46 protein-coding genes (2 of these 46 cut by a window edge) are annotated in these 57,671 nt (G+C 46.4%); 7 read left to right on the forward strand and 39 right to left on the reverse strand.

Going from position 1 to position 57,671, the window contains the following annotated elements; genetic code table 11:
• Together GQF01_RS33540 and kdgD are read right to left on the reverse strand one after the other, a co-directional pair.
• Positions 1-5, reverse strand: partial view of a mannonate dehydratase gene (locus tag GQF01_RS33540; RefSeq protein ID WP_161411594.1) — the 5' end (the start) only. The gene continues 997 nt to the left of window position 1, outside the view; the window shows 5 of its 1,002 coding nt (coding positions 1-5); it begins with the start codon at positions 3-5; its stop codon lies off the left edge, out of view.
• A 13-nt stretch (positions 6-18) separates the two neighbouring features.
• Positions 19-945, reverse strand: a complete 927-nt coding sequence (gene kdgD, locus GQF01_RS33545; RefSeq protein ID WP_161412103.1) for a 5-dehydro-4-deoxyglucarate dehydratase — start codon at positions 943-945, stop codon at positions 19-21.
• Between the two features lie 139 nt (positions 946-1,084).
• On the opposite strand from kdgD, the gene GQF01_RS33550 reads away from it, so the two are divergent.
• Together GQF01_RS33550 and GQF01_RS33555 are read left to right on the forward strand one after the other, a co-directional pair.
• Positions 1,085-2,038 (forward strand): AraC family transcriptional regulator, encoded by a 954-nt coding sequence (locus GQF01_RS33550; RefSeq protein WP_161411596.1) that lies wholly within the window; start codon positions 1,085-1,087, stop codon positions 2,036-2,038.
• A gap of 55 nt (positions 2,039-2,093) precedes the next feature.
• Entirely contained in the window at positions 2,094-2,939 is an 846-nt protein-coding gene (locus GQF01_RS33555; protein ID WP_161411597.1) for an EcsC family protein, read from the forward strand.
• Positions 2,940-3,236: 297 nt separating this feature from the next.
• Here GQF01_RS33555 and GQF01_RS33560 read toward each other — a convergent pair whose 3' ends face one another.
• From GQF01_RS33560 to GQF01_RS33605, 10 genes are all read right to left on the reverse strand, one after another.
• Positions 3,237-4,067, reverse strand: coding sequence for a serine/threonine protein kinase (locus tag GQF01_RS33560; RefSeq protein WP_161411599.1), 831 nt, complete (start codon positions 4,065-4,067; stop codon positions 3,237-3,239).
• Positions 4,064-4,630: a DUF2812 domain-containing protein gene (locus GQF01_RS33565; protein WP_161411601.1), complete on the reverse strand. Its 567-nt coding sequence runs from the start codon at positions 4,628-4,630 to the stop codon at positions 4,064-4,066. The genes GQF01_RS33560 and GQF01_RS33565 overlap by 4 nt, the downstream gene beginning before the upstream one ends.
• A 14-nt stretch (positions 4,631-4,644) precedes the next feature.
• Complete coding sequence (locus tag GQF01_RS33570) at positions 4,645-4,983, reverse strand: PadR family transcriptional regulator (protein ID WP_235960790.1); 339 nt, start codon at positions 4,981-4,983, stop codon at positions 4,645-4,647.
• A gap of 174 nt (positions 4,984-5,157) precedes the next feature.
• Complete coding sequence (locus GQF01_RS33575; protein WP_161411605.1) at positions 5,158-6,267, reverse strand: GerAB/ArcD/ProY family transporter; 1,110 nt, start codon at positions 6,265-6,267, stop codon at positions 5,158-5,160.
• A complete protein-coding gene (locus tag GQF01_RS33580) occupies positions 6,260-7,432 on the reverse strand; it encodes a Ger(x)C family spore germination protein (RefSeq protein WP_161411607.1) in 1,173 nt (390 codons plus the stop codon). The genes GQF01_RS33575 and GQF01_RS33580 overlap by 8 nt, the downstream gene beginning before the upstream one ends.
• 29 nt (positions 7,433-7,461) lie before the next feature.
• On the reverse strand, positions 7,462-8,976 hold the full coding sequence (locus GQF01_RS33585; protein WP_161411609.1) for a spore germination protein: 1,515 nt from the start codon (positions 8,974-8,976) through the stop codon (positions 7,462-7,464).
• Positions 8,977-9,053: 77 nt separating this feature from the next.
• The gene (locus GQF01_RS33590; protein ID WP_161411611.1) at positions 9,054-9,860 is read right to left on the reverse strand and encodes a class I SAM-dependent methyltransferase; all 807 of its coding nucleotides are present in this window, start codon (positions 9,858-9,860) and stop codon (positions 9,054-9,056) included.
• A gap of 173 nt (positions 9,861-10,033) precedes the next feature.
• The gene (locus GQF01_RS33595) at positions 10,034-10,480 is read right to left on the reverse strand and encodes a dihydrofolate reductase family protein (RefSeq protein ID WP_161411613.1); all 447 of its coding nucleotides are present in this window, start codon (positions 10,478-10,480) and stop codon (positions 10,034-10,036) included.
• A gap of 52 nt (positions 10,481-10,532) precedes the next feature.
• Positions 10,533-11,138, reverse strand: coding sequence for a hypothetical protein (locus GQF01_RS33600; RefSeq protein WP_161411615.1), 606 nt, complete (start codon positions 11,136-11,138; stop codon positions 10,533-10,535).
• Positions 11,139-11,333: 195 nt separating this feature from the next.
• A complete protein-coding gene (locus GQF01_RS33605) occupies positions 11,334-16,952 on the reverse strand; it encodes a CBM96 family carbohydrate-binding protein (RefSeq protein WP_161411617.1) in 5,619 nt (1,872 codons plus the stop codon).
• Between the two features lie 337 nt (positions 16,953-17,289).
• Here GQF01_RS33605 and GQF01_RS33610 point away from each other — a divergent pair, with 337 nt between their 5' ends.
• Positions 17,290-18,156, forward strand: a complete 867-nt coding sequence (locus tag GQF01_RS33610) for a pentapeptide repeat-containing protein (RefSeq protein WP_161411619.1) — start codon at positions 17,290-17,292, stop codon at positions 18,154-18,156.
• Between the two features lie 67 nt (positions 18,157-18,223).
• Here GQF01_RS33610 and GQF01_RS33615 read toward each other — a convergent pair whose 3' ends face one another.
• The 3 genes from GQF01_RS33615 to GQF01_RS33625 all read right to left on the reverse strand — a co-directional run bounded on the left by GQF01_RS33615 (position 18,224) and on the right by GQF01_RS33625 (position 22,173).
• Positions 18,224-19,804, reverse strand: coding sequence for an extracellular solute-binding protein (locus GQF01_RS33615; protein WP_161411621.1), 1,581 nt, complete (start codon positions 19,802-19,804; stop codon positions 18,224-18,226).
• Positions 19,805-20,084: 280 nt separating this feature from the next.
• Positions 20,085-21,701, reverse strand: coding sequence for a glycosyl hydrolase family 18 protein (locus GQF01_RS33620; protein WP_161411623.1), 1,617 nt, complete (start codon positions 21,699-21,701; stop codon positions 20,085-20,087).
• Positions 21,702-21,771: 70 nt separating this feature from the next.
• Entirely contained in the window at positions 21,772-22,173 is a 402-nt protein-coding gene (locus GQF01_RS33625; protein WP_161411625.1) for an NUDIX hydrolase, read from the reverse strand.
• A 106-nt stretch (positions 22,174-22,279) separates the two neighbouring features.
• Here GQF01_RS33625 and GQF01_RS33630 point away from each other — a divergent pair, with 106 nt between their 5' ends.
• Positions 22,280-22,717, forward strand: a complete 438-nt coding sequence (locus GQF01_RS33630) for a DUF6376 family protein (protein ID WP_161411627.1) — start codon at positions 22,280-22,282, stop codon at positions 22,715-22,717.
• A gap of 65 nt (positions 22,718-22,782) precedes the next feature.
• On the opposite strand, the gene GQF01_RS33635 is transcribed toward GQF01_RS33630, so the two are convergent.
• From GQF01_RS33635 to GQF01_RS33685, 11 genes are all read right to left on the reverse strand, one after another.
• Positions 22,783-23,358, reverse strand: coding sequence for a dihydrofolate reductase family protein (locus GQF01_RS33635; protein ID WP_161411629.1), 576 nt, complete (start codon positions 23,356-23,358; stop codon positions 22,783-22,785).
• A 112-nt stretch (positions 23,359-23,470) separates the two neighbouring features.
• Positions 23,471-24,661, reverse strand: a complete 1,191-nt coding sequence (locus tag GQF01_RS33640; protein WP_161411631.1) for an oxalate decarboxylase family bicupin — start codon at positions 24,659-24,661, stop codon at positions 23,471-23,473.
• Between the two features lie 539 nt (positions 24,662-25,200).
• Positions 25,201-26,019, reverse strand: coding sequence for a class I SAM-dependent methyltransferase (locus GQF01_RS33645; RefSeq protein ID WP_161411633.1), 819 nt, complete (start codon positions 26,017-26,019; stop codon positions 25,201-25,203).
• Between the two features lie 162 nt (positions 26,020-26,181).
• Positions 26,182-26,685 carry a hypothetical protein gene (locus tag GQF01_RS33650; protein WP_161411635.1) on the reverse strand — a complete coding sequence of 168 codons (504 nt, stop codon included), beginning with the start codon at positions 26,683-26,685 and terminating at the stop codon, positions 26,182-26,184.
• A gap of 97 nt (positions 26,686-26,782) precedes the next feature.
• A complete protein-coding gene (locus GQF01_RS33655) occupies positions 26,783-27,466 on the reverse strand; it encodes a DUF7002 family protein (protein ID WP_161411637.1) in 684 nt (227 codons plus the stop codon).
• A 123-nt stretch (positions 27,467-27,589) separates the two neighbouring features.
• A complete protein-coding gene (cysI, locus tag GQF01_RS33660) occupies positions 27,590-29,308 on the reverse strand; it encodes an assimilatory sulfite reductase (NADPH) hemoprotein subunit (protein WP_161411644.1) in 1,719 nt (572 codons plus the stop codon).
• Between the two features lie 35 nt (positions 29,309-29,343).
• Positions 29,344-31,179, reverse strand: coding sequence for an assimilatory sulfite reductase (NADPH) flavoprotein subunit (locus GQF01_RS33665; protein ID WP_161411646.1), 1,836 nt, complete (start codon positions 31,177-31,179; stop codon positions 29,344-29,346).
• Between the two features lie 496 nt (positions 31,180-31,675).
• A complete protein-coding gene (locus GQF01_RS33670) occupies positions 31,676-31,954 on the reverse strand; it encodes a hypothetical protein (RefSeq protein ID WP_161411650.1) in 279 nt (92 codons plus the stop codon).
• Positions 31,955-31,988: 34 nt separating this feature from the next.
• Positions 31,989-33,818, reverse strand: a complete 1,830-nt coding sequence (locus GQF01_RS33675; RefSeq protein WP_161411652.1) for a cache domain-containing sensor histidine kinase — start codon at positions 33,816-33,818, stop codon at positions 31,989-31,991.
• Positions 33,819-33,845: 27 nt separating this feature from the next.
• Complete coding sequence (locus GQF01_RS33680) at positions 33,846-35,384, reverse strand: extracellular solute-binding protein (RefSeq protein WP_235960792.1); 1,539 nt, start codon at positions 35,382-35,384, stop codon at positions 33,846-33,848.
• 23 nt (positions 35,385-35,407) lie between these two features.
• Complete coding sequence (locus tag GQF01_RS33685; RefSeq protein ID WP_161411654.1) at positions 35,408-36,502, reverse strand: SGNH/GDSL hydrolase family protein; 1,095 nt, start codon at positions 36,500-36,502, stop codon at positions 35,408-35,410.
• Between the two features lie 219 nt (positions 36,503-36,721).
• Here GQF01_RS33685 and GQF01_RS33690 point away from each other — a divergent pair, with 219 nt between their 5' ends.
• From GQF01_RS33690 to GQF01_RS33700, 3 genes are read left to right on the forward strand one after another with little or no spacing between them, the layout of a single operon-like run.
• Positions 36,722-38,296: an FAD-dependent oxidoreductase gene (locus GQF01_RS33690; protein ID WP_328803603.1), complete on the forward strand. Its 1,575-nt coding sequence runs from the start codon at positions 36,722-36,724 to the stop codon at positions 38,294-38,296.
• A gap of 49 nt (positions 38,297-38,345) precedes the next feature.
• Positions 38,346-39,404, forward strand: coding sequence for a Gfo/Idh/MocA family protein (locus tag GQF01_RS33695; RefSeq protein WP_161411658.1), 1,059 nt, complete (start codon positions 38,346-38,348; stop codon positions 39,402-39,404).
• A gap of 22 nt (positions 39,405-39,426) precedes the next feature.
• On the forward strand, positions 39,427-42,645 hold the full coding sequence (locus GQF01_RS33700) for a family 10 glycosylhydrolase (RefSeq protein ID WP_161411660.1): 3,219 nt from the start codon (positions 39,427-39,429) through the stop codon (positions 42,643-42,645).
• A 582-nt stretch (positions 42,646-43,227) separates the two neighbouring features.
• Here the strand turns inward: GQF01_RS33700 and GQF01_RS33705 are convergent.
• The 13 genes from GQF01_RS33705 to GQF01_RS33765 form a co-directional block, all read right to left on the reverse strand.
• Positions 43,228-43,437 (reverse strand): hypothetical protein, encoded by a 210-nt coding sequence (locus tag GQF01_RS33705; RefSeq protein ID WP_161411662.1) that lies wholly within the window; start codon positions 43,435-43,437, stop codon positions 43,228-43,230.
• On the reverse strand, positions 43,434-44,273 hold the full coding sequence (locus GQF01_RS33710; protein WP_161411663.1) for a Gfo/Idh/MocA family oxidoreductase: 840 nt from the start codon (positions 44,271-44,273) through the stop codon (positions 43,434-43,436). Before GQF01_RS33710 ends, GQF01_RS33705 begins: the two co-directional genes overlap by 4 nt.
• 61 nt (positions 44,274-44,334) lie before the next feature.
• Positions 44,335-45,864 carry an extracellular solute-binding protein gene (locus tag GQF01_RS33715; RefSeq protein ID WP_161411665.1) on the reverse strand — a complete coding sequence of 510 codons (1,530 nt, stop codon included), beginning with the start codon at positions 45,862-45,864 and terminating at the stop codon, positions 44,335-44,337.
• A 116-nt stretch (positions 45,865-45,980) separates the two neighbouring features.
• The gene (locus tag GQF01_RS33720) at positions 45,981-46,901 is read right to left on the reverse strand and encodes a carbohydrate ABC transporter permease (protein ID WP_161411667.1); all 921 of its coding nucleotides are present in this window, start codon (positions 46,899-46,901) and stop codon (positions 45,981-45,983) included.
• A gap of 21 nt (positions 46,902-46,922) precedes the next feature.
• A complete protein-coding gene (locus GQF01_RS33725; protein ID WP_161411669.1) occupies positions 46,923-47,861 on the reverse strand; it encodes an ABC transporter permease in 939 nt (312 codons plus the stop codon).
• A gap of 190 nt (positions 47,862-48,051) precedes the next feature.
• Entirely contained in the window at positions 48,052-49,650 is a 1,599-nt protein-coding gene (locus GQF01_RS33730; RefSeq protein WP_161411671.1) for a response regulator, read from the reverse strand.
• Between the two features lie 13 nt (positions 49,651-49,663).
• On the reverse strand, positions 49,664-51,322 hold the full coding sequence (locus tag GQF01_RS33735; protein WP_161411673.1) for a glycoside hydrolase family 10 protein: 1,659 nt from the start codon (positions 51,320-51,322) through the stop codon (positions 49,664-49,666).
• A gap of 383 nt (positions 51,323-51,705) precedes the next feature.
• Positions 51,706-52,065: a Rieske (2Fe-2S) protein gene (locus tag GQF01_RS33740; RefSeq protein ID WP_161411675.1), complete on the reverse strand. Its 360-nt coding sequence runs from the start codon at positions 52,063-52,065 to the stop codon at positions 51,706-51,708.
• A gap of 15 nt (positions 52,066-52,080) precedes the next feature.
• Positions 52,081-53,142, reverse strand: coding sequence for an amidohydrolase family protein (locus tag GQF01_RS33745; RefSeq protein WP_161411677.1), 1,062 nt, complete (start codon positions 53,140-53,142; stop codon positions 52,081-52,083).
• 57 nt (positions 53,143-53,199) lie between these two features.
• Positions 53,200-54,765: an extracellular solute-binding protein gene (locus tag GQF01_RS33750; protein ID WP_161411679.1), complete on the reverse strand. Its 1,566-nt coding sequence runs from the start codon at positions 54,763-54,765 to the stop codon at positions 53,200-53,202.
• Between the two features lie 72 nt (positions 54,766-54,837).
• Positions 54,838-55,698 carry a carbohydrate ABC transporter permease gene (locus GQF01_RS33755; protein WP_161411681.1) on the reverse strand — a complete coding sequence of 287 codons (861 nt, stop codon included), beginning with the start codon at positions 55,696-55,698 and terminating at the stop codon, positions 54,838-54,840.
• A gap of 14 nt (positions 55,699-55,712) precedes the next feature.
• Positions 55,713-56,633: an ABC transporter permease gene (locus tag GQF01_RS33760; protein ID WP_161411683.1), complete on the reverse strand. Its 921-nt coding sequence runs from the start codon at positions 56,631-56,633 to the stop codon at positions 55,713-55,715.
• Positions 56,634-56,820: 187 nt separating this feature from the next.
• A protein-coding gene (locus GQF01_RS33765) for a helix-turn-helix domain-containing protein (protein ID WP_161411685.1) crosses the window boundary here: on the reverse strand, positions 56,821-57,671 show its 3' end. Its footprint extends 1,327 nt past the window's final position; only the last 851 of its 2,178 coding nucleotides appear in the window; its start codon lies beyond the right edge, outside the window; it ends in the stop codon at positions 56,821-56,823.

The raw sequence follows: 57,671 nt of genomic DNA on the forward strand, positions 1-57,671 counted from the left end.
ATCATTGTTCATTACCTCCTATATGTTATGGGTAGATGCGATCAAGTCCATGCTTTTCTGGATAATCACTTCCAACTGCACATAATGCTCACGCTCAACTTGCACTAGCGGTGCACGAACTTGTAAGCCAACCGGCAAACCAACGATTTCCATCCCTGCCTTAATCAGTGAAACCGCATAGCCTTTGCGCTGTTGACGGATACGATGAATCGGTAAGATCACTTCGCGATAAATCGCTTGCAGCAGTTCCTGGTTGCCACCAATGAGACTCTCATGATATTTTCTCGAAACCTGCGGGATATAATTGGAAATTGCTGATGAATAGGAATGGAAGCCAAGCGCATGATAGGCAGGCATAGTGAGCTCCGCAAGCGGCATCCCGTTCATCCATTGCAGCTTGTTTCCAAGCGATTGCACGAATTCGATATTAAGTTCGAAGTTACCTAAACCATCCTTGAACCCGATGACGTTCGGCAGATTCGCCAATTTTTCAAGTGTAGTTAACGTAAATACCGAATTATCGCGTTGATAAATGATGACGGGCAATGCCGTGCTCTGAGCGAGAGTTCGATAGTAGTGATACAATCCTTCCTGTTCAGGAATAATGAGGTAAGGCGGCAGCAGCAGCAACCCGTCTGCGCCAAGTTTTTCCGCCAGTTGGACGCGTTCAATCGCTTCCTTCAAATTGCCCCCTGCTCCTGCAAATACGGGCACTTTTCCCGCAGAAACAGAGACTCCGATCCCAACTAGCTGCTCATATTCTTTGATATCCAGAGATTGAAATTCGCCAGAACCCGCACAAACAAATACAGAATCTAAGCCACCTGCCAATAAAAATTGTACATTTGTTTCGAACGCTTTTTCATTCACATTCTCGTTATGATCAAACGGTGTTACCGGAAATCCCATAATTCCTGACAGCGATACCTGATTCTCGCTTCCCATATCGAACAGCCCCTTTGCGTTATCGTCCACCTCATTATAGAAAAGGAACATGGCGTCAGTCTTTGTAAAAACACGCCGCTTTTTTTCAAAAATTACATGATATAATAGATGTCAGCTTACCAGAGGGGTGATCACTTTCGTGCTGAGCCATACCGTTTATTCTCGAAGCAATTTATACCTCAACCAACATCTGGATCAGCTGCAAGGGGCGTCCGCATCCATCTTTGTTCATTATTGGGGTGCGAAACCGCAGCATAAAGGGAATATCCCCCATGCGCATTCCTTTTTTGAGATTTGTTATGTTGTCCAAGGTGAAGGCGTTTACTTCTCAGATGGAGTAACCTATCCGCTGCGTGCTGGAACGCTGTATTGTTCCAAACCCGAGAGCAGACACTATATACAAAGCGATGAGGGCATGCTGCTGCTATTTTTTGCCATTGAGCCTGTAGCGTCCGAATCCAGCGAAGCTTTTATTCGCGATTTTCATCAATTGAGTGCTTATCCGCACTTATTCATCCCGAATGCCGAGCAGACTACGCCTGCGCTCATTTGGCAAGCACTGCTTATCCAGGCGGCCGAGTCTGAAATTCGCTACAAAGAATCCATTGAACATCTAGCCTATACACTTGTTATAAGTTGTATCAGCTTATTTCTGCATCACTGCGTCTCTGGCGATACGGCTTCATCTACGGCGATCTCAGAGCTGCAAGGCACTCTCAAACGGGCAAAAGAATATATACAGACACATCTTACTAAGAAAATAGCACTTTCAGATGTAGCCCATAACCTGCATGTATCCGAGCGGCAGCTTTCCCGCCTAATGGCGGAAGAATTAGGTCAATCCTTTCCTTCGGTCGTCAAAACAGAAAGAGTCAAAAGGGCCGCCTATTTGCTCGGTTACACGGACATTCCACTGAAACAAATTGCAGAAGATACTGGCTTTGAAAGCATCCACTATTTTACTCAAGTCTTCACGAAAGAAATGGGCACTCCGCCAAGCAACTTTCGCAAAAATTGTCTCAACTCCGAATCTGTCGATGACTGGATTCACAAATATTTAGAACAAGTGGCAACGCGGTATCAAAAAAATTGACTTTGCATCCAAATCCCGCATTGAACGTATACAAGATGCAAAGGAGTTGTAAATCATGTTGGAATCTAGAGAGCAATTGCTGCAAGAGCTGAACGTTATACAAACTTGGGAGTCGGAGCAGAAGGATTTGTGGTTTTGGGAGAAAATTGGGCGTCTGCCTTTTCAATTGTTAGATCGATTGACACCTAAATTTTTGAACAAGAAGATTAGCGAGGCTTTGAATGAACTAGGAAATTATTTGCAGGCAGGTGGCCGCTATCTCATTTCTGAAGGGGGAACATTGCGCCATATCGCTGAAGTTCGTCAGCGTGTTGAGGGAAATCAACCGGCGCATACCGAGATTGTTGCAATTGAAGATGTGGGGACCCTGCCACTTCGCATCCTTGATCAAGCCGCAGATGAGATTATTCACAATCGGACGAAATTAGCTACGCTCCAAGGAGCAACGACGGGAATTGGCGGTATTTTGACCTTAGCCATCGACATTCCAGCTGTTCTCGGCCTGTCTTTGAAAACGATTCAAGAGCTGGCCATCTGTTATGGTTATGATCCCAAAATCAAGCAGGAACGGATATTTACGATTAAATGCATGCAATTCTCTTCGGCAGATATCGTCGGCAAGAAAGCGATCCTTGATGAGCTTAGCGACTATGCGGCCAATGATCAAGCAGATGCGCAGATGATTTCACAGCTGCAGGGCTGGCGGGAAGTATTTGCTACCTACCGCGACAATTGGGGTTGGAAGAAACTGTTTCAGATGATTCCTATTGCCGGCATCCTCTTCGGGGCATGGATTAATCGCGGTACGCTGAAGGATGTAGGTGAATCCGCAAAAATGCTGTACAGAAAGCGGAGAATTCTCGAACGCCTTAACGAATTAGAACGGGAAAACATGGAATAATCCCCTGCTGGCTTGAAACTAAACAGGTCTCCATTCGTATTAAAAATTAAAACGATTGGAGGCTTGCTGATACATGATAAAACATTTACTTAAGAAACTATTAGGCTCCTTTTTCCATTCCAAACACCGAGGTTATCGTCATAATAGCTCTCATAGGGTTCAATATGGTCGTCGTCACTCTTCATCCGATCGGCATTACGGTAATGGTCACAGCCAGCAAGGTCATGGTTATTACCGTAATAGACAACATAGTTCAAGTTAAGCCAAAGCCGCGAAAGTGGCTTTTTTTGTTTGCCATTATGCAAGAATCGCTTCTAGCTCATCAATGAATGCTTGCGTACTCGTGTAGGAGGCATCTACCTGGAGCAGCTTGCGAAGCATTCGTTTCGTAGCCGGTGTGAGCTCGAGCTCCTCCTCCCAGCTTTTGACGCTTTCCACAAGCACCTCTGACGATTCGAAGGTTGAATACAACATAAAGAGTACAAAGTGACCGATCGCATAAAGATCAGATGTCACTTCAGTTGCTCGCCGCCGCTGCAGCGCCTCGTCTGTTCCATCATCCTGCAAAGCTGGATCTCCAATTCTTGCGGCCAAGCCAAAATCAATTAAATGAATTCGCTCCCCCTGCAGAATAACATTAGGTATCCGGATATCGCGATGGACAAAGCCCATCTTATGCAGATACAACACCACTTGCATGAGCTTGCGAATCAGGATTAACGCTTCTTCTTCCGAAAATTTCGCGCCTCTTTCAAAAATCAAATCTTCAACTGTTCGACCTTTCACATAGTGCATAACCATAAACATGTGTTTATTTTCCTGAAAAGACGATAGACAGCTAGGAATGGAAGGATGCTGCAGTTGGCGCATAATTTCGGTCTCCTGCCGCAGCAAGTCGCGACCTAGCTGTCCCTTACTCGGTTTCGCCTGCTTAACTACGAGCTCTGTGCCAGTCCGGATGTCTTGACACAGGTAGGTCAACCCGTAACTTCCCAGCCCTAGAAAGCGCAGGATACGATATTGACCATGCAGCAATTTCCCCTCTTGCAGCGGATAGTCGATCCAAGCGGAGTACACTTTTTTCACATAAGCAATCAATCCCGTAATCACACCTTTTTTTTCAATCATTGTTCATCGAGATTTTTGATTTTTTGTTGAAATCGCAAGCAGCCGTAGGCTAACAAGAGAACACAGAATAATTCGATCGGCACCAAGAACGTCATTGTGCTTCCGACTACTTGTGAGCTTTTTTCGGTAAATAGCTTAGGCGCATTCACGAGCAGCAACACCAAGTTGGCTAAGGCAACGACACCCAAAGTGAGTTGAACTCTTTTGAATAACAGCTTCAACGACAAACGGTCCGTATAAATATCATACGATTCCTCTTCACGAAACGGTTTCCTGAAATAATGCCAGCCAAAAAGTGAATCTACATGCTCCCAACCTGAATCTTCAAAAAGAGCCTTATATTCATCAAGCTTATCTGTACCGCTGATTTTTTGGTAATCCATGCGATATACATAACGAACCGTGCTGTTCTTCTCAAAGCGATTGCAAAATACTCCAGGTTTAAGCAAATGTAGACCTTGTGCGGACAAGTCGGTTAGCCACGTCTCATCCTTCTCATAATTCCATACAAATGAAAATCTAGTCCGGTATTCGAATTGGTTACTTAGCGTATTGGTTTTCATTCGCTCTCCCTCTCCTACTCCACATTTGCGATGGCCGATCTCGCATTCGACAATAATTCTTCCATACGATCCATTTCTGCTTTCAAAACGTTCCTCCCCAGCTCGGTTATCGCGTACAGCTTGCGACGTGAATCAGCACCTACCTCAGTTTCTGGCGCGTTCTCGATTAGCCCTTTTTTCTGCAGCGTATTTAAAGCTGTATACAAGGTACCTGCACCTATGCGCACCCTGCCGGCGCTCATCTTCTCGACATCCTGCATCATTGCGTAACCGTGTGCTGCGCGGGGATACAATGTCACTAGAATATAATAAAATGCTTCCGTCAATGGCAGTAAATCTTTGGAAAACTCCAAGTGCTTCTCACCTCCTACTTCCGATAATCGTATATCGCCTTCTGTTATATCGAACAACAATGTATCATATATCGATATAATAACGCATGATATATCGAGTGTCAATATAGTTGGCGAAAATAAAAGAGACTGCCGATACATTCGGGCAGTCTCTTAGGCTAACTCTGTAAACACTTATGGGGTCGACTGCATACGTAATTTCTTCCGTTTCATAAGCGCCAAAACAAGCAGCAGAAGCGGACCTACCACCATGAAAATCGGGAAAATAAAAGGAGCCGCTACTTTTACCGGGAAAATGACGGAAATCTCCTCATAATTAAAGGGGATTAATGAGACTAGCATGACGATTGCCGCAATCACCCATGTCGCTTTTCTCCAGTCTTTTAAACCAAAAAGCTGTGATGTGCCATAGCTTGAAACAAACAAATATAACGATAATTTCGTAAAAACACTCATGATCCATATCGTAACAACGATGGCGTCCAGGTTCTCGATGATGCCGCCAATAGAAATCGAGCGAACGATCATAAGCATGGGATACGTGTAATTGGCAGCCACGTTTTGTCCGAACATTAATATGCTGAAAACAACGGATATTAAGGTTACGACTCCTGAGAGCAGAACCCCTCCTACCGCATGGCGCACTATTTGCTTTCGCTGGGCGACAAAAGCAATCAGCATGAGCAGCATAATACAATCGCCTAAAAAGGCTGCCGCTGGCAGTGCACCTTTCATCAACGGCAGTAAGCCGGTATCGATATAGATCGGCAGCAACCGATCCTTGTCCAGTTGATTCAATGCTAGAAACAAAGGTCCTATGATGCCAATCAAGATAATGGGGCCTGTTAATTCACAAATACGTGCAATCACGCCAACACCATGTACAGTCGGATAGAGCACAACAAGAAACATCGGGATTTGGATAAAAAACACGGGCGTCCTCGGCATGATTGTTCCTGTAATAAATAAACTGAATTGCTTTAATATCACGGTAAGGATGACGATCCATACCAGTAAATACAGAAAGGATATGACCCCGCCCAGCCATTTTCCAAGCAAAATTCGGTTAAATTCAATGAGTGATTTGTCAGGAAAAATCGAAGCTAGTTTCCCACAAACATAGGCTATACCTGTCGCCATCGCGATAGAAAGAAGTAAGGAAAACCATGCATCCTGTTTGGCCAATTGAATGGCTGGAGCCGTGGTCAATAGAATGGTCATAATCACTTGACTGCTTACCATCATCCAAAAGATTTGACGGTTTGTTAAAACCATATCATTCATCGCTATCCCCCTTTCTTTTCTGACGCACAGGGATATTGGCAACTCCGGGTCTTTGAATTGAACTATCTACTTCCACCTGTATATCCATGGTTTCGAATATCGAATTCCACTCGCCTTTGGAAGCTTTCCATTCACGTGGATACTTCTTATGAAAGGAACGCGCGAGTCCGACAACGTCCGCTTTTTGCACGGTTTGCAATCGAAGTAGCGTATATTCCATTATTTTCTTGATTTTAATATTAAATGGATCTTCGATGCGTCTCATGTCATTCGTTCCTTTGGTGAGAGGAATTGTGGTTGAATTTTGTATGATATCCCCATCTAATGTTAATTTCAATTTCATTTTCCATTCTCCGTTTTCAATCGAAGGATATAAGCGAATTTTGGAATGCATAATTCTGACCACAACTTTACCGCCATCAAGCTCCTCTGTGAGCGTAATATTTCTGCCAAGATCTTTGGGTCTTAATAAACGAACGCCCATTATTTCTTCGCCATTCAGAAAGCCTGTCAGCTTCTGATTATGAATGACGGTCATCCCTTCTACACTTAGGATCTGCTTCACAGCCCTATTCGTGATTAGCGGTGTAGGAGCGATAACAGGCAATAGAAAGGATTGCGATTCAGAACTTAACAGTTCCTCGACCTCATGCATCGTCGAAGAATGATTGACCGGTTTCTGTGAAAGCTTAATTAATGTTTCATAGGTATTAGGATCCACCTGAGACTCCAACAGATGCCTAGCGGTTCCTTTACAGACAAAGAAATTGGCTTGCTCCCGCGTCTGGACATCTCGGAATAAAAAATCTAACTCATCGTACATCCCATTTCTAGCCAATTCTTCACCAAAAAAATACGCTTTCGCATGCCCCCAAGAAAAATAGCGAGGCAGTCTCTTTTGCAATTCACTTAAAGCATCCCCCATGGATTCGCCTACTGATGACATTGTGAATACATTGCCTTCCCCCCCTCCATTACCCTCCGTACCTGCTGAAGCTGGATTCGGAATGAAGACTTGAACGGTCATTTCAATTTTATGGTCATTCTTTCTGTCTACCCCCGCTGAAATAATCAAGGCCATATCATTGACTTCTACGCGATCCCAGCAGCCTGTTGTAGAGAGCAGTATGAACACAAGTATTGGGACGCCAAACCGATGCCTCAATGCCCTTCCCCTCCATCAATCCTTCAAAATTAATTTTCATCCGGCTTATCGCCTTGTCGCTTCGTATTCCCTTGACTATAAAATAACGGTCGCATTTTAAATTTATTGATTGGAGCCCTAATAAGCACATCTTTTATGCCGCTTAAGGATATTGGTGCTATTGGAGCCATATACGGTACACCAAACGAACGAAGAATACAGAGATGGCTTATTACGACCAACAGACCAAGAATAAGACCAAATAACCCCATAAATCCTGATAGAATCATGATAGGAAATCGCAGGATCCGGAGCGCGATGCTTGCTGAGTACTGAGGCATCATGAATGAGGAGATCCCGGTTATGGCTACAACCATGACCATTGGCGCCGAAACCAGGCCAGCTTGGATAGCTGCTTGTCCAATGACTAACGCGCCAACAATGCTGACCGCTGAGCCGACCTGCCTCGGGAGTCGAATACCCGCTTCGCGCAGCGCTTCAAACGTAATTTCCATGATCAGAGCTTCCACCAAAGCAGGGAACGGAATCTCTTCCCGCGATTTGGCTACGCGTAAAAGCAGGGTTGTCGGCACCATCTCTTGGTGGAAGGTTAGAACGGCCACATAAACGGCAGGAGCGAGCATGGCAATGAGGAAAAAGGTATAACGCAGCCACCGAATCAACGTCCCAATCAAATAACGCTGATAATAATCTTCCGGTGATTGCATCAACGACCAGAAGGTAGCCGGGACAATCAGCACGATGGGTGTATTTTCTGTCAGAATAAGAATGCGTCCTTCGAGTAAGCTTGCTGCAGCCACATCAGGGCGTTCCGTTGCTTGTATCTGTGGAAAAGGTGAATAGGTATTACCTTCGATGAGTTCCTCGATGTATCCGCTCTCAAGCACACCATCAATATCGATCTGCTCAATTCTCTCTGTAACCTTGCTTATAACATCAGGTTTCGCAATCCCTTGAATATAAGCCAAAGTTAATTCCGTTTTGGAATAAGTACCAACTGTGAAGGTGATGAACTTTAAGGCTGGTGTTTTTAATCTTTTTCGAATTAAGGAAGTATTAACGGTTGTAGATTCAATAAAACCTTCTCTTGACCCACGGACAACAGATTCGGCAAGCGGCTCTTCAACGGCACGTGTATCGTACCTCATGAGTCCGATGGTAAGAGCGCCATGTACCTTGTCAAATAACACAACAGATCTGCCGCCTAATACGTCATGGAGAACTTGTCCAATCGTTTGTAGTTCATAAACATTTGACACATTTATGTACGCTTTAAAGGTTTCGATCGAGCCTTCAGGGTCTACTTTGGAGCTCTTAAGCGGGGCAAGTACATTACCGTCTTGAAGTTCCACATCCACCGCGCCGCGAAGATGCAGCATGCAAGCATTCAACCCATTTTCCGTGTGAAACTGGGTAAACAACACATCCGCACAATCTGTAAAGTGTGTTCGCAAGATCTTCATGTTCTCGGAAAGTTCGGCTGAGATAGAGGTCTGGTAGGCTTCTTTCTCGACACTTAGCTCCCTCGGAATCTCCTTCTTCATGCCAAACTCTCCTTATTCACACATTCTTTTACCTATTGTTATGCGCTTAAAGAGGTTGGAATATTCAGGATAGCCGTTCAAACTCCTTTCATTTGCAGTGCTTTCTCCAAAATGATCGTGTCATACAGCTGTGTGGCAGAACTGCCACTTCTTTGTGTCCACCCAGGTAAGTGATTCTCTTCCGGCCATGTATAGTTAAACAGCGATTTTAACCCATTACCATACCTAATCAAAATCTTCGCTTGACTGTTTGCTAATTGTCTCAACTCCTCAAGAACTTCGTGCTTATTTTCAACGTGTGACGCCACAATAATCTGTGTAGCCTCCTTGGCATAACCCAACTCTTTCAATGGCTGGTGCGTAAACGTCACACGACTTGCCGCTTCGCTCATTGCCGATGCTTGTTCAGCAAGCTCTACCGCTTCCTTATCCAAATCCTGTCCCACTACTTCTGCGCCTGTCTCTTCTGCAATGGTTAGTACAGTCAAGGGGAATGCACCCGAGCCAATAAACAGCACCTTACTCTCTTCATCCAAATGCAAGCATTGCATTTCGGACTGCACGGAGATAGATAACAAATCGATATACTTGCTTAGCTGGATTTCATCCTTCTGGTTATGACCTGCTTGATATTTCTCCAATACACGTAGAGCATGAATAGAGGCTTCTCTCACGGTTCTCGCTAACTCCTGCACCTCGCGATTTGATTGGCATAACTGCCAGTTTTGACTATTTTCCTCTTTATGTATAAAGTCACTCAGACCATCTAATTTATTTTTCAACATGGTATAACACTGCGGAAAGGCCTTCGTATACGCGGTTATTTGCCTAATTTCAAACTCCATCAACTTCAAGCTTAAAATAAACTCATACTCCTCAAGCATGGATTCCCCTCCTTATTACCTACTGATAATACATATCTGACTATTTCATCGAAAAGTACAGAAACCATTGGCGTGTATCAATTTAATTTTTCCGAATGAAAAAGGGAACTTTGTCAGGCCATAAAAAAGAGGAGCTGCTCGTAAGCAGACTCCTCTTTCTTCTTAGGTCCATTTTACTTCTCATAATGGAGCAACACATTGCCTGAGCGAAAACTCCTCGTTTCCTTCAGTTTGAGATTAAGATTTCCTCTTGCATCATGGAATAATGGCTTCCCCGCACCCAAAACGACAGGTGTTACCGCGAACAAATAGTCATCAATGAGTTCTTCATTAGCTAATTGTTGCACAATCGTTCCACTGCCAAAAATGACAATATCCGCTCCTTCCCCTTTCTTGAACTCCCGTACAAAATTGGCAATATCCCGATGAACTAACTTGGAATTCACCCAACTTACCTGTTCCAGCGTAGATGAGAATACGATTTTGGTCATCTCATTTAACTCATTCGCCATCGCCCGTGCGCCTGCAGGTGCATTCGGATTATTTGCTACTTGTGGCCAGTAGCCTTCAAACATCTGGTAGGTCGCTCTTCCGAAGAAAATCGTATCCGGATTCATCATCTCATGCGGACCTCCCTGCCCTGATCACTTACGTTTATCGTTGAATAGGTACTTATTCGTCAAGTAATGGCATTTTCCTCCGCTTTGCTTGGATCACTAAATAGAAACTGGTCATCACCGCGCCTATCGTCCCGCAGATGATATCTGTCATTGTATCCAGCAAGCTGCCGTTTTGCGAATTCAATCCGAACCAATGATCCGTTGTGAACTCGTAAATTTCCCAGACGCCGGCCATCGCTACAGAAAAGAAGAGGCTGAGCCATATAGCGACTTTTGCGCTTGGCGTGACGGATTTATTCTCGATATCGCTTGCTTTCCCATAAATGAGTAAACCCACGAAACAGAGGATGACACCTGAAAAAAGATGTTCAATTTTATCCAAATAGGGGATGACACTATAAAATCCAAATTCATTTGCCATAAACATCGTGATAAAAATGAACAGCAGCACACAGAACCTCAGAGCCGCAAACATGGTGGTCTTGGTCAGCTTAACAACGGCTCTGATCAACAGCAATACGACTGCAATCAAGACGGCCTGCCACATCTTCGGAGCAGGACCCTTTATGAGAAAATATACAAAACACACGGCCGCAAGCACATACATCGCCAGTTCAAAAAGATCGTTTCCTCTGTCTTTTCGCATAAGCTTTTGCATCGCCATCTCCCATTTCAATATGGAAATAATTACTATATACCCTGTAAGAAGTATATTATTCCCAGATTAAAGGTAGTCATACGGCGAAGATAATGGAATATGAGGGAGAGCTATGCCCGCAGCCCGGGTAACGACTTAGCAAAAAGAGGTCGTCCCTTCGGCTTAAGCAAGCCAGCAGGACAACCTCTTTTACTGCTAATTAAAAGCCATATAATCCAGCATGCGCTTCAGCATGACCGCCGCTTCTGCGCGAGTCGCGTTAATCAAAGGAGCAAAAGTATCCACTGTTGCACCATAGACGATTTTCGCCTGAATCGCTTGAGAGACAGCTGCATGAGCGTATTCACTTATGAGTGTGCTATCAGCAAATTGACTCAGCTGTGCAAGATCTGCTTTCACTTCAAAGCCTGCCTGCTTCATCGCGCGTACAATCATAACCGCCATTTGCTCGCGCGTAATATTGGCCTCAGGCTTGAATTCATGATTCTCATAGCCATCAATAATCCCTGCAGCCGAAGCAGCACCCACCTCACCAGAGTACCACGCTGATGTAGGAACATCCGCGAACGCTCCGGCAGTTTTGGGCTTAAGCCCGATTGCTCTTGTCAATAAAGCGGCAAACTCCGCTCGGCTGACTTCAGCATCCGGCATAAACTGATCTTGAGAAGAACCTTTGATCAAGAATTTGGACGCTAACAAATCAACCTGCTCTTGAGCCCAGTGACCAACGAGATCCGCGAATGATTGATTCGCACTTACAACTGTATATAGACTGTTACCTGTGCGGTAAATCGTAACCAGCGTGTTCCCATCCTGCTGTTCAAAAATAGCAGGCACGTAACTCAACTCGCCAGTCGCTGGATCATAGGATACCGCACTAGCATGAAGCCCGTCTACATCGCCAGGTAGTGAAATTGTACGTGGTGCATATAAGCCGCCAAAATCTTCAACTTGCACCTTTTTTCCGCTGCTTTCTGCAGTAACTTCAAACAGAATACCAGGGTAGAGCAGCTTGGCCTGATTCTCCGAAGCAGCCGTTTGTAAGCTGCTAGAATCAGCTGCATTCAGCTTCTCAATATGAATAGTGATTGCAATATCAGCAGGCTCAGCGCCAAGCTTACTGGAAAGCCCAGCCACATCCACACCACGGATCGGAAGCTCATACGTAACTGAATTATATTTTACGACTAATACGGCGTTAGGCGCTTTAGTTAGCACAGAAATCATGCTAGCAGCAGGTAGAACGATAACCCCTTTATCTTCTTGCCCCTTCATATCAATAACAAGTTGAACGGCTCCTTTTTTTGCTTCGGAGCTCAAAGCATCGAGTGCTTTTTGGATGGCCTCATCACGAACGGTAACTTGTGCAACTGTCATCCCATCCGCCTCTGTTTCCTTCACTGGCTCGTTAACAACAACCTGAACCTGGACGGGTTTTCCTGGCTCCTGTGTTTCCGGCTTTGAAGGGACAATTGGCAGACTTGGCACCGATGGTCCAGAAGGCGGACCCGAACCCGAACCTGAATGATCGCTATCGCCCGAGGATCCGGTTGAATTCCTAACATCCACACTGACATTCAGTTCCGACGTTAATGCTTCTGTTTCTTGCCCATTCCCATTCTTAACTTTAGCAGAATCAATGCTAATACGTGTAGATGCGGCTTTAGTAATCGGTTTAGCTCGCCACTGTATACGGAACAATTCTCCGCTTGAAGTCATCGCATACTTTGCTTCACTAACAGAAGCTTGAATTTGAATATGATCTGGACTGGAAGGAACGCTGATAGGGTCAATCACAAATCCTTGCTTCAATGATTCAACAGATACAAATTCAAGATGAGATGGATCATATCCAATTGATAGATCAACGCCATAGACCGCCGCATACACGCTGCTTGTCACGCTGCCAAGTCCTAACGACGTTTGGAACAATTGTCCTCCATATACAGACTCAGCAACACTAAGCGTCGTAATTGGAGCATCTATCTGAGCTTGATGTACCCAACACTCGATGATACTGTTCCACGCGTTTAATTCATTGCCGTGACCGATATATTTCACATATTTAGCTCTAATTGGCTCAAAGGAAAACGATTCCGTCTGATTCGGATTTTGCTTATGACTGGCAACTTGCGTCAACACTCTTTGATACGTTATGCCATCAGATGAAACTTCCAAGTCGAAATAATTAGAGCGCAGATTCCCGCTATAAAATAAGATGGATATTTTATCCAACCATTGCACTTTATCCAACTCCAGCAGTAAATACTGATCACTGCCTTCGGCTGACCATCTCGAATCGGGATCGCGATCGATCGTGTTTATGGGCAGATTACCATCGTCTGCACTGGCGGTCACACCAACGATTTTGGCCAGGCCTCCTTCTGGATCAGCCATCGCGTCTCGCACTTCCATGTTCTCAGAAGCGCTGACCTTCACACCATTCCAGACGATTTCTGCGGTTATTTTAACCACTCCCACATGCTTCGCAATGAACCAACCATTATCTAATGCACCGATTTCCTCATTATTTACGCTGTACACGACAGGGATATTCGCTTTCTCCGTATTAACAATCTCGCCCGTATCGAGTGTAAGGAATGCTTTCAGTTTCCCGCTGTTTCCTACACTGATTATGTTGCCAGCAGCTCTCCAGCCTGGCACAGATTTGTCAGGCGCGATCGTTATACTTTTGGGCAAAATCGGGGTTGCAGCCACTTGAAATTGAACGCGATATTCTTGCGTTGCCCCATGGTTGGACACTTGAATGATGCCTATACCATTCGTTGCTGTTGGTTGCGTAATCGTAATTACAGCACCTGATTGCAAGGGCTTAGCCTCAATCATTGGAAGCTGTGTAGTTCCGAATGGCAATGTATAGGAATACTTCGTTTTTAACAATTGCATGCCGCTTATGGCCTCTCCATTCACGAGCAGAGACTGCAAGGCAAGCTCCTTACCGGTCGTTCTTCGAGTAAATTGGTCGACGTATAGGCTCTGAGGGACCAGCTTCGTGCCCTCGCCAACCCCTTCCGCCATGTCGAACGGTTTGGTGTTCGTATCGGGGATCGAACCGACGAAGTTCACGTTGACTCCGGTAACCGCACCTTTCGTCCCGATGATGTATCCATTGCCAAATTGCTCCGACTCGATAATAATGCCGTTTTTGGAGCTATGTGCAGCTTGACCCGTCGTGTTCCAGAACACACTTTCCGTAGTCACAACGCCATGTCTATTCGTTGCTGACGATCCATAGTCCCGTGTTATCGCAGAAATACCATCCCCATTTAACGTCATGTTGTCAATAAGATTAGCCATACTGAGATACATATGAAAGTCCGTCATGAGGGAGGAGTTCTCGGAGTAGACGTTATGCATCACATTTCCGTTAGCCGAGAAATTCGCAAAGGTGAAGCTGTGTCGCGCTGCAATCGCGTTACTATCCGTGATCAAATTGTCATTGCCGATAAATTGATACAAATAGCCATTGCCATTCGCTCCCCTGTACTGCGGATACTGCATCGTGACATGCTCAACCGTGACATTCTTGGTGCGATCCAAAATGATCCCTTTGGACAAAATATGATAGGTTGAATTGCCCTCCGGTTTATAGGTGCTAACATTGCGCACCCAACTGTTTGCAACTGCAATCAGATTGATCACTTTCGCATTATCGCTCTCATACCCTGCGGTACCGACAACCTTGTAATCGTCTTCCCCTAGACCGCTGTTGTGATTTTGTACATTTGCAATTGAGAAATCCTCAATGCCAACCTCGGAAATCGGGACCTCTGTTTTCGATATCGTAATATTGTCCCTTTGTTTTAATGCATACCGAGTTGGAATGTCCAGCGTTATTGTCTGATTCACATGATCTACTCCAACAATTTGCCTGTAAAACAGCTGCTCGACTTTGCCGAGACGGGACGCCCATTTATTTTGCATACCAAGTTCGTTCAAGAAATCCATCGTCGTTTCAAAAGTGACCAAAACATAATCATCGACAGCGAATCCGCTTGCGTCTTCAACTGGAAGTAGCGCGCTGGGCTCCGCAACGTTCTTACTCAGCTTGGTGGAGACATTTGTCTTCTTCCAATCGCCATCTCCGACACGGATAATATCTTTGGATTTCATATTTTCGGTCGCATTATAAATGAACGTCTTGTTCATTCCCGCACCTTTGAGCACGATATGGCTTGCTGGCACATTCAATGAGAAATCCTTGCCTGAAGGCGGATTAACCTGATAAGTGCCTTCTGGGAGGTACACGACACCGCCGCCTTTTGCTGCCGCATCTGCGATTGCGCTTTGAATCGCTTGGGTGGAGTCCCTTTGCCCCGTCGCATCAGCTTCATAAGGCGCTTTGGTCACATCAATACCCGCTGCGATATCTGTAACTGGAATAGGCGTTTCTCCCGAATGATAACCAGCATATGAGAAATCGTGCAGGAATCTCCCTTTGTTATCCTTGAAACCTGGGTACCAATCTGCCGGATACAGTCGGCTTCTGCCATCAGCGCCTAGTCGCATATCTTCAGGCACATCCGCTGGATCGGAGACGATCAGTCTTGGCGGCATTTGCCCAGAAGCTGTCGTATCTTTCCCGCGATGATAAAAGATTCCGCTGCTGCTTTTGGCTGCCATCACGAGTGTAATTGTCTGTGCACCCTTCTGCTTCTGCTGCTTCACATAGTCAGTAATGTCAGCGTCTTGATAATCATTTGCCGCTTTATACAACACTTCGGCGATCGGAGCAGCCCCTATGGCTGGCTTATTATTCCAAGTCAAGCCGGTTTCTGTCCAATTCCCCGCTTCCTCAGCGCCATAGATTTGAACGTAATTGGTCGCTGTCGCTGATGTTGCTTTCGACGTATCGCGTCCCCACACCGAAAACAACGTTTTTCCAATATGGTCAGCATCTGGCAAGTTAGAAATATCGAACTTATAATAACCGACTGACTTATTAAACTCAGCCGTCATTCCGTCTGCAATGGATGCAACATTGTTGGTGCTGTGATAATTTTTGTCCGCATCCTTATTGTTCGTAGTGACGGGGTTGTAGACGAGTGTGTCATGCAGTGGTGGCATGTTTTTGCCATATTCAAAAGGTACCGACGGCGTGTATGGATGCGGCGCATGCAGGTTCGTGCTCTGCTCATTCACAATTAGAGTCGGGATCAGGCCCTCCGAAGCGCTTTCTGTTGTTTCATTCCCTCTCATTTCAATCGCGCCAGGTGTTTCCGCTTTAATCACAAATCCAATCACTGATTTCCCAGCTTTCTTGCTCTCCTTCACATAATCCGTGAGATTAAACCGATAGTCAGATGGCGTATTCGTTATGGTTATGGTATCTATTGAATCCGTTAATCGCAGAAATTTATTTTTCCAAGTCATCGTTGATTCTGACCAATCCGCAGCCGTTTGCAACGGATGAAGGCCATAGACACTCATTTGTGTTGGCTCTAAGGAAGAGGTTTTGAAGGCGAGAGCTACCTCCGATTCCGAATTGATCAAAGGTAAGATAGTGGTAATATCATACTTTACATAGGTGTAGGCCGATGCCCCATCTTTTTGTAAACCAGCACGCATTCTATCTGTTTCCCCGCCATCATCCGAGTGCTTATGATAGTTAACCCCATCTGAAGCTGCGAGGTTAGCGTTTATTTGATATCCATTCGAATAAACCGTGACATCTTGTAAAGGCAGGACGTGCGTTCCAGCCGGGCTTGCCGCCATACCTACATGAGATGCAGTCAGCAACGATCCAGCGCTCAAACTTAAAGCCATCAACATGCTTATCGCCATTTTCATCATGCTTGCTTATCCTCCGTTTCCTAGTGACACCTACTTGATAACGTTTTCATTTCAGGTTGCGCTTACCCACCTCCTATCCACCTTTACGCTTCAAATGGAAATATAAACCAACAATCATGCTTCATTATGGCGTACGAATGGCAGGCTTGCCTATAATCAAAACCTCCAATAGCGTTGATAATAAAATAAGTCGATGCTCAAAATCATCAAAACAATTGATTATTCATCCAATGAGCAAGTTTAGTTATAGTAATCTTGTCCGTTGACGAAATAGTTCCTTAAATTTATATTGTAACTATCTGAATGTCATTGATAGCTAGCAAAAGGAGGACAACCTTTGCCGGAGTCTCAAGAATCTACACCTGTTTCAAATAACTACCGTCACCGTCTGCATGCGGATTGCGAGAATTGCTTTGGTCTATGCTGTGTGGCGTTACCCTTCGCCGCCTCCGTTGACTTTGCTGGTGACAAGCCTGCTGGTAAGCCCTGCCATAACCTGCGAGATGACTTTCGCTGCAGTGTACACCAGGATCTAAGGAAGATCGGTTATCGCGGATGCACCGTATATGACTGTTTTGGCGCTGGTCAGTATGTCGCTCAAGTGACCTACAGAGGCAAGAATTGGGTCAAAGCTCCAGAAAGCGCGAAATCCATGTTTGAGGTGTTTCATATCATAAGGCTGCTTCATGAGCTGCTCTGGTATTTGACAGATGCGATTGAACTTGAAGAGACGCGATCTATTCATGAAGCGCTTCGTGCAGCGCGAGAGGAAACGGAACGCCTCACAGCCTTAAGTGAGGAAGCGCTCTTGGAGCTTGACGTTGCGGCGCATCGTGCCGATGTGAATGCCCTGCTCCTGCAGACGAGCGAGCTTGTGAGAGCTAGCGTTCAGCGTCAGCAGAACCATGCTCGAGGTCGTCGCAAGAGCTACGGGCGAGGAGCGGATCTGATCGGAGCCAACCTCCGAGGCGAGGATCTTAGAGGCGCCTACTTACGAGGCGCCTACCTGATCGCTGCGGACCTGAGAGATGCAGATTTGCGGTCAGCGGATCTCATCGGAGCTGACTTCCGTGATGCCAACCTTTGCGGCGCGGATTTTACGGGAAGCCTCTTCCTTACACAGTTCCAAATCAACGCAGCAAAAGGTGATTCGCATACCAAGCTTCCATCTTCACTCAGTCGGCCGCCACACTGGACCGCATAAACACGAAAGAAGGCTGTGCCAGAACGTCTCTTCAGACATCTGGTACAGCCTTCTTTATGAAGTTAACTTATTTCCACTTCTGAGCTTCTGGGCCTCTGAGTTTCATACCGCTTCTCTTCTGGTAGAGGTCATTCGCAGCCTTCAACGCATCGTTCCCGCCTTTGGACTTCCACTCTTCGATGACCTTCGGCCAATCACTGATTGGCTCTTTGCCGTACACCATTTTCACCATATGCGAGAGCAGCACGGCAGGAGCCGTATCCGATAACGGTGCAATGTCCGGATTTTTTTGCATAGCGTCCAGAATCGGATCAAATTCCAAGCCACCGCGTCCTTCATTTGGTAAAACAGTCTCAAACGTTTTGAGCAAATCCTTGCCATCCTGCGTTGTGCTCAGAATTTGTTTACGGAACGCATCATCCTTGACCATATGGAGGAATCCGCTCAAATATCGCTGTTCAGATACCTCAGCATCTGTCTTCGGTTCTGTCGGCAGAGTCAAGTCAAACCACTTATCCGCCTCTTCCGATGCTTGCCATTCGAAGAACTTCAGAATGCCCGGAATTTTATCCTTCGCTGTCTTTGCATTGATTAAATAGGAGCGTGCACCGGACGAGTACAAATACCCGCCGCCTTTGCCGTCTGTGCCCACGGGGGAAGGAATGATTTTAATTTTCGCATCAGGGACAGCCTGCTTCAATTGCGTTTGCCACTGCAGCAGCTCTTGCGCGTTCATTTCCCACATACCGGCTTTACCTGATAAAATAATGTTTTTGAAATTCGTCGGATTAATCGTTGCGAATTCTTTGTTGATCAAACCTTCGTCAAACATCGTTTTGTAGGTCTGGAGGGCCTTTTGCATGTTTTCCGAGTCAAAAAATTTCGGCTGTACTTTCCCGTCCACGACCTCAAATTGGCTGAGGTACGGGTAGACATCATAAGCCCCAAAGAAAATATCTGCATATTTGAAATCTTGGCGTCCCATGAACGGATGCTCCACCCCAATTTTCTTAAAAGCGCGCAGCATCTCCATGTACTCATCAACCGTTTTCGGATCCTTCGTAATCCCTGCTTTCTTCATCAAGTCTTCGCGCACCCAAGTTGCTCTACGGGATGGCTGAGAAATATATTCCGGAATCGCGTAGATTTTGCCGTTCAGCGTGACTTCATCCCATGCCGCTTGCGGAATCGTCTTCAATAAATTGGGCGCATACTGTTTAATAAGGCCATTTAGTTCAAGGAAGACGCCTGCTTGGACAGAGCCTGCAAGCTCTTTACCACTCGTACTGGCTCCCGCTTGCACGACATCTGGAATGTCCCCTGTAGCAAACATTTGCACCATTTTCTTCTCAAAATCAGCATGGGGCACTAAACGGATATCGAGGTCTGTATTCGTTTTCTTCTCCAGCTCTTTCACCCATTTGTCCTCGTTAAGATTAGCTGCCTTTTCTACATAATCAAAGTTCAACGTTCGCAAGGAAATACTGAACTTCGTTGGTCCTTGCGGTGCTACAGGTGCGGCGCTTGCCGCAGCAGGTGAAGCAGAAGATGTCCCAGGTGCCGGCTTATCTGCCGCCATGCTGCAGCCGACCAGTCCAGCAGTTAGCGCAAAAGCCATCGTACATGCCATCCATTTTGACCTTCTCATCGTACCCCTCATTTCTTTGCAGGTTATGATAAAACGAAAACGCTGAGCGCTTTCTGTTCAACCCTGAATCGGTAGATCGTCCGTATCATACATGTTGGCACGCACCATGTTGTAACCGCTTCCAACGGTTTCTGCTTTTATCGTATCCGAATCCGTGCTCCCCTCCTATAGGGTTCCTTTAGGGGAAGTCGGGTTTTTTTTAGATTTTCATGAATTCCTGTGTGAAAATGAAAGGGCTGCCTTAGAAGGTCATTACGTCCCTTCAAGACAGCCCCTATTCTTATTTGGATTGAAATAATGTCCAATCCGATTCGGTATAATTTCCCATATACCATAATGAAATGCCTTTTAACCCATAATATTTCGCAAGCCATACCTTTTTATCTACACTAGCCGTATCTTCATAGTAAATATCGTGGCTGCCACGATCATCTTGAAAAGCGATCTCTCTCAGAAAATACGGTAAACTCATCGTCTGAGTAATTCCTGGTGTGGTAAGTCGTTTCTCAACAGCGGCAATATCTGGATTATATAATTCCGATGACCCGTTTGCTGTTATCCACTGATTCGCCTGCTTGGATATCCCAAGCACGAGCTTTTCTTTGGGTACAAACGCCAAGGCGCGTTTCACCGCATCGTTCACCAGCGGCAGTGGAGCAGAAGGAAGTTTACTGTCATTATGCGTGAAATCATAAGCCATAAGAATGACCGTATCCGCCAAGGCGTTAATTTCTTTTAGATCATAACCTTTATAATAATAATCAGGCTGAACAGCTACTGTTAATGGGTAGTTTGGAATTGCCGCTTTCAATGCTTTCAGAAATTGGCTATAGTCAGGTGCGCTGGATGCGTCCATAAGCCCCTCGAAATCCATCGTTACCCCAGTGAATCCATATCTGGCATCCGTAAGAACAGCTTTTAAAGATTGAATAAACGCTTGTTGTGCAGGCCCGTCCTTCAAGAAATCCGCTAGATTCTTCCCACCGTAATAAACCATCAAACTTTTCTCGATCTTCGCTGCATTAGCTGTCTGGACAACTTCTTCCCAGCCTGAAGGAATACGATACTCCGTCGTCGCTGTCTCCAACTGGGCGTTGCCTGGTGTTGCATAATTCAAATGCGACCATCCGAAGGATACTTGATCGAGCTGCGGCATGTGTTTGATTGCGGGATACGAATTAATCGCATAGAAGCCTACCGTCTCCAGCTCACGAGCGGCTACTTCTGTCTGAATGAAACGATAAATGATGGCAGCAGCTTCTTTGCGTGTAAGGGATTGCTGAGGGTGAAAACCCGTTTCATCGCCTTCCATGATCCCTTGATTGACCGCAAAGTAAGCATATGGTCGCAGATTGGGATTCAAGGCTTCGCTATCAGCAAAGTTACTCTTCGCTTTCTCATCTTGCCAGCCTTGAACTGTCCAAAGGTTGCGAGCTTCGGCTGTCTGAGCATCCAGCAGCGCTTTCCCTACAACACTTGCCACTTCTTCTCTGGTTATCGCATTATCCGGGTGAAACTTGCCCTGCGAATCCAGCATAAAATCAATCCACTTGCGCTCATAAGCCGCGGATACGAATGGATATGACCAACGCCCCTGTTCAACATCCACTGGCGTTCCCGGCACAACGGTGCCAGCAGCCATATTCTCTTGTTTGGCATTCATCAGCAATTTAACGAACGCTTCCCGCGTCAGCGTTCCATCCGGTTTATACGTTAAATCCGAATATCCGTCAATAATACCGATCGCTGATAGCGAATAAACCTCATTTTGAAACCAATCCTCGTGTGTTACATCCGTAAATGGTTTTAAGGTAACGTCATACGCATAAGCACTTCCTGCCGAGGCCAGTACACTAAGCGCAGCGGCTTGAACGACCACTTTTTTAATGATAGACAATGAAATTCGCTCCCTTCTGTCCTAATTTGACGTCAAGGGAGAGAATTAGTTGCACAAAAGAGATAAAGCGTTATGGCAGCAGGTTCTTTTCATGCAAGTGATCAAAAATAATTTGCACCACACGAGACGCTCGATCCCTATCCTTATAGGACAACCATTCTAATTCATCGATTTCAGAAGCAGGACGGAGCTCGCCGTCATAATCAGCCGTATAACAGGCCATTTTCACCACAATGCCCTCTGCCTTGCCGTCTGCTTGTGCTTCGAAATTTCCGAAATGAGCTACCGTTTCCGGTTTAATTTGCACAGAAAGCTCTTCTTCGATTTCCCGAATCAACGTCTCGGTATCCGTCTCCCCAGGGTCTCTTTTGCCTCCCGGTAAATAATATAGGTCTTTCCCCTTTGAGCGTGTACCCAATATTTGTCCATCCACAATGCGAATCAGCGCGATCTTATCAATAAAAGTCGTCATGCCATTTTCTCCTTATCTTGAAACTCTATTTTCTATTAAAGCGTATTAAAACAATACCAAACCAAACCAGTTTTCTCAAATTCCAAGGAAAAGGAAGTGATCATTAATGAGAAAATCGATGCTGCTTTTCGTTCTTCTTTCATCTGTGATGTTAGGGGGCTGTTCGTTCCTAGATGGGGCAAATCAATCACTCGATTATGTGAATCAAGCCACGGCGCACATCAACAAACTAAGTACGTTTGCTGAACAAGCACCACAGCTGATTAAAGACGCCGCTACGAATCCGGAGACAAAGCAAAAACTTGAAGATCAATTACTGGCTTTAAAAACAGACATCGAACAATTTAATCTGAAAAGCGTTCCTGCATTCGCCAAGGATATTCATCAGCAATTAGTTGAGAAAAATAAAGTCTTGTTAGACGAGATTAATCAGGTGGTAGTTAATGGGCATTTGGCGCTCGATAATCTGCAAAATTCCAAAATCCTTGCCACTATTACGGACATCACAGGACTAATCAACCGAATATCCAACTTAGGCGGTTAGCAAAAAAGGAGTTAAGCGATTTGATTTCGCTTAGCTCCTTTTTTACTTTTATAGGTCGAATGTATTTACTGCTCTTTCTTAGCTTCGTAATGAAGCACCAGCACGCCTGATGGCAATGTCTTGGATGAGAGAAGATTCAAGCGTTTCGTCGGCTTATCCTCTTGAAATAATCGCGTACCTCTCCCCAGCACAATAGGGCTAACGGTTAATCGGTATTCATCGATTAGGTCCAAATCAATAAACGTGTGGGCGATGCTCGGACTGCCGAAAATAACCAGGTCCTTTCCAGGTTCCTGCTTGAGCTTCCCAATTTCCTCTGCGATATTCTCGTTAATCAGCGTTGTACGATTCCAACGAACTTCTTTAAGGCTCTTAGAAATTACAATCTTGCCAATATCCTCAATCCAATTCGCATGATCGATATCGTGTTGCGTACTCTCAGGATTGTTTAGTAACGTTGGCCAATAGTTCTCCATCATCTGATAAGTCACGCGTCCATAAATGGGAGATCCAACGGTCTTTACGATCTCATCCGCAGCATCCATCAAATCCTGGTCATAAGAGATCCAATCTAATTCCCCATTAGGTCCAGCTACAAAACCATCTAGCGATACATGCATGAATAAAACAACTTTTCTCATTGTCATTCTCCTTTAGTTTGAGTTTCCAACTTCATTTTAGCGGATTCAAACTAAAAGACACAGCCTCTTACGAATTTCTATCATAATTCAAAAATTTTTTTCAAAAAATACGTTATCTCGGATAATAAGAGAATCCCGGATATTTGACGACTGGCCATTTCTCTTTGCGCAAAGCATCAATTAATTCAGGTCCCACATTCAAATTGCTCTTCACAAGTTCATGTGGCGTGAGTGCCATCCATTGGTTCAACGAGACATCATCGAAGACGTTGCTCTTAAACATTTCAAGAAACCACAGGGAATCTGTACCTGTATTTTGAATATAATGCCCCGTAGCAAATGGCACATAACCGACATCACCTGCGCGATAATCGAACGTCCTTGCATTGCCATTGCCGATAAACACCGTCATTCGCCCTTGACCCGCGAGATAGTATTGCCACTCATCGTTATTCGGATGCCAGTGCAGCTCACGCATTGCACCTGGTTCTACCTCGACAAGTGCCGCCGAGATTTTTTGTGAGATCGGGAAATTCCTTGAGTCTACGATGCGTACGCTGCCGCCAGGTGTTTTGATCGGTGTTTGAGCTAATAGTTGATGTTTGAAACTTAAGGGGATTGTTCCGTAAGGAGATTGAACCTTCTGGCTCTCCAGTGAACCTGGCACTTTGTCTTGATAAATGTAGACCTGATCCGTTGGGATATTGTCAAAAGCACTCATGGGAACACCGAAGTTTGCGGATAATACATCTTTGGGTGTATGAGCAAACCAATCGGAAATAGATAGCGTGTTAAGGTCGGAGAAATTTCCGTCATCGAAAACAAGCAGGAATTCGCAATGCTCTAGTCCTTGGATGGAATGCGGCAGCCCTGGCGGGAAGTACCAAAGATCGCCTGGACCGACATCGGCGATAAAATTCCGCCCGTCTTGATCGATCGCCGTAATACGCGCTCGTCCGACTAACATATAAGACCATTCCGCTTGCTGGTGCCAATGCAGCTCTCTGACACCGCCGGGCGTTAGACTCATGTTTACGCCAGCCATTGTCGTTGCGATCGGCAGTTCTCTGACCGTAATTTCCCGCGACCAACCTCCGTGGTTTAACGTCATTGAAGTGTCAGAGAATGAAAACTTCAAGTTGTGAACCAATCCAGCGTCCGTTATAGGTGGAACTAGCATATTTGGGTTTTCCCTATCCCGCATGATATCCCTCGGGCCTGTGTCAATCCCACCGGCACCGTCATAACGAAGGGGCTGTGGTATGACATCGTTCATACCATTGTTCCGTTTTGGAGAATCCATAGGTACACTCCTCTCTTCGTCCGCGATTTTGATATCTCATTCTAAAAAATATATGTGCCATATAGGTAGCACATGTCTGTACCACATTGCTAGAGGAAAGAAATTAAGCAAGAACGATGTCTTACATCGTTAGAGGTGTACAGAGCTTTCGCTAGCGCGATCCGTGTGACTTGCAACGATGTTTTTCATCGTTGCAGTTGCCTCCGGCTTGCTGGTGCACGCTCCAACGATGTTTTACATCGTTAGAGGTGTACAGAGCTTTCGCTAGCGCGATCCGTGTGGCTGAATTGCTTATCAGTAACGCCGATTTCTCCTGCTATTTTCCATAATATATCCACTTTTGCCCGAATAACTGGAGTTTCTACCTCTGTTGCTTCACCAGCGGCCGATGCAGTACAAATTAACGGTAGAATTTCTATTTATTTCATCTAGGGCATCTTAACTATATAAGCACTTATATCGCCCAATTGATCTGTTACAGCTCGAAGAAACAAAAAAAAGCTATGATGAGAAATCCATCATAGCCGATCATTTGAAGCCTAAACCACACCCATACGTAACCGGTAACCGAACAGAATCTCCCGTTCCTCACCACCGAAAGCTTCGGCTACTTGCTCACGGAAAGCCGAAAACTCTGCTTGCAGCTCAGCCGCACCAAGCTTCAACGCCGTTTGCAAGCCTCCCTGGCTGAAAGCTAGACTCGCATAGCGCTCAGCATCGCACGTTTCCCAGTTATGAAAAACGATCTCCCTTGCATATCGGAATAAGCCTGAGTCGCGAATTTGCTGCAAATGCCCCTCTTTATCCCATTTGTGCGCTTGCTGCTCTGGCGGAGCCAGCTCTAGCGCCCTAGCGTCGCCTAAAGCCAGAAGCCGCTTATACTGCTCCTCAATCTTCCAATCCAGCGCTGGCGGCCAGTCACAGTCGTATGCAGCAAAGATTCCGCCAGGACGGAGTACGCGCGCGAACTCACGCAGCGTGCTTTGCGGCTCCATCCAATGGAATGACTGCGAGCAGGTAATTACGTCAGCAGAGGCAGACGGCAGCTCCAGCTCATGTGAAAGTCTTTTTACAAAGCGCATATTGTCCGGTTTATGTATCGACTCCCACTTGCTTATGGCAACAGATCGCATATCATCATTTGGTTCTACTCCAATGATTTGCTTCGCTTCATCCAGCCATATAAAAGTTGAAAGCCCCGTGCCGCATCCTACGTCAACAACGGTTTGCGGTTTATGCTGCAAGTACGTTGTAATCAACTTAACGACTTCCTGCGGAGCCGTAGGACGATTCTGATCGTACAACGCACCGAATCCGGCAAATCGCTGTACATTACTCGTGCGTACGTTCTCTATCATGGGTACAATCACTCCTTTAGTCATCTTCACACCTCTAATTATACCTCATTCCGTTTGTTCAAAAGCTGAAATTCCTTGAAATTCACTCATCGTTTACAATTCCAGTGCTATGACAAAAAACAAAAAGAACTGCCTCAGCAGCCCATTAACGTTCAATCTATTTTAACGCGTGACCATTTTTTTGACTAGTTCATCGACCTTATCTTGCATGCTCCGCACCGTTGTTTTCTTATATTGCATACCTATCCGAAGCACCTTCAACTGCTGCCTGCGCGAAAGCTTACGAAACCGCGGTTCGCGTTTCAGAAATGTCCGTATGATCGACCAACTGCTGACGGTTACCCGGTCCGACTTGATAGCTGGAGTGTCGTAGGGCAGTGGCTGCTTGCGAAAACGATCCACAAATTTGCCAACGCTTGCAGATAGTCTGCTCTCATCAACAAGGCACACGGCTGATTGTTTATGGGTATGTTTTTTGAGGAAATTCAAATGATGATGCCCGTCTATGATGATATAACCTTTGTCTTTTTTACTTTTTTGCACAACCAATACATGCATCAGATCTTGCGCTACTTTTTTCAACTCTTTTTTCCGCTGTGAGGTTGTGGTTGTGGCACTCTCCGACTTAATTTTACTCAGAGATATATACTGTACGGTATATCTCACCTATACCCCTCCTCGTCAGACCGCTGTTAAACGCATGAATTCCTGGTTGTAACAGTGTATGAGGGATAGTGTCAGGTAGATGCTTGTTTAGTCGAAATTAGTCGGTAATATTCGTCCATGGACGCGCCAAATCACGCCAGTTCGCAGGAATTTCTCCCCCATTGCTGACATAAACAGCTGTTAGAAGCTCGGACACACCCTCCATCTGGCCATCGATTAGAACCTCTTTGATCTGCGATGGAGTGCTTGGCACTAAGTCATTCTTGACAAGGCCAAACTGTTCTACTGGCAAAAACATAGCCAAACTTTTCTTATACGAACAATGATTAGGGAATCGCGGCGAACTGCCAGAGTCGTATTTCGAGAGCGTAACTTGGGTGAAGTAGCTCATCAGTAAAGCAGACGCATCGAATGCCAGCACGGCAAAAGCTTCCTCTGGCTCCCTTCTAGCGTACGTTGCCATCATTTTTTGGCAATCTTTTAATGTTGGCCATAGAAAGACATGCCGGTCCAGAAACGCCCGAAATTCCTCAATTGTCGTAGAGGGATCGATCATGCTATCCGCTATTCTCAAATGAGAATTGATCGTAACCTGTTGGTCTTGATATGGCAAATGCCTTGGCGCTAACCGGCGTTCGCCGATCTGAGAAGGATCCATTTGATAACTTGAAAATAACGTATCGAAATGCACAATGGCCGGCAAATTTTTCGCGCGTGTAAAATGGAACAAGCATTTTCTGTTTTGTGCTTTGGTAATAGCCGAGACGACAGCATCACTCATCGTTGTACTCCTTTTAAGTCAACCTTTGCAATATTTTACCACAAGCTTCTTTTTTACATTCAAAATAGGGCTATCCTTTCAGATCCAAAGAGATCTTCAGGATAGCCCTTATGAGATTAACTCTTATGCGTGAAAATCTTGTCCGGAACGAACTTCTTTCACATAGCCAGCACGAATAACGAAGTCACCGAAGTGCTCGCCATCCCAACGTTCTTTGGCATATTGGGTAATAATCGGCCCAAGCGATTGGAGAATCTCTGCTTCGCCGATATTTTCTTTATACAGCTTGTTGAGTCGGTTACCCGCGTGGCCGCCACCCAAGTACATATTATATTTGCCAGGTGCTTTACCAATAAACGCAAGCTCAGCCAGCATTGGGCGTGCACAACCGTTCGGGCAGCCTGTCATCCGGATAGTGATTTCTTTCTCGCTAAGACCTGCTTCATCCAGCATCGGCTCGATTTTGTCCATCAGATCAGGAAGGTAACGCTCGGCTTCCGCCATCGCCATGCCGCATGTCGGAAGTGACACGCAAGCCATGGAACTTCTGCGTAATGCGGAGTACTGAAGACCATCTGTAAGGCCATATTCCTTGATTAACTCTTCGATCTTTTTCTTCTTCTGAGGGCTAACATTGCCGATAATTAGATTCTGGTTTGCTGTCAATCGGAAATCACCGGAATGTACTTTGGCAATTTCACGAAGTCCAGTTAACAGCTGATAATTATCTTCATCTTTGACGCGTCCATTCTGGATAAACAGGGTGAAATGCCATTTGCCATTGCTTCCTTTTACCCAGCCGTAACGATCTCCGTTATCGTCGAACTGATAAGGGCGCGCTGCTTCAAGCTTCCAACCAAGGCGCGCAGTTAGCTCTTCAACGAACCACTCGATGCCGCGGTCATCAATTGTATATTTGAAACGTGCATGCTTACGCACGGAACGATCACCATAATCACGCTGAATCGTGACGGTTTTTTCTGCCAAATCCACGACTTGATCCGGTGTAACGAATCCAATCACTTGGGCAACCTGTGGGTATGTCAGCGTATCGCCATGCGTCATGCCCATGCCGCCGCCAACGGAAACGTTAAAGCCTTTCAGCTTTCCATCTTCCACAATGGCAATGAAACCAAGATCTTGTGAGAACACGTCTACATCGTTAGATGGTGGAACGGCGATACCGATTTTGAATTTACGCGGCAAGTACACTTTGCCGTAAATAGGTTCTTGCTCAGCGTCTTGACTGTCAATGACTTTCTCTCCATCCAACCAAATTTCATGGTAGGCGCGAGTTTGTGGATCTAGGTGGTTACTGATTCGGCAAGCCCACTCATAAACTTCACCATGCACATCCGAAAGGTAAGGATTAGGGTTGCACATCACGTTACGATTAACGTCACCGCAGGCTGCCAGCGTGCTAAGCAGCGAGGCATTGACTTCTTGAATCGTTTTCTTCATGTTCCATTTCAGAACGCCGTGAAGCTGGAAAGATTGTCGAGTCGTTAAGCGGATGGTTCCATTCGCGTATTTCTGTGCAACGCGGTCCATCATAAGCCATTGGTCCGCAGTCACTATACCGCCGGCTGCACGTACGCGCAGCATGAACTGATAAGCTGGCTCAAGCTTTTGCTTCTGACGCTCATTGCGCAGATCTCTGTCATCCTGCATGTAGCTGCCATGAAACTTCATCAAGCGGTTATCATCCTCAGGAATTGATCCCGTGATCGTACCTAGAAGCGTCTCTGCGAGGCTCCCCCGCAAATAGTTCGTTCTTTGTTTAATGTGTTCAACATCGCTATGCGGTGCACTGTTCTTCGACAATAAATTGTTTTCTGACATATCGGCTCTCTCCTCTAGCAATCAACGGTTTCGTCTTAGTAAACGTCCCGCTGATAGCGTTTCTGCTGTTGCATCCGGGACAAGTATTCAGCAGCTTCTTCTGAGCTGAAACCGCCCTCTTGTTCAATAATTTTTGCCAATGTTTCATGAACATCATGAGCCATGCGTTTTTCGTCCCCGCAGACATATACGCTAGCTCCTTCTTGCAGCCATTGATACAGTTCTTTGCTCTTCTCAAGCATGCGATGCTGCACATAGACCTTCTGATCCGTATCACGCGAAAAAGCAACATCCATGCGCGTTAGAACGCCGTCTTTCAACCAACGCTGCCATTCAATCTGATACAAGAAGTCTGTAGAGAAATGCTGATCGCCATAGAACAACCATGATTTCCCTTCTGCACCCGTTTCTTCACGCTCGCCAAGGAATGCACGGAAAGGAGCAACCCCAGTTCCAGGTCCGATCATAATGATAGGGGTATCTGAACTTTCAGGTAATTTGAAATTCGGATTGTTCTGAATGTAAACCGGCAGTGCATCGCCTGCTTTTACTCTTTCAGCCAATTGAACCGAGCATACGCCGTAACGTTCGCGACCACGCGATTCATAACGCACCGTACGAACCGTTACATGCACTTCATCTGGGAATGCTTTGGAGCTGCTTGCAATGGAATATAAGCGAGCTGGCATTTTGCGCAGAACCGCTATAAACTCAGCTGCTGCGATACCTTGCAGCGAATAATCCTGAACCAAATCAAGCAGGTCTTTGCCGCTGATGTAAGATTTAAGCTCTTGTTCGTTTCCTGCAGCTACAAGCCCATTCAGGTCCGTATTCACAGTTAATTTCGCAACTTGTTCAACTAGCGGCTTCGTCAGAATTGTAATTTCAAAATTATGTGTTAATGCTTCACGTACGGAACGTTTGTCGTTTTTATTAATTGTAACGAGTTCTTCCGGATTCCAGCTCATTGCTGCAATCAATTCCTCGACCAGTTGCGGATGATTTTCCGGATAGATGCCTAAGCAGTCGCCTGGCTCATATTGCAGGTTCGATCCTTCAAGGGAAATCTCAACATGCCGCGTTTCGCGGTCTGACCCGCGTCCATTCAGATTCAAGTTCTCAAGGACTTCAGCCTGGAATGGATTCGTTCTGGAATATTCGGACTCTGCACCACTCGTAGTGGAGCTAACAGCGCTACTTGCCACTGTGGCGGATGACGCGGCTGAAGATGCGCTCAGAGAACTAAGTACGCTGCTCATCCACTCTGCTGCTGGTTCGTCGAAATCGACATCGCAATCTACGCGCGGAGCAAGCTCTTTACCGCCGAGTTCACCCAAACGCTTGTCGAAATCTTTTCCCGTCTGACAATAGAACTCATAGGATGTATCCCCGAGTGAAAGCACAGAATACTTCAAGCCATCTAATTGAGGAGCTCTTTTACTATGAAGGAAATCATGGAATGAGATCGCATTATCCGGCGGAACTCCTTCGCCATGGGTGCTGACAATAACCAACAAAGTTTGTACCTTTTTCAAAGCATTCGGCTTGAAATCGGACATGGAAGAAAGCGTTACCTGAAATCCTTGTTCTTCAAGCTTCTTGGAGAACTTTTTGGCCAAACCTTGGGCTTTACCGGACTGAGATCCGAAGAGCACTGTCAATTCTTTGGAAATTGCCTCTACACTTGGCGCTGCTGGTGCTGCAGCAGTTACAGGAGCTGTGCCAACACTAACTGATCCTGCTGCGCCATTCATTGCTGTGAAATAACCGCTTAACCAAACTCTTTGTGATTCTGTTAAAGTAGGTAGTAGACGATTAAGCAGCTCTACTTGTTCCTGATTAAAAGGACTGTTTGTTACTTGAAGTTCCAACAAAATCCACCTCTCATATCTTGCAGTAATAAGAAATTCCCCAATTAATTTGTCACATAAAATTTCACTCTCTTGAAGCTATCATAGGTTTAGTTGCAGGTCAATTATAATGAATTTATAAGTTCTATCAGTTTAACTGATATGGCTCATTTTTGGCCTGATAACCCTTTCATTTTGCTGAGAGATTACTTGTGAGAAAATGTGTTGAAAATCAAAAAAAGCCGCGCAGCGGCTGTTTACTAAACAGGTAAGAGTCGTCCAATAGGAACTACAGGCCGCTATTTCGGTGAAAAGGCACATTTTCCACCAGTAGTGGGAACTAGGGTCCGCTAATTTGCCTGTTTCACCGAAAAAACAGGCCATGGGGGCAGGATAAGACCCTGGAGTTCCGTTCCGAGAGGAAAAGGCTCATTTCCTCGAAATAGAGGACTCTAGTTCTCATCGGGACTACAAATTGCCTTAGTGGAATTTCCACTAAGGCTCTATGTAATTCCATTCACAGCCGCATCAACGCCCGGCGTTCAGCCTGCGGCTTGCAAACGGAGCAAACCCCCACGACCTTGCCATTCTCGTCCGAGTAGAATGCCAGCTTCTTCTGCTTCTTCCGGCAGAAAGAACAAACCTGCGTATTCGTGGGTGTCTTCTTTTTGGATTGATAGGTCGACATTTGAATGACTTTGGCAGTCTCGACTTTATCCCTGACTTTTTGTGTCATTTTAACCAAAGCATAAATGATAAGTGCGAGCACGGGGATTAGAACAATTACATAGATCATAAGCTCACCCTCCCTATTTATAATGGAAACTTTATCAGCCCACTTGATCCTCCAAAGCCGTTATACACTTATCAAGTGGAAGGCATAACGTCATTCGCGTGCCATATCCTGCGCGGCTTTCGAAACGAAAAGAGGCTTCATCGCCATAATACATCTTCATCCGAGCGACTACATTCCGCAGACCGAACAGATCTTTCTCTTTTTTACGATCGGTAGAAATACCTTCAGCCGCTTGCTTGGCTGCTTCCTCCAGTTTATCACAAATGTAGGCAAGTCTCTCCGGATTCACGCCAACCCCATTATCACTAACCTCCAACACGAGCATGGGTCCCTGCAAATAGGAAGAAATGACGAGATCTCCACCTTCACTCTGTTTCTCCAGTCCGTGCAAAACGGCGTTTTCCACTAACGGCTGCAATAGCAGCTTCAGCACATGATAAGGCTTGCTCTCTTCCGCAATCTCGTACCTAACGGTAAAGTGGTCCAAAAACCGCAATTGCTGGACTTTAATATAATATGTCAAATGAATGATTGTCTCTGCAACTGAAAAAGTCTCATTTCCTTTATTCAAGCTTAACCTGAAAAACTTCGACAGATTCAGCACCATCTCACTGATTTCATCTGCCTCATAATTTTTGGCGGTCCAATAGATCGAGTCCAACGTGTTGTAAAGAAAATGCGGATTAATTTGCGACTGCAAAAATTTCAGTTCCATTTTGGACAATAATAATTGCTTCTCGTAATGGTCGCGGATCAACGTCTTCTGATTTTGGGCCATTCGGTTGAAAGACTCAATCACGTACCCTAGCTCGTCCACACGTTTATCTTCCAATTGGATGGTAAAATTGCCGGTCCGCAGCTGCTTCATCCCATAGGCAAGCTTGCGAAGAGGAGCTGATATACCTCGATAAACGATCCAAGAAATCACAATCGCAAGCACCAGACTGACCACTACGATGCCGTAGGTAAACACTTTGAGCGAATCCGTATGGCTTCGAATTTCCCACAGCGGCTGCTCCATCATGAGCGACCAACCCGACAGCTTCGACTTCACGCTAATCGTAACCATCTCTTGTCCTGACTGAGGAGATTTGCGGATTGACCTGACCTCTTCCTTTTTGTCCCAAACCTGCGTTTTGAAGCTTGCACCTGTTCCGGTAATCGGCTTGCCATTGCTGCCAAATAAATAAATGTTCGCATTTTTAGAAGGGAGTAACGGTTTGGCTTGCTCAATCAATGCACTTTTTTTAATAGAAATGACTAGCAAGTTAGGATTAATCAACGTTCGATTATAAGGGTCCATCGTGCGAATCAAGTGAACACTGTCCGCATCGAAATACGATTCCCCATCTTGAGGAGTATAGAAATATGTCCCGCCACCCGCTTCCATCAATCGCACATACCACTCTTGCTTCTCCGCCCCCTCCGGCAGCTTGCTGCCCCCAAGTTTAGTAGAAATCACGGTGCGCGACGGCATATGGATAATCGTAATTTGATCTACCATGAGATTAACATTCGTCATACTTGTGATTTGGTCCATCACCTGAGCGAATTGCACGAACGATTGCTTCTTCGGTTCTTGACCGACAGATTGCAAGGTCGCATTCATATTCATATCAAAAGCAATTAATGAGGATAGCTGCTCGATGTTTTGAAGCGAGAGGTCTATATAATCCGCCATGGTATGCAAGGCCCCTTGGGTCCTCTCGCCCGTCTGTACTTCCACGATCATCTGTGATTTGGCTATGGCAAAAAGACTGAATCCGGAAAGCGGAAGTAAGATCAGTAAAAAATACCACGTTAATCTAACCTGAATGAAGCCAGTTAGCACTTTTCGCAATTTTGGCACGATGTCAATGGCCATGTTGGTGGTCCCTCCATTTGTACCGGGTCAATTCCCCGGCTTCTCTGGCTGCTTCCCGGTATCCCGCCACCATTCGTTCACTTCCCCGGTAATCTCATCACCGCCGGCTTCCTTCCACTTTTTCACAAAAACATCGAATTCCTCAATCGGACTCATCCCCGCGATAATGCGCGTAAAGGTTTCTTCTTGAAGCTTCGAAAGCTTCATCTGATGCTTGCCCATAGCAGGCGTTGGTGGTCCGTTAAAACGATTTTCCATGAGATTGCCTTCGATCTGCTGCAAATTTTCATACAGCTTGAACGGCTCGCCCAGCGCTTTCAAACGATCCCGAGTCATCGCCGGCTCCACCGTATCTGCCAAAGCCCCGTAGATCCCCCTATAGCCTTGTTTGGTGTGCTCATCAAAGCGAATGGAAAGCTTGTCGCCCACCCTGGTCCAAACCTCATTTTCAAAACCAAGCTTCAAACTTTGTTGACCTGGCCCTGCAATGAAATCAAGAAATTTGACCACGGATTCTGCATGCTGACTCTTAAGTGGCACAACATTGTAAGAGCGAACGTTGGAGGTGCTGTACACCCCGTGCTTACCACTGGGTCCAATGGGAAAATCAAGCGGAATCCAATCCGCTTTGGGATCATTTTTACGGCTCTCGGCAATATGCGAGCGAGTGTCGGACCAAGCGGCAGAATAAAGACCGACTCTCCCAGATGCGATTTTTTCGCCAAGCACATCAATTTTGTTCAGAGGAAATTCCGGGTCCAAAATATCCTGTACATACAAGCTATGCAGGTAAGCAAGCGCTTCTTTCATCTCGGGCAAAACACCTGAATAAACCAGTCTGCCATCTCTTTCGTACCAAGCATTCATTTGTACCCCGAAAGCGCCTAGAAAAGGTGAAGTTCTCCCGAGCCGCTCCAAGATCGAAAGCCCATATGTGTCCTTTTTCCCATTTCCGTCCGGGTCCCCTTCTGCAAAAGCTTTCATCACCGCCGTATACTCCTGCAGAGTCCGCGGGGGACGAAGACCGAGCTTGTCCAGCCAGTCTTTCCTGGCATAAATAAGCTCAGTCCCTTTCACCTCATTCAGACTGGGTATGGCATAAATATTGCCGTCTACGGTGACGTTATCCCAAGCTTCCTTGGGAATTTTGGCTTTCAGATTCGCTCCGTACTTATCGATATAGTCGTTTAATGGCGTCAGCGCTTTTTGATTGACATAATTAATAAACCAGGAAGGACTGCTTGTATTAAGCAAATCTGGGGGCTCCCCCGACGTCATAATGACGTTCAATTTCTCATCATACCCATTAAGAGGCGGCAGTGTAACGCCAACTTGAACTCCCGTATTTTTCTCTATGTAGGCTAGATAAGGGTTGTTATTCTCATCCATACCTTCGGGGAAAATCATGCCCAGACTGTTTACCACAATTCGGATGACAGGCGTTTTGTCTTTTGGGCCAGTTTCAGAACCGTTCCTATTATCTGCTTGCATGCTGCAGCCAGAGGCGGTGAAACAAGTGACTATCGCGAGAGCAACGAGACCGGACGATTTCGATCTAAGTTTCATTCAACCACCCCTTCGAGCAAGCCTTATCCCAAAATTTGCTGCAAAATCGGCGTCAGTCCGTCAGCCATCCGCAGGAAGCCAAGATCAGTTGGATGTGAACCATCTACCGTACATTCTTGCGCATTCTCCCCTAATAGCAGTGAACCATCGCAGAAATAAATGTTGACATCATGCCTCTCACGTCGTTCCTCTACGGCTTGCCTGGCAATTTGTTTACGGTCTGTCCGGTCCTTCGCCATCTGAGCTTCAAAATGTTCTCTTGCATGTGTAATCCGGGATATCACCAAGATTGGTGTTACTGGATGCGTTTCCCTATAGATCGCAATGAAATTTGGCAGCGTTTGCTGCAACAGCTCAGTCGAAACACAGTTAGCCTCATAATCCAAGATTAGGCATGCTGGATCCTGGATTTCAGCTAGGAGATGCGCCAATTCGGGCTCGCCTTTTCCATTTCCCGAAAATCCGAGATTTAGGAACTCTAGATTGAAGCGGCGCGATAATAGGTTCGTATAAGACATCCCAGGACGGGAAGCGCAGGCTCCTTGGGTGATGGAGGTCCCGTACACAAGGATTTTTTTATTGCTGGTGTACGCTGGAGGCGGTGTGATTTGTGCTTCCGGGTCCAAACCGATCCAAACCTCATCAATCCCTTGGTACAACGGGAAATTCAGCGTAATAATCCGAGGTTCCCGATTCATATTTGTAAATAACACGCTTTCATAATCGGTCAACTGTTGATCGTATTTTGTCGTTCCGTAATAAACCTGCTCACCCGGACCCCCGATGTAGCAATCAAATCCGCATTGCCCAGTGGCCGGCATATGATACATGTCCGCAGCACCGATCAGTTTAACCTTGACAGATAGGGAGATAGCGTCTGTTGTAAAACGAATTTGGCCGCCAGTCGTGCAATTGGCTAGCCTATCAACCGCTAGCGGCAGCTCCCACTCAGGTTCTACAGGAAGCCTGCGATATCGCTTCTCTTCCTCTAACCAGCCGAAGCCAGCTACTTGAAAAGGAATCTCTAGCGGTGAGTACCAATGATGATTCTGTTCACTTGACTCAATTTGCATATTCGCATCTAACTGTAGAGCACTAACTTTTTTGCTATCGCTCATACGGATTACGGCCCCTTTTCGTTCCATGTCTATGCTTCATTCAAAATTTTCGTCATACGGACGATGAATCCCTTTTTTCTCTCCATCAAAGGTTATTAAAGTACCAAAAGAAGTCATCGTCCTCTGCTGTGGCTATTTTCCTGCTGTAATACAATGGGAATAGCCTGTGCAGCCGCTTCGAAAACAGGAGAAAAGGAGGGATCATTGTTGACAGACAAGATCAATAAATCATACACCGCCGATATTGTCATTATCGGCGGCGGTACCGGCGGGTGCGCCGCAGCGCTTGCCGCAGCCAAATCCGGGAAGTCGGTTATTGTAACCGAGGAGACCGACTGGATCGGGGGGCAATTGACAAGCCAAGCCGTCCCCCCCGATGAACATCGATGGATTGAGCAATTTGGCTGTACACGTACATATCGCGAGTTTCGAGATGGAGTGCGTGAGTATTATCGGCGCCATTTCCCGCTAACGGAGGAGGCACGCTCCCGCAGTCACCTGAACCCTGGTAACGGCGGTGTTTCCCGGCTGTGTCATGAGCCGCGAGCGGCATTAGCCGTACTGCAAGGAATGTTGGCTCCTTATGTTCACAGCGGCAGATTGCAGATTCTTCACCGCTACCAAGTACATGATGTATCGGTTGATGGCGCTGACATTCAAATGGTTACGATGAAGCATGTACAGACCGATGAGCTTATTGAACTTAAAGCTGCCTACTATCTGGATGCAACAGAATGCGGAGACGTTCTGCCGCTTGCCGGAGCCGAGTATGTAACAGGAGCCGAGTCGTACAGCCAAACTGGCGAGCCCCATGCGGTTAAGGGCGATGCGCTACCGCAGGACATGCAGGGCTTTACTTACTGCTTTGCCATGGACTATATCGAAGGTGAAGACCACACGATTGAGCGCCCTGAGCGCTACGATTTTTGGCGGACATACCAAGCTGACTTCTGGCCTGATCGGCTGCTCAGTTGGACTGGCGTCCGCCCGCATACGCTTGAACCCGTCGAATACGAACTGTTCGAGGGTACAGAGCGTTACTCTCTATTCTTTTACCGCCGAATTATCGATGCAACGCAATTTGAGGAAGGCATCTATCCCTCGAGCATCACACTGGTGAACTGGCCGCAAAACGATTATTGGCTGGGATCCGTCATTGATGTAAGTGAAAGTGAACGAGAACAGCACCTGTGGGATGCCAAGCAGCTCAGTCTCTCCTTGCTCTACTGGCTTCAGACGGAAGCACCGCGCCCAGACGGGGGCACAGGCTATCCAGGACTGCGGCTGCGCAAAGATGTTGTCGGAACGGACGACGGGCTCGCGATGTATCCCTATATACGGGAATCCCGCCGGATTAAAGCCGAGTTTACTGTGCTCGAACAGCATGTGAGTACCGATTGCCGCGCGGATGGCAAAGCTGAACAGTTCCATGACTCCGTCGGAATCGGGTGCTATCGCATTGACCTGCATCCGAGCACAGGCAATCGCCATTATATCGATATCTCCTCGCTCCCTTTCCAGATTCCGCTGGGCAGTCTGATTCCAATTCGAATGAACAATCTGCTGCCGGCTTGCAAAAACCTTGGCGTTACACATATTACGAACGGCTGCTATCGCCTCCATCCCGTCGAATGGAATATCGGAGAGGCCGCAGGCTTTTTGGCTAGCCGCTGTATCGATCGCAAGCTGAAGCCCCGCGACATTCGGAATCAAGAATCCGAGCTTCGGGAATTTCAACGCATGTTGGTAAGTTTCGGAATTGAGCTGGAATGGCCGACCATCCATGCTGTTTAGTAGTTCTATTTAACATTTCCAAAATAACCCAAAATGAGGTGTTTTTACGATGAGCAAATTACAAATAGCTGTAATTGGAGCTGGCTCAATTTCTGAAATGCATTTAAGATCCTATCAAAGCAATCCGGATGTAGAGCTTTACGCCATCTGCGACTTGAATGAGGAACGTGCAAAAGCAAAAGCTGAGAAGTATGGCATTAGCCGTGTGTTCACGGATTATAAGGAGCTTCTTGCAGACCCGGCAATAGATGCGGTAAGCATTTGTACGTGGAACAACAGCCACGCACCCATTTCCATCGCAGCACTAGAGGCAGGCAAGAACGTGCTCACTGAAAAGCCGCTCTGCAAAACAGTGGAAGAAGCGTTAGCTGTTGAAAAAGCTGTTCATCGCTCTGGCAAAACGCTGCAGGTTGGCTTTGTCCGAAGGTATGCCTCGAATACCGGTATCGTCAAATCTTTCCTGGATCATGGTGAACTAGGTGAAATTTATTATGCCAAAGCATCCTGTATTCGCCGTCTGGGCAATCCTGGCGGTTGGTTCTCCGATGTGGAACGTTCAGGCGGCGGCCCGCTGATCGATGTTGGCGTACATGTGATTGATCTTTGTTGGTATCTTATGGGAAGACCGAAGGTCAAATCCGTCTCCGGCAACACCTACAATAAACTGGGTAATCGTGCCAACGTGAAAAACCTCGCTTTCTACAAAGCGGCAGATTACGATTCCACACACAATACCGTGGAGGATATGGCGAATGCGTTGATCCGTTTTGAAAATGGAGCTTCCATTCTCGTTGATGTCAGCTTCACGCTTCATGCTAAGGAAGATGAGCTTACCGTTAAGCTGTATGGCGATAAAGGCGGCGCAGAATTGGAACCAGCACTGTCTATCGTGACCGAGAAATACGACACCATTCTGAACCTAACACCGCAGATCAATAACCTTTCCTTCGATTTTGTGGCCGGTTTTCAACAAGAGATTAATTACTTCGTTGAAGTGTGCCAAGGTAAAAAGGAGACTCTCTCCCCTGTGCAGGATGGCGTTGAAATGATGAAAATTCTATGCGGCATCTATGAATCCAGCAAATTAGGAAAAGAAATTAGCTTCTAATTGAAAGGATCGTGAAAGTAACATGAAACCATGGAAGACGTCCAAATGGCTCATTTTTTCACTTTTGTTAGCGATGATCACTGCTCTTTGGCCAATCGGAGCCTCTGCGGCAGGGACGGGTGTTTCGGCTGCTCCCAGCGAGGCAGACTACATTGAAGTTGAAGCCGCACCTATAGATATCACCATTGATATCGAAGGCCCACGCAAACAGATTAACTATGTTGACAAAAGCGTGAGCGGCATTACGGATTATGTGGCACTCTTCACACCGGAATATGCCACTCAAATCACGGTGGGCATGACTTCTGTTGGCGTTGTCGTTGATGCTGCCAATCATGTGACACGTGTTGTTAATCCTTCTGTGAATGGCGGTGTGCCAGTCTGGACAGGCCCTACGGACCTTCTCATCCCGCAAGGAGGCTATGTTCTCGTTGCAAACGATGATAGCTGGGCCAACAAAACGTATAAACAGTATTTAGCGAAAAATTTTAAGGTTGGAGATACCATCAAGCTGCGCAAAAACGGTGAAGTCGTCCCTGTGACTGCATTAATGACGGGTCAAGGTCTGAAAGCACAGCTGAAATTGAATAATGATGACTGGTCTACCGTTACCGTGCCAAAGTTGACCATTTCTGGCAAGTTAGAAAACGTAGAGCCGGGCACCCCCTACTCCGTCCAAGTCAATCAAACGAATGTGACGCTTAGAGCGGATCAGACGTTCCTAATTGACATGGCCCTTGCTGAAGGCGTGAATTACCTCGACGTTGTCGCCGCCAAGAATGGGGTCGAAAATGACCGCAAGCCGTTGATTGTATTTTATAAGAAACAAACGGGAGCTGCGAAGGAAGTCGTCCTCTGGGTGGATCAAGGGACGAATATTTTCAAGCTTCAGACTCCTGAAAATGTACGGGATATGTTGATTAAAGCAAAAGATGCCGGCGTTACGGCTATTGCACTGGATGTCAAAGGCGTGGAAGGTTTCGCCAACTACAAGAAAAACGACTTGACGGGCCGCCCGCACATCTCTCAGATGAAGGCGCCGACCCGCGCTGGTGCGAACCCTAACCTCGACATGCTCGAAGAATTCATTACGTATGGGCACCAGATGGGCATCAAAATACACGCAGCATTCAACGTTTTTGCCGAAGGCTCTCCGGCTCATAACGAATATGGACTTTTGAATCAACATTTGGACTGGGAAGAGCATGTTTTCCGTCCTGAGGATGGCGGTCAAATTCTAAGGCTTCGCGAGAGCAACTATTTTAAGTCGGGCAAATCGCTCGTTGCCTTCGTAAACCCAGCGAATGATGACGTCAGAGCTTTCGAATTAAAAAATATGGAAGAAGTCATCAAAAATTATGATGTCGATGGCGTCGTGCTCGACCGTACTCGCTATGATAATGAAACAGCTGATTTCAGTCCTTTAACACGCACGAAATTTGAAGATTTCCTTGCCTCACGCGGCAAACAGTTGACGAACTGGCCGGCGGATGTATTTTCCTATGTGAATAATGTCCGTCAAAACGGTCCGCTTATCGACGATTGGTGGGAGTTCCGCTCGCTCACTATCAAAACGTTTACAGACGATGTACGCGCACTTACTGATCGCTACTCAGCTTTAAAAGGCAAAAAAGTTCAATCCTCTGCCTATGTAGGCTCATGGTTTGAATCTTACTACCTGAATGGTGTTCACTGGGGCAGCCCGAATTTCCGCTATGACAGCCGTCTCCAATTCCCTGAAGACAGCCTATACACAGATTCGTATTACGCAACAGGCTACACGAAAAACATCGATTTTCTTATGATAGGCACCTATCAGACGACGCAAAAAGAGATCGAGCACCACATTACTCTCGGTAACATTGTTACCAATGGTGAAGTACCCATGTACGCCAGTATTGCACTTGCGAATATTCAAGATCCTCCGCTTCAGCGCTCGGTGTTCCAAGCCGGGTTATCGCAGTCGAATGGACTCATGCTTTTTGATTACTCGCAGGTCAATTGGCCCGTTGTAAAAGCATCTATCCAGAATGTGGAATATGTCAAGGATTATCAGGTAGGCTCCAGCGTTCCGGGCAATAACAACGCCTTTCTTGAAGGAGATTTATACAATGTGAGTCGTAACGAAAACAACCTGAACATGTACTCCGATTCATTTGGGCAATCAACAGCCACATCTACCTTCGGCGTCGAAGCTATCGTTGAGAGCAACGGCAAAGTTAGCAAGGTCGTTAATCAGCAGCAAGCACTAACGTGGAACTGGACGAATATCTCACCGAACAACAGTGTGATTCCACAAGGCGGCTTTGTCATCTCTGCGCTCGATGCATCTGGCGTGAGAACCAGACGTCAGCTCGTTGCCCGCACTTACAAAGTTGGAGATGACGTTAGAGCAGCAATTCTGCGAGGTCATTTGGCCTACACGAACGTCAGCACACCGCTAGCGAACTTTGAGATCAAGGGCAATGTAGAAGTGCTGGGGCCAGGTTCGGCGGAAGCACGACTCAATGGTGTGCCGGCTGCCCTTGCAACCAATGGCGATTTCAGCGGCCTTGTTCCATTGACGGTTGGAGCCAATACCGTTAGCATCTCCGTTTATGTGGATGGCCGCAAAACAAACGAGAAATCCGTCAACATTACAAGGACGGCTCCTGTTCTTACCGGCATGAAGCTGGACGCACCTGTTTATCGACTTGTGAAAAATGATAAACAAATAGCAGTTACTACAGCCGTCTATTCGGATGGAACGCAATCTGTGTTTACGGGAGCAACTTTCACCTCCAGCAATCCGAAAGTGGCAACGGTAGCCGCAGACGGGTCCATTACGGCGCTGAAGGTCGGCACAACCGAAATTACCGCCCAATTCGAGGGTAAAACGGCCACCTCGATCGTGACGGTCGTCGAGTTGAAGAAGCTTTCTTTTGATCAAAAGAAAGTCTCGCTAGTCAAAGGTGAAACGATAGTGACGCCATTAATTGCAACTTATTCAGATGGCAAAACTGAAATTATTACCGTCGGGCCGAAGTATCGTTCCTCCCATGACAAAGTCGCCACCGTTGCTGTAGACGGTACCATCTCGGCGGTGAAAAAAGGGGCAGCTAAAATCAAAGCCTCTTATCTAGGCGAGACGGCAGAAGTCAAAATCAAAGTCTTCAACGACGGAAAAGAAAAGAATGACGAGAAGGTCAACCTCGAATTAGAGAGAGAATTGGATGAAATCCCATCCGGAGAGTTTGAATAAAGGTTGAATAGACGTGAAAAAGCATCCGTTTCCTCCTGCCTGTATAGGAGGGAAATGGATGCTTTTTTGATGTCGTCTGCAAGCGGAGTCTTTGCGGGAACCCGGCTCAGGCTTTACTAAGGGAACTGGAGTCCTCTATTTCGAGGAAAACGAGCTTTTTCCACGCTGGGGGGAACTACAGGCTCTTATTTGGCCGATTTTTCACGTTTTCCGGGTGAAATCGGAGAAATAACGGAGCACAGTTTCCCTTGCAGGTGGAAACTGCAGCAATTAAGCGTACGAGTCTTGGTATAAAAAACACATGACGGATCAAACTCCGCCATGTTCAGTGTTAGCTACTTACTCTTCCTGCAACGTACACCCGATCTAACTCATCACTTCTCAGCCAACTTCCACCTCAACAGCCAAACAAATTACATAATACTTAGCGGGAACCCGCTAAGCCTTTGCATATCGGAACTGGAGTCCCCTATTTCGAGGAAAACGAGCTTTTTCCTCTCGGAGCGGAACTACAGGGCCTTATCCAGCCTCCATGGCAAGTTTTTCCGGTGAAATTGCCAAAATAGCGGACCGTAGTTCCTCCTACATGTGGAAAATGTGCTTTTTCACCGAAATAGCGGCCTGTAGTTCCCACTGGACGAACCTTTTACTCGGCAGCGGCTGTCGCAGCGATGTAATACATCGTTGTGTGCCACGCAGAGCACTCCGGGCTGCACTTTCCTCTCCTGTAACGATGATAAACATCGTTACAATGCCCTCTCGCACGGCGGCAGCCCACGTAAGTCCACTCACTCCGGCAAATCCAACCATTGAAACGGTGTTTCCGCAGCCTTCTTGCCATATTCCAATATGGCAGCAATCGCAATCGTTTCCTGCTTAGGAACAGCAGGGACTCCCGAATCAAAAAATCGCACAAGATTCTCAATAAAAGCCCCGAAAAAATTGGATTCAATTTTCAGAAACTGTGACTCCCCCTGCTCAGAACGCAGGGCTAAGCTGAACGGGCAGTTAGCGCCATAATGGTTGATCGTCGCCTGACGTCCGTTCGCGAACCCGATGATTAGTGAAGGTGTGTTCGAGGTCCCCGTCCACATGACGCGTTTCACATCCGTACCCATAAGGGAAACGATGGGCTCAACCTGATGAATCGCATACGTTTCAAAGCTTCCTGGCCCTAACGCGCAGATGGACTCGATTCCCTCCATATTCAGCCCCGTATATTCCGCAGCAAACCGCAAGGCCGAAGTGGAGTACATCGGCGTCCTATGCTGCTCGGCAAGCTCAAACATGCGGACTGCCGCAGCCCAGTTCGGCGCAAAGGTTTTGTCAACGTAGGTCGGCTTGCCTGACCGCAAAGGAAGCTGCGCAAGCTCCTCATGGAACTCAGCATGATCCGGTGACAACACGATCAGATAATCACTCTGTTCGACGACTGCTTCAATGGAATCCAACAGCTGAATGCCTTTTTTTTCGCACCATGCTGCATTGGTCAGTTTGCCTTCAAGATTGCTCTGGCCGTAGGCATAGGTAACTTTCATTCTGCCTTCTGAGGCGGCTTCTATCCACTCTGGATATTTCTCCGCATGCCATTCATCCAAGTAATAATCAATAAAGCCGATTGTTTTCATCTTCTCATCGCTCCCTCCAGAACTAAAACCCCCGTGGAAGAACCACAGGGGATGCTGCCTCTTACTTCTTGTTCGCTGCGTACCATTCATTGGCTGCTTTCGTCATATCGTCGCCGCCGTCCGCTTTCCACTGAGCTAGGAATTTATCATAGTTTTCGAGCGGTTCAGCACCTGTGATGTATTTCAAGAACGTGTCTTCCATTAGTTTTTGCAGCTTCTGGCTGTTTTTCCCGATAGCCTCAAGCGGCGGTGCAAAGGCAAGAGGATCAACGACCATGTTCCCTTTTGCTGCCTCCTGATTTTTATTAAAAGCATCGGTCAATATCGGATCTTTGCGCACGCGTGCTTGCCAGTAGATCGGATAGTTTTTCTCATCTACCCCTGTTAGGAACGATGAAGCGTTGTTGTATTGATCATTGAAAATAGGCAGAATTGGGAAATAATTTCCATTTTCCATTTTGTGATGAACGCCTTCTTTACCAATGGTTGCTTCTTTATGAATATCTTTGTCCAGCTTCAAATCCAAATATTTGATGATCTCTTCTTTCTTCTCAGCCCATTTCGGAATGCCTACGTAGTAACTGATCCCAGCCGTTGCCATGACTTGAACCTTGCCGTCATCCCCCTTGAGGTAAGGCAGGCTAGCAATCTTGGCATTCGGTGAATTTTTGAGCAAGGCATTTTGCACCGTTGGCGCATTGAAATAGCCGTTTGAAATAATGGCTGTTTTGCCGCTTGTAAAGTTTTCGATGACTTTATTCGCTTGGTTAAGCGACCATTCTTGGTCGATCAATTTCTCGGAGTAGAGTTTTTTCATGAACTCCAAATATTTTTTCATATTCGGATTTTCTACGGTATTCACGAGTTTCCCGTTAACATCCTGCCAACCCGTCGTTAACGTTGATTGTATCATGGTTAGACCGAAGGTCGGTAGTACTTCAGGAAGCAGCGGGCTTTTACCGCCTGACATGGCCATTACATTTTTCTTCTCTTTCAAAGTTTTCATCACATTGTACAATTCGTCGCGCGTGGTTGGCGGCTTGAGCCCCAACTCATCCATCCAATCTTGCCGAATAATGAGCGCTGAGTTAACGATCGTTCCTGATCCCGTTTGCGGGATACCATAAATTTTACCGTTAAGTTTAGCCCCGTTCCAGGAGTTTTGGGAAATAACGTTTTTCATATTCGTCCCGTATTTGTTGACTAGCTCATCGATTGGCTCCAAGGCTCCAGAAGAAGCTAGCTTCGAATACTGCGGACCTGTGAGCAGCATGAAGGCATATTGTTCCTTATTGGCCATGAGTAAATTCAATTTATCGTCTGGATTTTCAACTGGCAGCATGTCATAGGTTACCTTGTAGCCCGTTTTCTCATTTAGGAACTTCGCTACCACTTCAGCATTTGGATCAAATCGCGCATATTGCAGAAGCGCCTTGAATTCAGGCTTTGGTGCATTAGCATTTGCAGTTGTGGCAGGAGCTGCAGACGGCGATGGTGCCGTCGTGCCCGAAGGAGCCCCTCCTCCTCCACATGCGGCCAAAGACGCCGCCAAGGTTGTGATCGACAGTACAGCTAAACATTTTTTTAACATGCAGGTGCCTCCCTTTTATTCGTGTCTCAAACAAAGCCTTCTCCCATGTGAAACGACATGTTCCCCTCGACTTGCCACCACCACCTTTCAAGTAGTTCCAGCTAACGTTGCAGCATTTAACCTTTTACTGAACCAACCAGTACGCCTTTCACAAAATATTTCTGTAGAAAGGGGTACACGATGACAATTGGAAGTGTAGCCAGAATGATAGATGCCGCTTGAATCGATTGCGGTGAAACATTCAGCGAAGCGTCCACATTTGTACGTAAGAACGCATCCGTGGATGAAACGAAGAGCTCTTTTAAATAAAGCTGGAGAGGCTTCATGTCTGCCGAATTGATATAAATCAAGGAAGTAAAATAATCATTCCAGTAGGTAACCGCATAGAACAAACCAATGGTCGCAAGCACGGGCAGCGATAGAGGCAAGATAATGCGCCAAAGAATCGTCATATTGCTGGCACCATCCATTTTCGCGGACTCCTCTAAGCTGTCGGGCAGACCTTCGAAATAATTTTTGATAATCAACATGTTATACACGTTAATCATATAAGGCAGGAAGAGCACTGGCAGTTTATCGATCAAATGAAGTGTGTGCATGAGCAAATAGGTTGGTATTAATCCGCCACTGAACAGCATCGTGAATAAATAGAGGATGATAAAAAACTTGCGGCCCCGCAGCCTCGGCTTCGAGAGTGGATAAGCAGCCAACGTTGTCATGAATAAGGAAAGCAGAGATCCGATGAATGTCACTGTGATCGAAATCGTGAATGCGTTAAGAAACATCGCGTTACTGGCAACATATCGGTAAGTCCCTATTTGAAAATCGATCGGATACAGGGATACCATGCCCGAGACGACAGCAGCCTCACTGCTGAGCGATTTAGCGATAAGATTGACGAATGGAAATATCGTAGAAAGTCCTAATAGGATGAAGAACACATAATTGAAAACGGTAAACACTTTTTCGCCTGGAGATGTACGAATTGCACGGGAAGCTTTAGCCACTGGCGATTTCAAAGAATGATTAGCTTGCATAACGTGCCTCCTTTCACCCGATTACCATATCCCGCGACCGAAAAACTTACGCGCCAAATGATTTCCAGTAAGTATCAATATAAAAGCAACGACCGATTCAAACACGCCGACAGCGGTAGAAAAACTATAATCTTGCTCGCCTAAACCGACCCGGTATACAAAGGTACCAATTACGTCAGCGACATTGTAGACGCTTGGATTGTACATCACGAGTACTTGTTCCGTACCCGCTTCCAGGACATAACCAAGGCGGAGGATAAACATCAGCAGGATGATAGGCAGCAAGCCAGGCAGAGTGATGTGGAGGATTTGCTTCCATCTGTTGGCGCCATCGATTTTGGCTGATTCATACAGCCCTGGATCAATGCTGGCAAGTGCAGCCAAGTAGATGATCGTATTCCAGCCTGTCTCCTTCCAACCTGCGGAAGACACCAGCACCGAGCGGAAGATATGGCTGTCCAGGAAAAAGCGAACAGGTTCGCCGCCCATCGCGACAATCATTTTATTGACGATACCGCCGTTGGTGGAAAGCAAATCGATGAACAAACCACTAACAATGACCCAAGATAGGAAATGCGGCAAATAAATAACCGTTTGGACACTTCGTTTGAACGCCATATTCTTCAATTCATTCAGCAAGATGGCGATGACAATTGGAAGCGGAAAAAGAAAGACAATTTTATAAATCGAGATGGCTAAGGTATTCTGAAACACCTGCAAAAAGCTATCGGAGGACAGCAATTTCTCAAAATGCTTCCACCCCACCCAAGGGCTGGCGGCCATGCCTTCAAATATATTGAAATCCTTGAAAGCAATAATAATCCCATACATCGGCGTGTACTTAAAAATCAGCAGAAAGGCGATGCCAGGAATTAGGGCTAGATATAAATCCCAATCTTTCCGGATGTCGATCCACAATCGCCGTGTATAGCTCTTTTTTGCATGATCTGGTGTAAGCATGACGGTTTCCTCCGTTGCGGTAGTCTGTCAGTTATAGATTCAGTGTATCATCCGCCGATTTATTGCGAATTAGAGTAATATTACTTGTTTTGGTACTTTCAGTACTTCTCGCGCCAGAACCGCACAAATGCAACAAAAAAACCTCCTCCGTTAAGGGAGAAGGTAGTATTCGAAAGTAAGCTCCAGGAAATCAAGAGCGAACTTCCCCGGGGGTTACCCCCCAATATTTGCGAAATACTCTTGTAAAATAACTCACATCCCGGTACCCGACTGCCGCTGCGGCATCATAAACGCGAACGCCTTCTTGCAGCGTAGCTTTGGCCCGTTCCATTTTTCTTTCCATCACATAGGTCGAGAACGCCTTCCCCGTTTCCTGCTTAAACAAACGGCTCAAGTAAGAAGAATTGACATACAACCGATCAGCAACCGCATGCAGCGTCATCTCTTGATCGATTTCATTCTCTACGAGGGTTAGAATCGTTTTGATCATTTCATGACTTGTTGATTTCCTACGTTCTCTGGCATAGGTTAAATAGGCCTTGATCATCCTTTGCAGCCAAAATAAAATTTGGTCTTTGACCATCAGCTCCCGGTGATTGTGGAAATAGACATAGTCTTCCCCGGCGACTTCCCGCACAGGCCATCCCTGCTTCTGGATCATGCGGACAAAAAGGCTTTCGAAATATAAAATATGCTCATGAATTTCTTCAATCGTTTCAGCTTTGGCCATGCCTCCCTCCCATAGCGCTGATAGGATGTCAGCCGCCTTGTCGCCTTCTCCAGTTTCAAGAGCGATCTCCAGCGCTTTCTCCAAATTCGGCTGCAGCATAAGCTCCGGCTCTCTCCCTTGCTCCTCCTGGTAGGGAATGGCGAGATCGTGACCAAGCATAATCCGATTCTGTAGCGCCCGAACAGCCTGTACGTACAGCTTGTTTAGATCCTCACATCCGCCGATCATTCCGCTAATTCCCGCGCTAGCTGTAAGTCTAAGGCAGCTTAGGACGGTAAAAAGCAGCTTCTCTGTCAACACATTGATTTTTTGCAGGGCTTCCTTAGGGGCTTCATCTCCAGCAAGCTGATAGACAACAACTGTATATCCAGCATAATCAGAAACAACAAAGCAGGGGGTAGACTGCAAATATTCCTGCACAATGCTTCCCAGTGAAAACTGCAGCAAGGACATATCTTTCCTGCTGAAACGGGTTTCCTTATCTGGCAGCGGATCCATATCGACGACCGCAACTGCAAATTGTGCGTCATTCGGCAAATTCATCTGAAGATATTTACTTCGCTGCTCGATCTCCCAGAGCTCGAATTTCCCCTTCAGCCATCCTTGCAGAAAATCGTTCACCAAATAGGGCAGATGCTGCTCCCATCTCTGTTTCAGCTCTTCTTCATTATGACGCTGTTCCAGCTCGGATCTCAGCTTCTCGGCTGCTTCGAGCACGGTCTCTAGAATCTCCTCGTCGCCAGCTGGCTTCAGCAAATATTTCATAACGCCAATAGAAAGTGCCTCCTGAGCGTAAGCGAAATCATCATGACCACTGAGCACAATGATTTTCAGCAAAGGATCACTCTGGCGAAGCTGCTTCGCCAATGTTAATCCATCCATCTCTGGCATCTGTAGATCAAGTAGAATGATTTCCGGCTTTTTGCGTTCGATGAGTCGCAGCGCTTCCAAGCCGTTTCCTGCTTGCCCGACAACTTCAATGCCATGTTTGTCCCACGGAATGTTGTTGGCTAGTGCGTTTCTGAGGCGGATTTCGTCTTCCACAATTAATAAATTCATCCGATGAACCCCTTCATGGATACGTTTTGTATGGATCTTGATTCGCTTCGGATGGTTGCTTTTCCTGCGCAAACTGCAAGAGTCTATGGATTTGCGATAGAACTTGAATCAGCTGCTTTTGAACTGAAACATGCAGATCCTCATGATTAGCCTTGCCTAGCCAAGTTGAGAAAGTAATCAGTAATCCAGCTACCGAGTCCCTCTCTTTCGAACTCCAATTACCTTCGTCGAATGAAATCGCCATGATATCATTCAGCTTTCGTATCATCACCGAGGCTAGCAGATCATTCATTCCGCCTCTTGGAACGTAGACCTCATTCACATCCGTTTTCAGTGCTTCCAACAAAACCACTATCGCTTTCCGTGGATACAGCCCAGTGGAAATAGCCGGTGTCCTCCACGGACCTAATCGCAGAGCACGAATCATTGGACTCGTCGCCTGCCCAAATGCAAAAATGATCGTTCCATCGTCCAAGTCACGCGCAGCCAATACCTGATCTACCGTTTCCTTAGCGCTCAATCCGATGTACATCGGATAAATACCGGTATAGATCAGGTTCCCCGTAACCAACTGCCGTTGGTGCAGCTCGAACGATTCGCGAACTTCTGAGCTGCTTGCATGGTATGCCTGTGGAATTACGACGTCCACAGAGCGTGACCAATGTCCGATCTTCTCGGACTCGGTACCAGGCTCAGGCGTTGCCGATACAATCAAATTTGGTCGCAAGGATTTTAATTCCTGATACAACAAGCTCACGTATTCATCTTCTATGTTTTCAAGCCACGTCGTCCACACTTGCCATATTTCTGGATGTTCATTCGCATCTATGTCAAGCGGATCTGTACCCTGCTCCTGCTCGAATGCTTTGCGGGCATGTTTACTGAAGCAATAGCTATCTCCACTATCATCGTCAGCTGATTGAGGTAAACGTATAAAGTCCAAATTGACACCTGAGATTTCATAGTTTGTGATTATTTCCTTCATGATTTGAAACAAATAATCGCGTACTTCCGGATTCGTGATGTCTAGCCAGAAGTAACCTGTCCCCTGCTGCGGCAGTGGCTTCTCAGCTCCGCTCTGACTTCTCGAAAGCGCCGCCCATTCCGGAAATACCCTCAACACCGGTCCTCCGGTGGCATCAATACCAACCATGAATCCATCGAGCCAGGCGTGTACAGCAATCCCCCGCTTACCAGCTTCCTTCACGAAAGCATCCAGCGGGTCCCACCCTCGGAAGAACGGGTGTTGGTTCTCTACACCTTTGCTCTCAGCTGCCAAGCTTGGATAAATCGTGTAGCCCCAGAACCACGTTTCCAAGTAGAGTTCGTTGAAACCAGCCTCCTGCATCCGGTCCATGGTATGGCAAACTTCCTCGTAGCTTTGCTCCTTGGGACGGTACCAAACGCCACGAGATTCCGCTGCCCGACTCGGAAGTGCCAGTAAATAACTGTCCAGCGCCGCATCTGATGCCATCTGGACGCGTTCACGGCACAGCTCTGAATCGTGTGCGTTTCGTGCTTCTGCGAGCAGTTCAACCGCTCTGCCCAGCTGCGCTCTAGCCAAATTAAACGGCGCACGGATGAACGCTTCCCAGTTGCGCTTAATCGTACTTTGCGCCAACACGATTTGCTTCTCCACCTGCTCCATGGACCGTTCCTTAGGCTCTTCCACGTGCACCTCTCCCCTCCGAATCTATGTGGTAAAAAAATACCATACTGATAGAAATCTTCCTAGAGGAATGTGGTTACTTTCTTTGGTACTTTGGTGTGCTGAAATCCGGCTAAGGCCTCGTTCGACAGAACTAGAGTCCTTCTATTTGGAGAAAAACGAACCGTTTCCTCTCTGTGCGGAACTACAGGGGCTTATTTGACTTCCTTAACAAGTTTTTGGATGAAATAGGCAAAATAGCGGATTACAGATTCCCTTAACCTCGGAAAATGCAACTTTTCCAAGAAATAGCGGATCATTGTTCCCTCCCCAATAAACAAAGCTGTCTCCCTCAGGTCTATCCAGACCATGGGAGACAGCTTCCAAATCGCCAATCGTAAACCGGTTTATTTCCTTTGCAAATCAACACCAATCTTGCCGTCAAGCACGCTGACTTCAAACGTTTTCAACCAAATTTTCTCACTGAACAGCGACTTGCCGGTTCGAATATCGAACTCCCAGCCATGCCACGGACAGCGCAAAATCTCGCCTTTTTTTCCATATTCATATTCATATACGTCAGACGGGAGCGTCGTTCCTGAGACGAGTCCAGCGCACATCGGCGCACCTTGATGCGGACAATAATTGTTAATCGCATAGTAGGCACCGTTAATCCGGTAGATGCCGATGCTTTTCCCCTCGATTGTGACGACTGCGTGCCCGCCTTCGGGAACTTCGTCTGCCTCCAACACATAGTGTACCGTCATAAGCTCCTCCATCACTTAAAGGTTATATAAGCTTTTGGCGTTTTCATAAAAGATTTTCCTCTTGGCTTCGGGCTTTAATCTTCGCAGGATCATATCTGGAGAGTCAAAATCCCAATGCGGATAATCGCTTGAATAGAGAATCATATTCTCTGCATCGATCATATTAAATAAATCAATCAGATGCTGTGGATTGTCCGGCTCTTCAATCGGCTGCGTAGTCAAATAGCAATGCTCGCGGATGTATTGGCTAGGCATCTTCTTGAGCCAAGGAACTGTGGAGCGCAGCGCTTTGTAGTTTTTATCCAGCCTCCACATGAGATGCGGAAGCCAAGCAATACCACCTTCGGTTAGCACCACTTTCAGACGCGGGAATTTCTCGAACACCCCTTCGCACACCATCGAAACGAGATGAGCCATGAACATTTGGGATAAACAAGTATGCCACTCGATGTAACGGGATGGATATCCGGCAGCCGTAGGCGCAGTTGAACCGCCGCCGCCTTCTGCTCCGGGATGGAGCGCAACGGGCAGACCATTACGTTCTGCAGCCTCATAAATGGGATGAAATTGCCGTTGACCCAGAGGCGCACGCGCTGCACTGGAAATCATCACTTCAACGAAGTCCGGGTGCCCTCCCATACGGTCAATTTCTCGCGCAGCGAGATACGGATCTTGCGTGGCGACGGCCAGAGCGCCCTTGAAAGCCTTATGCTTGCCAAGCCACTTATCGGCCAGAAAGTCGTTGTAAGCCGAGCAGATCACGGCTGCAAAATCAGCATCATGCGTCGTTGATATGTTATACACGACACCAGTTAATACGCAGTATTCGACGTTGTAGTCTTCTAACAGCTGTTTGATCATCAGATCCGGGTCAGAGCCCGCTTTGCCCCCGCCTGGCGGAATGGCGTCTTTCTTCATGACGCCAACCGGCGAGTAGTAACCGGAACCGGAATACCCGATTCCTGAAGCAGCCACGCGTGAGCGCCACGGTTCAGCCAAGTACGGCAGCAAATCCGAATCGTTCTGCTCATTGTGGACATCCACATCAATGACCTTCATCTTTTCGGCCATAATCATCCCTCCATTTCGGAGGCCCTTTCTGTGTGAATCGGCCTCCGTGCAGCACCAACGCGTTTATTTTTTACCGTATGTGCGAGTGTAAGCGGCATTGTACATATTCAGCAGATCATCTGCACCTAGCTTTTTCGTTTGATCAATAAACTCTTGCCATGTTTTATCGTTAATCGGCGTTTTACCAGACACGAATTCCGTCAACTTTTGTTCTAAATACTTGTTCAAATTGTTCAGTTTTGATTTTTCCAGCTCCAGCTCTTCACTAGTTTTAACAATCTGCTTCGGTGCTGGAATAATAACCGGTGCATAGAGCTTGTTAATCGCTTTGCTCTTATCGCTTAAGCCGCTTTCCCATACAGCACGGGATTTGGCATTGTCCAGAGTGACCATGTCATACCAGACGCCCCAATCTTTCCGCAGTGTAGTAAATGGCGACGCGCCGAAATCCTTGTTGTACACAGGTACGCCGTTTTCCTTCGTATACGTTTTGCCTTCAATCCCGAGGGATAAATAATTCGAACCTTCTTCGCTAAGCAGATAGTCGAGGAACTGAACCGCTCTGTCTTTATCTTTGACCTTCGCGGAAATCGCACGACCCGTGGCCCCTACAACAGAACGCGAGAATTGATAGTTCTTAATGCCGTCAGCAGCAAACTGCGGGATAGCATCCAGCGTGTAATCAGCCGTTCCTGCTTTGCGTCCCTTATCCATAAGAGTCTCAAGATCAGCCTTCCAGAAGAAGGTAACCAGCGATTTCCCTTTAAGAATCCTCTCCTCCCACTGCGCTTGCGTGATCATTGAGAATTCCGGATCCAGTAATTTCTCGTTGAACAACTTGTTGAGGAAGATGAGAGAATCCTTATACCCTTTGTGATAAGGCGCAAAGGCATATTTATCCGTAGCAGGATCAACGTTATAGAAGCCGTGAATACCTGTGAACGCTCTGCCGAACGTCGTGAAAAGCCCTGTATCGCCTACGATTGCATTATTGATCAATGGGTACGTATCTGGCTGTTTTTCTTTCAGAGTTTTCAGATACTGGTAGAATTCTTCCAGTGTCGTCGGCGCTTTCAAGCCGTATTTATCCATAATATCCTTACGGGTATACCAGATGAAGTTGAATCCTTTACCTTCGGCATCGCCTTCGATAACTGGCACGGTATAAATCCCTCCGTCCGCTCCCGTGGCAACGGCCTTGGCTTCCGGATATTTATCGAAAAACGCCTTCATATTCGGGGCTTTATCCATGTAATCTTTCAGATTAAGAAACACTTTATCTGGCCCATGCTGTCTGCCTTCTAAGGTATCGACCTGAATGAAGTCTGTAACTGCATTGGTCGCGATCATGATCTGTTTCTTCTCTTTCAGGCCTTCCTGACTGACCACTTGAAATTCCACTTTCACGCCGGTTTTCGCTTCAATTTCCTTGAAAATCTCCCAGTCTTGACGCACTTTCCCCTCCGGACGGTCATAAGCCAGCCAGGAAAAGGTGATCGGCTTCTTCGCTGTTTCCCCTTTCTTCGTATCCCCTGATGCCGGTGTATCCTTGGATTCACTCGTACAACCTGCGACCAAGCTGGAAAGCATTACGGCCGATAGTGCTGCTGCTACTGTTCTTTTTTTCATGAAAAAACCTCCCCAATGTGTTTAAAAGGCTGCTTTACTACCGTAGTCACTAGCACAAGTCGCATTCGGATCTTACCCTTTTATACCGCCGATCATGGTCCCCTGAACGAAATATTTCTGGATGAAAGGGTACACACATAGGATCGGGAGCGTAGCCATCATGATGATGGCGTACTTCATGGTTTGGAGCAGGCTCATATCGCCTTCACCTTGAATCGTTGTACCGGCTATCAGAATGTTCCGGAGCATAATTTGCAGCGGATACATCGAGCGGTCGTTCAAATAAATGAGGGCATCGAAGAAGGCGTTCCACTGGTTCACAGCTGTGAATAGGCCGATTGTTGCCATCACGGGCATCGAGAGTGGCATGACGACTCGCAGCAGCACCTGCAGGGAGGAACAACCGTCGATCGTTGCTGCATCCTCTAGTTCTTCTGGCAAAGCTTCGAAGAATGTCCGCATGATGAATAAATACCAAGTACTAATCATCGATGGCAGAACGATGGCCCATATCGAATTCAACATGCCGAGCTTCTGCACAACGAGAAACGTTGGGATCATCCCACCGCTAAACAGCAGTGTAAACGCGGCCATCATCAGGATTAATTTTCGGCCTGGCAGCCATTTCTTCGCTAATGGATAGGCCATAGCTGCCGTAGTAATCAATGTCAGAATGACATGAACGACCGTATAGCGGATCGTATTCCAGTAACTGACCCATAGATCTGAGTTAGCTGCCAACTGCTTATAAGCTACCAGCGTTACTTTTTTGGGCAAAAGAAGGACATCACCGCTTGACACCAGCGCATTGTCGCTAATCGAGGCACTGAACACGTAGACCAGCGGATAGATCATCACAATCATAAGAAAGATCATAACCGTATAGTTCAATGTGTCAAAAATTCTGGAGGCTACAGACTGTTTAATTTTCAAATAGGATTCCTCCTTTACCACAAGCTTGTTTCTGAGTGTTTTCTAGCTATGCGATTTGCACCAATGACGAGAATAAGACCGATAACGGACTGAAATAATCCGACCGCTGTGGCGAAGCTGAAATCCGCATCCAAGATCCCGCGCCGATAGACGAATGTGTTAATCACATCAGAGGTTTCGTAGTTCATGGAGTTGTATAACAGCAAGATTTTCTGAAAGCCCGTTTCCATAAAATGTCCCAGAGTGAGAACGAACAGAATAATCATCACGGGTACCATGCCAATGAAGGTAATATGGCGCATTTGGTGATAACGGTTCGCCCCATCCATTTTCGCCGCCTCATACAGGGTTGGATCAATCCCGGCGATAGCTGCCAAGTACAGAATCGTTCCCCACCCGATTTTTTGCCATATTTCTGAGGAGACATAGATCGCTCTGAACCACTCAGGCAGTCCAAGAAATAGAATGGGTTCCATCCCAAACACCTTCACCAGCAAGAAATTAATGATACCGGTTTGCGGCGACAGGAACGTGACCAGAATTCCAGCAATAACGACGGTTGATAGGAAGTGCGGCATGTAACTGATGCTTTGTGCGATGCGTTTAAACATTTTGTTCTTTAGTTCATGAAATAAAATAGCCAGAATGATCGGTGCCGGAAAATGAAACAGAAGATCATAGACATTCAACATGACCGTGTTACGAATCAGCTTCCAGGAATCCGGATTCACATAAAAAAATTCAATAAAGTGTTTAAAGCCTACAAATTTACTGTCCAAAACGCCTCTGCCAATCGAATAATCCTGAAAGGCAATGATGACCCCGTACATAGGCACGTATTTGAAAATGATGTAGTATAAAATCCCCGGCAGCATTAACAAATATAGCGCTCTATGCTTCTTCAATACGTACCCTATCCCATTTCGCTGAATCATACTGCCTCCCCCCTCCTCCTTGCGGAAGTTGATGGCCTTACTATACAAAGAGCGGGGCTTAACCGTAAAGCACGCATAATTACCTCGTGTCTCTTTTTTTGCAAGTCCGATTTCATGCGGTTTTTCGGCCGTTTAACGATGCCGGAAGAAAAAATAGAGACTTCGGAAAAAATGAAGTCTCTATCCTTTAATGATGCATCGTACGATATTTGGCCGGCGTGATGCCTTCATATTTGCGAAAAGTTCGGATAAACGAATTTCGGCCCCAGTAGCCAACTTTCTCCGCGATGTCATCGATTTTCATATCTGTCTCCAGCAAAAATTGCTTCGCTTTCATAAGCCTGTACTTGGCAATGTACTCCACATACTTCTCGCCCACAGCTTCTTTAAACGTTCGGCTGAAATGCCCGTTCGACATGTTAAGGAGCCCTGCAAAATATTCAATGGAAAGCTCCTCATTATAATGCTCATGAATATAAGATAGAATCTCCGAAAACTGCTGGGTGCGTTGATGGGGTTCTTCCGTTCGGAATAAAACACGATGGATGTCAAAGAAACATTGTTCTAATTCGTCCCACGTCATGCAGCTATGAAGCCGATCGTACAAGCTAGAGAAAAAAGGCACATTAAAATCGTTGTGCTCCGTTTCTACAGCACGAATCCACGTGTTCAGTACGTCCGTACTTAAATATTTCACCTGCATGGCGGTCGCATTCTTGTCTTTCCCATCCTCCAGCTTCTCGCGCACCGACTCCAGCAACCGCTCATATTCCTTGGTTTTATGCTGATTGAAGATGCGGTTCACTTCCTGTACGGATAAAAAGCTTTCCCACTGCGTCCGTTCTCCTACCAGAGGTCCACGGCAAATCTCCACATCGGCATCCAGTCCGCGATTCTGCAGCACAGATAAGGCTTGTTCATACGATTCATGCAGCTCTTCCGCAGCGTTCACGGTTTTCCCAATGCCAATCGTTGCTTTGAAATATTGGCTGTACGATTCCAGCACCAATTTCGTGATATCCGCAGCCTCTTCCGCCC

The sequence above is a fragment of the Paenibacillus silvestris genome (assembly GCF_009882985.1).
Classification (GTDB): Bacteria; Bacillota; Bacilli; order Paenibacillales; family NBRC-103111; genus Paenibacillus_E; species Paenibacillus_E silvestris.

What these genes read in the sequence shown, in the direction of transcription:
- kdgD (WP_161412103.1), bottom strand. Translation starts at nt 945, where the DNA reads ATGGGAAGCGAGAATCAGGTATCGCTGTCAGGAATTATGGGATTTCCG.
- GQF01_RS33555 (WP_161411597.1), top strand. Translation starts at nt 2,094, where the DNA reads ATGTTGGAATCTAGAGAGCAATTGCTGCAAGAGCTGAACGTTATACAA.
- GQF01_RS33560 (WP_161411599.1), bottom strand. Translation starts at nt 4,067, where the DNA reads ATGATTGAAAAAAAAGGTGTGATTACGGGATTGATTGCTTATGTGAAA.
- GQF01_RS33565 (WP_161411601.1), bottom strand. Translation starts at nt 4,630, where the DNA reads ATGAAAACCAATACGCTAAGTAACCAATTCGAATACCGGACTAGATTT.
- GQF01_RS33575 (WP_161411605.1), bottom strand. Translation starts at nt 6,267, where the DNA reads ATGAATGATATGGTTTTAACAAACCGTCAAATCTTTTGGATGATGGTA.
- GQF01_RS33585 (WP_161411609.1), bottom strand. Translation starts at nt 8,976, where the DNA reads ATGAAGAAGGAGATTCCGAGGGAGCTAAGTGTCGAGAAAGAAGCCTAC.
- GQF01_RS33590 (WP_161411611.1), bottom strand. Translation starts at nt 9,860, where the DNA reads ATGCTTGAGGAGTATGAGTTTATTTTAAGCTTGAAGTTGATGGAGTTT.
- GQF01_RS33595 (WP_161411613.1), bottom strand. Translation starts at nt 10,480, where the DNA reads ATGATGAATCCGGATACGATTTTCTTCGGAAGAGCGACCTACCAGATG.
- GQF01_RS33600 (WP_161411615.1), bottom strand. Translation starts at nt 11,138, where the DNA reads ATGCAAAAGCTTATGCGAAAAGACAGAGGAAACGATCTTTTTGAACTG.
- GQF01_RS33605 (WP_161411617.1), bottom strand. Translation starts at nt 16,952, where the DNA reads ATGATGAAAATGGCGATAAGCATGTTGATGGCTTTAAGTTTGAGCGCT.
- GQF01_RS33615 (WP_161411621.1), bottom strand. Translation starts at nt 19,804, where the DNA reads ATGAGAAGGTCAAAATGGATGGCATGTACGATGGCTTTTGCGCTAACT.
- GQF01_RS33625 (WP_161411625.1), bottom strand. Translation starts at nt 22,173, where the DNA reads ATGACGACTTTTATTGATAAGATCGCGCTGATTCGCATTGTGGATGGA.
- GQF01_RS33630 (WP_161411627.1), top strand. Translation starts at nt 22,280, where the DNA reads ATGAGAAAATCGATGCTGCTTTTCGTTCTTCTTTCATCTGTGATGTTA.
- GQF01_RS33635 (WP_161411629.1), bottom strand. Translation starts at nt 23,358, where the DNA reads ATGAGAAAAGTTGTTTTATTCATGCATGTATCGCTAGATGGTTTTGTA.
- GQF01_RS33640 (WP_161411631.1), bottom strand. Translation starts at nt 24,661, where the DNA reads ATGGATTCTCCAAAACGGAACAATGGTATGAACGATGTCATACCACAG.
- GQF01_RS33645 (WP_161411633.1), bottom strand. Translation starts at nt 26,019, where the DNA reads ATGATAGAGAACGTACGCACGAGTAATGTACAGCGATTTGCCGGATTC.
- GQF01_RS33655 (WP_161411637.1), bottom strand. Translation starts at nt 27,466, where the DNA reads ATGAGTGATGCTGTCGTCTCGGCTATTACCAAAGCACAAAACAGAAAA.
- cysI (WP_161411644.1), bottom strand. Translation starts at nt 29,308, where the DNA reads ATGTCAGAAAACAATTTATTGTCGAAGAACAGTGCACCGCATAGCGAT.
- GQF01_RS33670 (WP_161411650.1), bottom strand. Translation starts at nt 31,954, where the DNA reads ATGATCTATGTAATTGTTCTAATCCCCGTGCTCGCACTTATCATTTAT.
- GQF01_RS33675 (WP_161411652.1), bottom strand. Translation starts at nt 33,818, where the DNA reads ATGGCCATTGACATCGTGCCAAAATTGCGAAAAGTGCTAACTGGCTTC.
- GQF01_RS33680 (WP_235960792.1), bottom strand. Translation starts at nt 35,384, where the DNA reads ATGAAACTTAGATCGAAATCGTCCGGTCTCGTTGCTCTCGCGATAGTC.
- GQF01_RS33685 (WP_161411654.1), bottom strand. Translation starts at nt 36,502, where the DNA reads ATGAGCGATAGCAAAAAAGTTAGTGCTCTACAGTTAGATGCGAATATG.
- GQF01_RS33695 (WP_161411658.1), top strand. Translation starts at nt 38,346, where the DNA reads ATGAGCAAATTACAAATAGCTGTAATTGGAGCTGGCTCAATTTCTGAA.
- GQF01_RS33700 (WP_161411660.1), top strand. Translation starts at nt 39,427, where the DNA reads ATGAAACCATGGAAGACGTCCAAATGGCTCATTTTTTCACTTTTGTTA.
- GQF01_RS33710 (WP_161411663.1), bottom strand. Translation starts at nt 44,273, where the DNA reads ATGAAAACAATCGGCTTTATTGATTATTACTTGGATGAATGGCATGCG.
- GQF01_RS33715 (WP_161411665.1), bottom strand. Translation starts at nt 45,864, where the DNA reads ATGTTAAAAAAATGTTTAGCTGTACTGTCGATCACAACCTTGGCGGCG.
- GQF01_RS33720 (WP_161411667.1), bottom strand. Translation starts at nt 46,901, where the DNA reads ATGCAAGCTAATCATTCTTTGAAATCGCCAGTGGCTAAAGCTTCCCGT.
- GQF01_RS33725 (WP_161411669.1), bottom strand. Translation starts at nt 47,861, where the DNA reads ATGCTTACACCAGATCATGCAAAAAAGAGCTATACACGGCGATTGTGG.
- GQF01_RS33730 (WP_161411671.1), bottom strand. Translation starts at nt 49,650, where the DNA reads ATGAATTTATTAATTGTGGAAGACGAAATCCGCCTCAGAAACGCACTA.
- GQF01_RS33740 (WP_161411675.1), bottom strand. Translation starts at nt 52,065, where the DNA reads ATGACGGTACACTATGTGTTGGAGGCAGACGAAGTTCCCGAAGGCGGG.
- GQF01_RS33745 (WP_161411677.1), bottom strand. Translation starts at nt 53,142, where the DNA reads ATGATTATGGCCGAAAAGATGAAGGTCATTGATGTGGATGTCCACAAT.
- GQF01_RS33750 (WP_161411679.1), bottom strand. Translation starts at nt 54,765, where the DNA reads ATGAAAAAAAGAACAGTAGCAGCAGCACTATCGGCCGTAATGCTTTCC.
- GQF01_RS33760 (WP_161411683.1), bottom strand. Translation starts at nt 56,633, where the DNA reads ATGATTCAGCGAAATGGGATAGGGTACGTATTGAAGAAGCATAGAGCG.